Below are 57,671 nucleotides of genomic sequence, written 5' to 3' on the forward strand. Positions count from 1 at the left end.
TATTCAGTCATACTTTTTGGAAATAAAATCTTAGACACTTTATATTGAATTTAAATATCAACATCGATATTGACAATTGAAAAAAGACAAAATTTAAAATCTAAATTTTATAAGGACTATGTTTCCTAACGGAGAAAAAGTATAACAATAATGCGAAATGGTACCCATTTAAAGACAATAAACATTTAAACATTATAGAACTTTTTAATATCTATAATAAGCCTATTATACTCGGTTACCCTCTAAGGAAACAACGTTTTGTAAGAAAAATTGGTAGTAACTTACTATTATCCAATCTTTCTACCCCCCTTTTCAATTAGGAACCAATTAATATCATCTTGAGGAAAATTATTGTCCCTGTGATACATGAAGCCATAATCCACCAATTGTAAGTCGGGGTACTTGTCCAGCATCTCGCCAGCGAAATCCCGCTTGAACAACTTGCCACTGTGTCCACGATAGGACACTTCCACCGGTGCTGGGTTGTAGTATTCGGCGATGCAAATATAACGTTGGCTACTGTTGTACAGCTTGTCATATACCCCCTGCAACTCATCGGGGTTGATATGGATCAGTACCCCTTTTATCAGCACGAAGTCATAACGAGTTTCAGGTACGAAATCCAGTATCGACGAATGATATACGGTGAGATCCTGGAACTGCTTAAGCTGTGCAACCGCCTTCTCATTGATCTCAATTGCTGACATTTTTACCTGCGGCATGATTGAGTCGAAAGCGGCAATATTCAAACCTATATTGGCCCCAAACTCGATAAAGCTTCCGATGTTTTGCGTCCGTTGCAATACCTTGGCAAAGAAAGCGATGTTGGCGGCAACCGCCCTGGCCCCTTGGTTGCGTTTCAGGTATTCATCACCAAATTCCCCTGCCCAAAATCTTTCATGTTCAGTCTTGTAAGTCACCTTTAATTCCCCGCAAATGATATGCTTATTCTATTAACTCAAAACTTAAGGCCGTTCCTTTTGCAAGGTCATGCTTAGCCTTTCTTCCAAGCACGGCTTCATAATGCTTGGGTGCCAAGCCAAAACCCGGGCGAATGCTTCGGATATTGTCGGCGCTCAACAGCTCACCTTTGGCTATGTCTTTCACCACATACAAGGAGCGGCGAAACTTCACATTACCCAGCTCCGTCGTGGTCTTTTGGTAGTTGACCTGGCCGAGCGCCGACCACGCGGTTTTCGCATCACGGCACAGTGCCGCCAGCTCTTGGGGCTCCAATGAAAAGCTGTCATCCGGTCCACCGCCGTTGCGATCCAGAGTGACATGCTTTTCTATCACGCAGGCGCCCAGCGCCACCGCGGCTACCGCCGTCGCGTTATCTATGGTGTGATCCGAAAGGCCGGTTAACACATCAAATCGTCGGGCCATGTCCGGAATGGTCCGCAGGTTATATTCTGCTGCCGGGGCCGGATAGCCGCTGACACAGTGCAGAATAACCAATTCCTTACAACCGTTGTTTTTGGCTGTCGCAATTGCCTCTTGAATTTCGGCCTCATTTGCCATGCCGGTGGACATGATCATGGGCTTGCCGGCCTGCGCAACGCGCTTTATCAAGGGCAGATCCACCAGCTCAAACGAGGCAATTTTATAGGCAGGCGCATTCAGGGACTCGAGCAATTCAACAGCGCTGAAGTCAAACGGTGAACTAAATATGGTGATGCCCAGCTCTTTGGCCTTGTCAAATAAGGGTTTATGCCATTCCCATGGCATGTAGGCACTTTTATACAACTGATAGAGCGACTGACCATCCCAGAGCCCACCGTGCACCATGAAAGCATCGTCTTCGGAATCAAGTGTGATGGTGTCAGGCGTATAGGTCTGTAATTTGACCGCGTCTGCGCCGGCACGCTTTGCCTGGATCAGGATCTCAATTGCGTTTTCTATTTTGCCATTATGATTGGCAGACAATTCGGCAATCACATAGGGTGCATGGGACGCACCGATAAGACGGCCGTCGATACAAATTTCGGATTTCATTCCAACCTCACTTTAAGGGCTCGCGAATGAAGGTGTCGTCAGAGACTTGCCTGTAGTTTGCCGAGGAAAACAATCTCTGTGAAACCACATTCTCTTTCAAAACCTTGGCAATAATTGTCACATCCCCATGCAGGGTGTCTATCAGGGCTAATGCCTTGCCCGCAATTTTCTTTCCATATTGGGAGGGATCAATAAAAATCGAAATGACATATTCAGCCCGGGCAACCCTGTCCAATCGCACCACGCCCAGATCACTGTGGCTTTCACAATTGACTATGAAATAAAAAAAGTGTTCCGGATTGGCCAGTTGTTTTCGCATCCAGGTCTGATGCTCTTGCCAACCGGGGCTTTGGGGATTGTTGGCGTATTGGCGGGTGCTTGGATGGATCTGCCATCCATAAACTTGTTTTATATCGGCAACCGTCGCCTTGCGCAGGGTCAATGACGAGGACGTATCGTTAAGCAAATGATTCAGTTCCAGCATCACTCTTCTGGTCCCCAGTCCATCACACAGAGCGAAATTTCTGTTTCTGAAGTCACGGTAATCTGCAAGCAGAAGTTCATACTTTACAATCAACTCAGCTTCAATCTTGTCAATTTCAAGACTGATGACCGCGTTTGTCGCAACGAGGTTCTGACAGATGTCTTTCTGGTTATCCGCCAGGGGAATAATGATGCTCGGCAAACCCACGCAGGCTCTCTCCAGGGCTGTAGTGCCGGCAGCACCTATGGCCAGATCATGTTGACACATAAGTTCGGCCATGTTGTCGACATGCTCAATGTGGTTCACCCAGCCACCAGCCCGTATGCATGCCTCGCGCACCTGCTGATAATGGCGCGCATGTTTGCCCAGTAACACAGTCAACAATGGACGTTTGTCGGCGCCACTTAGGGCAAAGGCCTCTATCACCCTGAGTGTGACATTCGGCAAGTCCATCGCCCCCATAAACAGCAGTACTCTGGGACGGTTCAGGGTGGCTGGTTTACTTAACATAGCTTCTCTTGCCGCAGGAAAGTGCTCTGCCAGCAAGGCGTAGTCGCTGCCAACAAGTACCCGTTTGGCGACGCCAAGGGATACATAGGCTTGTTTCTCACGCAATAAAGTTTGGTCCAACAGCAGGTCGGCAGCGTGCGATCGCACCAAATCGTCTATGACGAATAACTTACACCCCAGTGCACCTTTAACCCATCTCTCCCATTCGATATTGATACCGTAATGATCGACTATCAGCAGATCTATCTTTCCAGCCTGGGTGACCAGGCTTTCCGCGTCCTGCTGCCATGGGACACCCAACCAGGACGAATAATCCAGGGTTGAACCAAGGGAAGGCGCCTGCCCGGGGGCAATCAAGGCCATAACCCTGAACCCGCGTTTTTGGATAAGTTCAACCAGATCTCCCGGTTGGCGACGGCAGGCGAAGCTGACCTCATGACCTTGCTTCATCAATGCCTGCGCCAACACCAGACAACGCATGATATGGCCGCTGCCAATCAGAACGGATGCGTCGGCTCTAATCAGGATATTCATGGCCGTCCCTTTAACACAGCATATAAGGCTTCAGCACATTCCCAGTCTTCATGGGTGTCTATGTCCTGAACCTGGATTCGCGGCAGCATAACCACCCTGGAATGCGGAGCAAATATGGCGAGTCGCTGTTTAAAGGCTTCGGCCCGGCCCCAGTAAAACTGTCCCGCATCATGATAGGCTTCCTCCAAATCCTGCGATCGCCTCTGCTCAAATTCGGGAAAAAACATGCTCACCTCACCCGAATTGGATAATTTTATCGCTCTTTGGATCGGGAAGGGGAAACTGGTTGCGCTGAAAACGTACTCGACACCGGGTTGTTGTACCCGGGCCAGCCCCATTTGCAGATCACTCAGTTGAATAAAAGGAGCCGTTGCATACAGGCAGCAAACGTAACTCAGGTTCCAACTCTGCTGTTCACACCAGTCAATGGCATGCTGAATGACGTCGAGGGTAGTTGCGTGATCATCGGCGATATGTTGTGGCCTGATAAAAGGCACCTCTGCCCCATATTGCCTTGCGATTTCGGCAATGGCCTCATCGTCGGTAGACACTATAACCTTGTCAAAGCAAGCGGATGCAAGGGCAGCCTCAATAGAATAGGCAATGATGGGCTTACCGTGGAACAACCTGATATTTTTACGGGGAATACGTTTACTGCCCCCCCTTGCAGGAATAATCGCAACTTTCACTGTTTAGCTCCTGATAGTGACTCAGGGTATTTTCATAGTGAAACCATTCAATATCCCCAAGTTACTGTTATCGTTTGAGACTATGGTCCGTTCGAAACAAGTATTCTTCCTGATCCCGGCACTTGAGTCGGCTGAATAGGCCGACGATTAAACAACCAGATATTTATATTTGGCGTACTGTTACCCAGGCCACGGGACAAGAACAAAGCCATCACCATTTGGCTATTGCTATTTGCCACGCCCTGCCGGGGCCTGGCCGCTTGAGATCCTCAAAGCCCCGACATCTTCCAGTCAGGCCAACACATGGACCAATAAGCGCTGGACAATAAACTCAACCTGTTCTTGCGAGACTCCGGGATGCAGAGGCAAGGTCATGATTTCACTGTAAAACCGCTCCGCATTTGGGAAATGACCTTTGGCGAATCCTAGGCCCTGATAATAGGGCTGCAGGTGCACCGGAAAATAATGTACATGCACCTGAATGCCATCGGCTTGCATCTTCTCAAAGACGGCACGGCGCTTTGCGGGATCGGGGAGCCGAACTATTTGCAGATGATAGGCACTCAGGCTGCCGGCCAAGGGATCGACAGTCGTTACTACAGAATCAGCCAACGCACGCTGGTATTGCTCCGCCAGCCTGCTGCGGATTTCAACAAAGGTCTGCAAACGCTCCAACTGACTCAGCCCCAGGGCAGCCTGCAATTCCGTCATCCGGTAGTTAAAACCCAACTCCTGTTGTTCATAGTACCAGGGCCCCTCATCGGACCGCTGCAGTTTCTCGACCGCTTTAGTGATGCCATGACTGCGAAAAAGGGCCATTTTCTCCGCTAACCGGGCATCTTTGGTCGTCGCCACGCCCCCTTCGGCCGTGGTAATTATCTTGACAGGATGAAAACTGAATACCGTGATATCCGAATAGCGACATGCACCTATCTTATCCCCGTCATGACTCCCCCCAACGCAGTGGGAGGCATCCTCAACCAGGCTCACACCATACTGTCTGGCAAGCGCGCCGATTGTTTTCATATCGCAACTATGCCCGGCCAGGTGCACGGGAATAATGACCTTGGGCAATCGTCCCCGGGCCTTTGCCGTTTCCAGTTTGGCCTTGAGTGCCGCGGGGCTCATGTTGCCTGTGCTTGACTCCACATCAACAAAATCCACCACAGCGCCGCAATACAATGCGCAGTTGGCCGATGCAACAAAGGTAATGGGCGAGGTCCACACCAGATCCCCGGCCCCCACCCCTAGGGCCAGACAGGCAATATGCAGCGCCGAGGTGGCGCTGTTCACCGCCACGGCATGGTCCGCATGAGTCAATTCACAAATTGCCTTTTCAAAAGCGGGTACACAGGGCCCTTGAGTCAGGTAATCAGAATTGAGAACCTCAACAACGGCTGCTATGTCCTGTGAGGAAATGTCCTGTCTGCCATATAAAATCATGCCTTGGCGTCCATACTGAGAATTTCACTTGGCGACAGAAAATGGGTGTTGGTACCTGAGTTATATTCATACCCGGCCTTCACCAATGTGCCCTTCTCACCCAACCGGTTTTGACTGTAGTCATTGTTGCCACTGAAAAACTGTATGCTGGGGGTGATCACGAAATGATCATCAAACTCCAGGGTGTGGTGAGAATCATCACTTGGACACATAATTTCGTGCATCTTTTCCCCAGGTCTGATCCCCACAATCTCTTGTTTCAAATCCGGGCCATAGGCGGTTGCCAGATCAACGACTCTGATAGAAGGGATCTTGGGAATGAAGATTTCCCCGCCCTGCATTCTGGCGAAATTTTTTAGCACAAAATTGACCCCGTCCTGCAGGGTGATCCAGAAGCGGGTCATATCCGGATGTGTAATTGGCAAAGATGTCGCGCCTTGGGCAACCAGGCCTTTGAAGAAAGGCACCACAGAACCCCGTGAACCGACAACATTGCCATAGCGCACAGCCGCGAAGCGGGTTCGTCCACCACCCACTATGTTATTGGCAGCAGTGAACAGCTTATCGGACGCCAGTTTGGTTGCCCCGTACAGATTGATAGGATTCGCCGCTTTATCTGTAGACAGCGCTATCACCTTTTCAACATTGTTGGCTATGGCCGCCTTAATCACATTTTCCGCACCATGGATATTGGTTTTGATGCATTCCATGGGGTTATATTCAGCTGCGGGAACCTGTTTGATGGCGGCGGCATGAATGACAAAATCGACATCGCGAAAAGCCTGCATAAGGCGGTCAACATCACGTACATCACCAAGAAAATAACGCATGCAGGGGGCATTGAAGCGTTGCTGCATTTCGAATTGCTTGAGCTCGTCCCGCGAAAATATAATAAGCCGCTTAGGTCGATACTCATCTAGGAGCGTTTTGACATATTTATGACCGAAGGATCCTGTGCCACCTGTTATCAAAATAGTCTTATCATTAAACATATAAACTCCCTTACAACGGCCAATAATCATTGACAAACGAAATGTTACATTAATTCATAACATTATAGTAGCATAATTTGGTCATCGAAAATGTCTACACTACACAGATTAGTGACAGACAGGGGAATGATGAACTTATTTTCTCATAACAATAATTATTATTGTGTAGTCAATGGGCAACAGAATAACCAAACGACTCATAATAATGACAGTTTGGTATCGAAAACCTATAAGGAAAGTGAATCTTTCCTAGTAATAGAAGCCACAAGCTATAACTTAAGAGCATTTCGGACTATACATAGATTTGATATGCTATACATAAGTCGACGTGCTCACAATCGGTAATATCGTACTAGAAATTTTTTCAACTGTTGAAGCTTTAGTAGAGCAAGTGAAAAGGCAATAGTTCAAATTACTGACAAAGCATATTACATATGTTTTGCCTACAAAGGCAATCAAACTATAATGCCTTATCAAAGCAACTTCCGGTTTGGAGATTTTGTTTGTCCAATAGTTATATTTCTCTCGATGAATATCGCCGTAAGTGGATTTTTAACCACAAAGACTTGCCTGTGAGCGATGAAGACAAGACTGGCATTCTGCCGCTGACGGATAAAAGCGCCATGCTGGTTTGGAATCAGTGGATTAGCAATAAAAGTAGCCGCGCTGAGCAGTTTACTAAAGGGGATTGGGCCGCTAAAGCCAACGCATGGGTCAAAACGGATCATTGGCAGAGTGCGTGGGACAGTGAGGATAACAGTCTACCCGAGATGTTGGCCGAGTTTATCCAGTGGCCAGATGATACTCAGATCTATTTTTGCTACGAAAAATATCAAGTGATTGAGACCCGTTGGGATGTCTTTGTTCGCAATTGGAAGTGCTTTCTGTTTTTTGATGATGGCCCAATCCTGATCTCCCCTAAGCAAAAACAAGCGGTGATGTTTGAGCAAAACGGCCAATATAAATTAGGCGTTCGTGGCTAATCCCGCCTGCCAATAAGTCGAATGGGTCGAACCAATCATTCCGACTTTTTGCTTTCTTAGGATGTTCATCAAAAGAAAGCAATCCAACTTGATTTACCTCTTTGGCGATAGCTTGGCACAGATCAGGCTATCGCTCCTCTCTGGTTTCGATTAGTATCGCTTGGCAATCAACAGATTAATCTTCGTTTGAGCCGTCAATCCCATGGATACGCTCAACGACTATAACTAAAAAATATGAGGTGTATGATGAAGTTACTCTCAACCCTGACACTATCTACCGCTTTGCTTTTTCCACTATTCACCCAAGCAAAAGAAGTCTCTGGTGTCCAAGTCGCCGACAGCATCACGCTCGACGCTCAGTCGCTGCAATTGAATGGCGTTGGTGTTCGCAGCAAATTCTTTATGGATTTGTATGTGGGTAGCCTGTATGTCCCCACCCCGAGCCAAACCATGACCGAGGTGATCAATGCCCCGGTTGCGGCGATTCGCCTGAATATTACGTCGGGAATGATTACGTCGGAGAAAATGCGTGATGCGATAACCGAAGGTTTTGAGCATGCGACCGCCGGTAATACGACGGACATTCAGCCACAAATTGACGCCTTTATGGCGCTATTTAAGGATGAAATCAAAGAAGGTGACCAATTTACTTTGGTCGCTGACAAAAGCCGTGGCGTTACCGCCTATAAAAATGGTCAAGAACAAGCCACTATTGAAGGGGAAATGTTCCGCCAGGCCTTACTCAAAATTTGGCTAGGGGAAAAACCTGCCCAGAAGAGCCTCAAAGAGGCCATGCTGGGCCAGTAATTAAAATCGAAACTCGAGATCCAAGGCGGCAGCGCCTTGGTTATCAATGTCGAGCGCCGTTTGATCGGTGACTTCTAATTCGCCATTGAAGTAGTAACCCGCGTAAAGATTCAGCGCAATGGCCGGCGTAGCTTGCCAACCGGCACGCAGATAACTCACCCACTCGTTAGTCTCCACCACGGTATCCTTATCGGCGACTAAAAATCGCTCGGTGCGACGTGAATGACCAAAGCCGACATTCCATGCAGGGCTCATTTGATAGCTCAGCTCCAAACCCGCAGGGCCACTAAATCCCGCTTGGGATGGGTTCGCTAACCGCCAACGATCATTAATCTGCCAACTCACCGCCAGATAAGGCATAGTGCGCACTTCATCGATATCGTTTAAATACGCAACGCCAAAACCGAGCATATTGCCCGACTCGAAGGCATACATGGCCGACGCAACCACACCATAACTCTGCGCATGGCTCGCCGATGCGGTATCGGCATAGGCATATTGAAGTTGTGGCGACAACATAAAGGACCAATGCTTATCCATCCGATAGCTAAGGGATACACCCGCACGGTAACGGTCAATATTTTCCCAGGTTTCACCCGCATCACTAAACAGGCCTGCGGCGTTATTCGCCCCCGTTAAACGGATATTGCGCCAATCGTAGTCGAGCCTGTCGTAACCGACGCGCATGCCAATAGACCATTGTTTGTCCAAGGGAATATTGACGCTGGCGTTGAGCAATAAGCTGTCCCGCTGCAATTCTGTATCGCCATTGGCGACCGACGCACTCTGGGTACTAATCTGCGATACGCTCAGCTTGAACGGTTTATATTGCGCTTGTTGGCGCGCCTCAGCCGCGGATACGGAGTTGCTTAAAAAAGCCATCAGCCCCAATCCCATGCAAACTAAACCGGGTTTTATGCTGACTCGAGAATCAAGTGATGTAGTCACGCCTGCTCCTTGCGTTACTGTGAGTAATTTGTCGCGAATAATACGCTCGATTTAAACCAAAAGTTCACTCTTTTCGAAGAAGATACAAACTGATACTAACTGCTTAACGCCGTTACACTCGGTAGGCTTTCAAAAACATCTCGGCACAACCCCGAATATACTGCTCACGTTCTCCCAATAAACTCTCGGTTTCTAGCCCCAACTCTAACCTGAGTTTCAATTCACCAAACAGCATTAAACATAAACGAACCGCACAATGATGCGGCTGCGGAAAGCGATACACGCCAAGCGCTTCAACCGCCACTAAATACTTTGTCAACATCGCAAGCATATGCTGTGGCCCCGCCTCAAAAAACAATCGCGACACTTCAGGGTGGCTCTCCGATTGCGCCACACAGGCTTTAAATACGGTAATCGCCTCAGGGCTAACAATCATCTCACCAAATTGCAGCGCAAATTCGGTGAGGATCGCTTCGGGTTGACTTGGATCGCTGAGTAAGTCGGCATTTAGATTATGGCCAACGCACTTGGATTCAATCGCCGCCACAAACAAATCATCTTTACTGCCGTAGTGGGAGTATACCGTTTGTTTGGACACGCCCGCCTGTTTCGCCACTTCATCCATGCTGGTATGGGGAAATCCCTGGCGGCAAAACAAGTCAATGGCCGCCACCAGCACTTGCTGTTTCTTTTGTTCACTGCGGCTCATCGGGATATCGGAGGACAGAGTCATATCTTCACTCAAGGTAGTAACATAATTAATTCGTATTAGTTAAGCATAAAATAGACTAGACAGTCCAGTTCTGCGCAACTAGACTAGCAAGTCTAGTTACATAAACTTAACCTTAAGCTTACAACGGAAGGATTCAAATGGATCGAGCTGCCCGACGTTCTTGGCGTGCATTTTACGTTTGCGTGATTGCCGTCACCACCTTAACGGCCTGTCAAAAGGAAGTGACAGAGCATAGCAATGCCACGCAATTGCAAACCGTAACGACGGCGTCATTGCGCTTGTCGGCTAGCTATCAGAGTGAGCAAGTATTCACTGGCACGATCCGCGCGGGCAATACCACGGGCGTCGGCTTCGAATTATCGGGTAAGCTCAGTGAGTTAACTGTCGATAGCGGCGCTAAGGTGACGCAAGGGCAAGTATTGGCCAAGCTCGATACCCGCTTGCTCGATGCCGAGCATCAGGAGATCCAAGCCAGTCTGGCGCAAACCCAAGCCGATGTTGACCTTGCCACCAGCACCCTCAACCGCAATCTTGAGCTTAAAAAATCGGGTTATGTTTCTGAGCAGTTGCTCGACGAGAACCGCACGCAACTGGCGAGTCTCGAAGCCGCCAAAAAACGGTTATTGGCCTCGCAGCAGGCCAACCAACTTAAACGCGATAAATCACAACTACTCGCGCCCTTCGATGGCATCATCAGCCAGCGGCAACACAATCTAGGGGAAGTGGTCGCCGCAGGCAGCCCAGTGTTTACCTTAGTCGGCAGTGTGAATACCGAAGCCTATATCGGTGTCCCAGTCGCGGTCGCCCAGCAATTCGTCAATGGGCAGAATGTGACTGTGAGCGTCCATAATCAGCAATTTACCGCCAAGATTGCTGGGATCAGCGCCGAAGTCAACCCCATTAGTCGCACCCTGCAGCTACGGATCAGCCTGCCTGCGCATGCCAATGTGATCAACGGTGAAATCGCCTATTTACATCAACAACAAACCGTCGAGCAAGCGGGCTATTGGGTGCCAGTATCGGCACTTATCGATGGGATCCGTGGTCGCTGGAATATCTATGTAACCACGGCGCCTTCACAATCAACAACCGATAGCGCTTCAACTCAGATAGAGCGTCGCGATGTCGATATCCTCTACACCACTCAAGATATGGCCTACATCCAAGGCGCCATTAAGGCCGACGAACAGTATGTGACTCAAGGCTTGCATAAGTTAGTGGTGGGCCAAGCCGTTTCTTCCATCGCGTCGACGAGGTAATCATGATTAAAGCCTTCGTCGAAAATGGTCGCTTAGTCAGCCTAGTAATAGCCCTACTCCTGGTCGCGGGATTTGGCGCTATGTCCAGTTTGCCACGCACAGAAGATCCGCATATCACCAACCGATTTGCGTCTGTCATCACCCCTTATCCCGGCGCCTCCGCCGAGCGGGTCGAGGCGCTTGTCACCGAAGTATTAGAGAATCAATTACGTCGCCTTGAGGAAATTAAGCTTATTCAATCCACCTCAAGACCCGGTATTTCGGTGATCCAGTTAGAGCTTAAAGATACTGTCACTGACACAGATCCCGTCTGGTCCAGAGCGCGGGATCTATTAGCCGATGCCAGAAACACCCTCCCCGATGGTATACAAACACCTACCTTAGACGATCAAGTCGGCTACGCCTACACCGCTATTTTAAGCCTAGTGTGGAACGATAGCAGTCAACCTCGAGTGGATATGCTCAACCGCTACGCCAAGGAATTACAAAGCAGGCTCAGACTCTTATCCGGCACCGATTTCGTTAAACTCTACGGCGCGCCCGAGGAGGAAATCTTGGTCCAACTCGATGGCTATAAGATGAGCCAGTTGCAATTAACGCCGGGAACCATAGCGAAAATCTTAAGCAGCGCCGACAGTAAAATTGCCGCGGGCGAGATCAATAACAATCACTTTCGTGCCCTCGTCGAAGTCTCGGGTGAGCTCGATTCCCAAAGCCGTATTCGCCAAGTGCCACTCAAGGTGGATGCGCAGGGGCAAATTATTCGTTTAGGGGATATCGCCCACATCAGCCGCCAACCTAAGACCCCCGCTGACAGCATCGCCCTTGTCGATGGTGAGCAGGGCGTGTTTGTTGCTGCACGCATGCTCAACAATACCCGCGTCGATATCTGGCAGGGGCAAGTCAAACAGCTGGTCGATGAGTTCAATCAGGAGCTGCCGGCCAATATCAAAGTGCAATGGCTATTTGAGCAAAACAGCTACACCAGCGAACGCCTCGGCGGATTAATCGTCAACCTATTGCAAGGGTTTGTGATTATTCTGGCGGTCCTACTGCTGACCTTGGGCTTAAGAAACGCGATTATCGTAGCCCTGTCGCTCCCCCTGACCGCCCTCTTCACCTTGGCCTGTATGAAGTATATCGGCCTACCCATTCATCAAATGTCGGTCACAGGTTTAGTCGTTGCCCTGGGGATCATGGTGGACAATGCCATTGTGATCGTCGATGCCATCGCCCAGCGCCGCCAACAGGGGATGAGTCGCTTAAGCGCGGTAACTGAGACCTTACATCACCTCTGGTTGCCCTTGGCCGGATCAACCATTACCACCATTTTAGCCTTCGCCCCTATCGTACTGATGCCGGGCGCCGCAGGAGAATTTGTCGGTGGCATCGCCATGTCAGTAATGTTTGCCCTGCTGGGGTCTTATGTGATTTCCCATACTTTGATCGCCGGTCTTGCAGGACGCTTTAGCCTCGAAGGTAAACATCCTGTCTGGTATCAACATGGCATCAATGTGCCTTTAGTGAGTGGTTACTTTCAAGCAAGCCTAAGGTTTGCGCTAAATCGACCACTGCTAAGCGCAACGCTTATCGGGATAATTCCCCTGCTAGGTTTTTATGCTTCAGGCAAAATGACTGAGCAGTTTTTCCCGCCGTCGGATCGGGATATGTTCCAAATTGAACTGTATCTCGCCCCCCATGTCAGCCTCGAAAATACCTTAAACCAAGTGCAGTTGATGGATAAGCAGTTGCATCAAATCGAGGGTATCACCCAAGTCGATTGGGTTGTGGGTGGCAATACCCCTTCGTTTTATTACAACTTGACTCAGCGCCAACAGGGAGCCACCAACTATGCTCAGGCCATGGTGAAAGCCAGTGACTTTGAGCGCGCCAATGCGCTTATTCCTGAGTTACAGCAAACCTTAGATAAGGCATTTCCCGAAGCGCAGGTGTTAGTGCGTAAACTCGAGCAAGGCCCGCCCTTTAATGCGCCGGTCGAGTTAATGATTTTTGGCCCTAACCTTGAAACCTTACGCTCACTCGGTGATGAAGTGCGCAATATCTTAGCCGCCACGCCCGATGTACTTCATACCCGCGCAACGTTGAGCGCTGGCGCCCCTAAAGTGTGGTTGCAGGTGAATGAAGATGCGAGTTTGATCAGTGGTTTAACCCTGACGGATATCGCCCGACAAGTGCAAATGGCCACGACGGGTGTTATTGGCGGCAGTGTGCTCGAACAGACAGAATCGCTGCCGATCCGTGTGCGTTTGGGTGACACCAGTCGTGAACAAGCCAGCCGCCTCTCTGAAATTCAGCTAGTGACCCCCTCTGGCACAGCCGTGCCTTTATCTGCGCTGTCCCACAATGAGGTACAAGTGAGTCGAGGGGCGATCCCGCGGCGAAATGGCCAACGCGTCAATACGATTGAAGCCTATATCGTCAGCGGCGTCTTGCCCGCTCAAGTATTAAATGATGTAAAAGATAAAATCGCAGCGATTTCACTGCCTGCGGGTTATCGAATCGAAATCGGCGGCGAAAGCGCTAAACGTAATGAGGCGGTCGGCAATCTGCTCTCTAATCTGATTTTGGTCGTCACCCTGCTGCTTGCAACAGTCGTCTTGTCCTTTAACTCCTTTAGGCTCACAGCAATTATTTTACTGAGCGCATTACAGTCGGCGGGGCTTGGGTTACTTGCGGTGTATGTGTTTGGCTATCCCTTTGGCTTTCCAGTCATCATCGCGCTACTCGGCTTAATGGGTCTTGCGATCAACGCGGCGATTGTGATCTTGGCCGAGCTGGAAGATACCGAGAATGCCCGTGCGGGTGATAAAGAGGTGATTATTACCACGGTCAGCAGCTGCGGCCGTCATATCAGCTCGACCACTATCACCACGGTCGGCGGCTTTATTCCGCTTATTATTGCGGGTGGTGGCTTCTGGCCCCCCTTTGCCATCGCCATTGCCGGCGGCACCTTACTCACGACGCTGCTGTCACTCGTTTGGGTGCCAACCATGTATCTGTTGCTGATGAAAACACGGCGCAAGGCACAAACAGCGGCCTTGCCAGCCCAGACGGCATCCTAAACGAGATATTGATACAACTTATCTTTTAGGTGAAGTCGCTCTAATTTTAACGCCACGAAGTGCTCATCATCGGTGGGCACTTTGGTTAACTCTAGGGCGCGGATTTTATGGTCCAGCTCATGGTAGCGCTCCGCCATAGTAGCAAAGGTGGTATTGGTCGTTTTGAGATGCTGTATATGGTCAACAAAATCGGGAAATTCATAAATTAATGCGTGATTCTCGCCAAGCATAGTGTCACTCCTTGTTTCTGGTATCGACTTAATCGCAGTAAACCTAGGGATACTTCCATTTAGTCCCTCAACGCTCGCCTTACGCCACTCTTCCTACCACTCAAACGTATATTTCTATCGACTAAAGTAAAGACTGGTCTACACTGGTATCTGTGAGCGAACTATTTATAAATAATAGAAAATCTTAGACCCATATCAAGACCACCACGTAAAAGTTCGGTTACATTAGCGTTAACCTTTACCCTATAGGATCGCACAATGAACTATAAAAATTGGCCTATTGCAAAACAGATTGGTGCCCTCGCTTTTGTCCTTACCCTGATCATTTTCTGCATACTGAGTACCCTCTCCTACAAATCCGCGTCCAACGTGCTCGAAGATAAAGGCATCAGTGCCATGAAAGCCGAGATGCACGCCGTTTCCGACATGCTGGAGCTGCAATACGATAGCTTGCTGCAACTGGCAAGACGCAATGCCGACGTCTTTAAGGAAATGTACCCCGGCCAATTTAGTCGCCCAGATAAAAACGTGAATGTGCTCGGCGTCAACACCCCAGCACTACTGCATGAAAAAGAGCAAATTAACTCGTCAAAGAGTAAAGTTGACCGCTTTGCCAACCTCACGGGCGGGACCGCTACCGTGTTTGTGCGCGATGGCGATGACTTTGTGCGGATTGCAACCTCGTTAAAAAAGGCCGATGGTAGCCGGGCCCTCGGCACCTTCCTCGGTAAAACTCATCCCGGTTATCCAACGCTTATCAAAGGTGAGGTTTACGAAGGCTACGCCAAACTCTTTGGCAAAGACTATATGACAGTCTATCGCCCAATTAAGGATGCCCAAGGGCAAGTGATTGGGATCTTATATATCGGCTTTGAAATCACTCAATCCCTCACACAGTTACAAGCTGCGGTAAATAAAATCACCCTAGAAGAATCCGGTAGCTTCCTGCTGATGCGCAAAGCCGACAATGTGTTGGTCGCGAATCCTAAATTTAATGCGGGCGAGCCAGTCACTGAGTCCATGCTCGATGGATTAACCCTTAGCCAAGCCACACAGGATAAATCGGAGTGGCGCTACAGCAACAGTAAAAACCAACCTATGTTCGCCTACACCCAAACGGTGAATGGTTGGAACTGGATGCTGATTGGTCAAGTGAATGCGAACGAACTCAATGAAGAGAGCCTGATGTTACTGACCATCAACGCCATAGTGGCGGTCACAGGCATAGTACTCATCACAGTGCTGTTATCCTTAGTGCTGCTGCGTTCGCTGAAACCTTTACATACACTTCAGCAGCATATGGAAATTCTCGGCAGAGGGGACTTTAGTCATCCGCTTCCCCCATCCGCCTCAGATAGCAACAACGAAGTCGATAAGATCACCACTAGCGTGTCGACCATGTCATCGGAATTGCGACAATTAATCAGTGCACTGCAAGCCTCAGTGCAAAGCATTGAACAACAAGCGTCTAAGGCACAGCGGGTTGCCAAGCAAAATGGCGAAGAAGCTCAGGCTTTGATGCAACAAACGGATCAAATCGCCACCGCGATTGAAGAAATGTCCACCTCCATCCGCGATGTAGCCAACCATGCTCAAGATGGTGCGAATCAGAGTCATCAAGTGGATATCGCCGCCAAAGAAGGCCAACAGCAACAAACCCAAGTGGTGCAGGATCTGTTGAAACTGAGCCAACAACTCAGTAGCAGCCATCAGGCCGTCGAAAAAGTCAGCCAAGAGAGTGAGGCCATCAGTAAAGTCACCGAGGTGATTAACAGCATCGCCGAACAAACCAACCTGCTCGCCCTCAACGCGGCCATTGAAGCGGCCCGAGCAGGGGAACAGGGCCGAGGCTTTGCCGTGGTCGCCGATGAGGTGCGAACCTTAGCGCAGCGGACACAATCCTCCATTCTAGAAATTTCGCAAACCATTGATAAGCTGCAATCTCAAGTGAAAACGACCACCAGCCAAATGGCACAGAGCCACCAGCTGGGTATCGCATCGGCTAATCAAGGGGAAGAAACCGGCAAGCAGCTAGAGGAAATCACCCGTAGAATTGGCGAATTGGCGATTAGCTCACGCAATATTGCCTCGGCGACCGAGCAGCAGAGCAGTGTTGCCCAAGAGATCACCCATAATCTGCACCAGATAAGCGAACTGGCTAATGAAGGTGAGCACAGAGCGGCCGAAACAGTGAACTCGGCGAATGACCTATCCTCTCTCGCCGTCGCGCTTAAACAACAAATCAGCCAATTTAAAGCCTGACTCAAACCATTGGTTTGCTAAGATACCGCCCGCTTGGGCGGTATTTTTTGACTTTTCAACTTAAGTTAAATCAATTCAGTTAAGTCGCCATGGGTAAATCACACAGCTGAATCGACTCAGCAACACCGCAGAATAAACAACCTCGCGTAATGTTTATCAAGTCGGTGCTGCACAGCCTAATGCTCGAAACCACCTGTTGGCTTTGGCAATTGAGCATTAGCTTTCAAATAGGCTTGAGCTAACACTTTAATAAGCTGTGTGCTTATAGATACAGTGCGGCTAAATCATATTGAGCCATGCCTCTTATGGAACCCGTAACGAACTTCTTGCTTGTTGCTTATTACATTCGATATATCAGCAAATTAAACCACCTTAGCGAATCCTTTGAACTGAGTAATCAGGTAATAAAAAACCCCGCAATTGCGGGGTTTTAAAGGGTTCAGCTATAGGAGGTTAGCTATTACTCAGCGTCATCGCTTGAGCGATCCATGTTCTCCGTGTTTTCAAGCCACAGGGCGTTGATCACACCAAAAGAACAGGCTAACAAAACCCCTAATATCCACGTGAAATACCACATAGTAGATGCTCCTTAATTCTAATAGAGTGAGGCTTTGTTATCTTCAATATGTTTGCGGTTTAAGCGGCCAAACATTTTGAAGTAAGTCCATACAGTGTAACTTAACACGATTGGAACGAAGATAATCGCGGCCCAAGTCATCACTGTTAATGTCATTTCACTCGCAGTCGCATCCCACATGGTTAAGCTCACGTTAGGATCTAATGAAGATGGCATAACGAATGGGAACATTGCTGCACCACAAGTTAAGATCACCATAGCCACAGTCAGCGAGCTAAATAAGAACGCAAAACCTGAGCGATTTAAGCGGCTCACGACGATAACCAGCAGTGGTAATGCCACACCTAATACTGGGAACAGCATGGTAATAGGATACTTATCGTAGTTGGCTAACCAAGCGCCAGACTCAACCGCAACGGTTTTCAGCGTTGGGTTTGACAGTGCATGGTGGTCAAGGGTTGAAGTGATAACATAACCATCAATACCATTGGCTAACCACACACCCGCTGCGGCAAATAATACTGCTACTAACAGTGCACATAGTTGAGTCGCATTCGCGGCACGCACACGCAGCTCACCGTCGGTCTTCATTTGTAACCAAGCAGCGCCTTGCATCATAAACATGCTCACGCTCACTAAGCCCGCCAGTAAACCGAATGGGTTCAACAGGCCAAATAAACCACCGTGATAAGTCGCACGCAGGAACTCATCGAAGTTAAATGGCACGCCTTGGAGTAAGTTACCGAAGGCTACACCGATGATCAGCGGTGGAATAAAGCCACCACAGAACAAGGCCCAGTCCCACGATTTACGCCATTTTGGATTTTCAATCTTAGAGCGATAGTCAAATCCAACTGGACGAGTGTACAAGGCAAACAGCACTAACATCATGGCTACATAGAAGCCAGAGAAAGACACTGCATACACCATAGGCCATGCCGCAAATAAGGCACCACCTGCGGTGATTAACCATACTTGGTTACCGTCCCAATGGGGAGCAATAGTATTGACCATAATACGGCGCTCAGTATCGTCTTTACCGATAATCGGTAAAAGTGCACCCACGCCCATGTCAAAACCGTCAGTGACCGCAAATCCGATGAACAGTACGCCGATCAGAGCCCACCAGATAACTCTCAATATTTCATAATCAAACATAATGAAATCCTCTGCTTAGGCTTCTAGTTTCTCGAAGTGATAACGACCAGTCTTTAAACTGCTAGGGCCAAGACGGGCAAACTTAAGCATCAAGAATATCTCGATCACCAGCAGCACAGTGTAGAACAGTGAAATCGAAAGAATACTGAACCACAGGTCCCCAGTCGTTAAACTCGAAGCAGACATAAAGGTCGGCAGTACCTCAGAGATGGTCCAAGGTTGACGGCCATATTCCGCCACAAACCAACCACACTCGATCGCAATCCAAGGTAATGGCAAGCTAAAGAGTGCAGCTTTAAGTACCCATTTCTTCTCTTCGATCTGATGACGTGTGCTTTGCCAGAAGGCCGCCGCGAACACAAACAACATCACAAAGCCTAAGCCAACCATCACGCGGAAGCTCCAGAAAATCGGCGCCACATTCGGGATAGAATCCTTCGCAGCCGCTTTGATTTGCTCTTCTGTCGCATCCACAACATTGTCGGTGTAACGCTTCAGTAGTAAGCCATAACCTAAGTCAACTTTCGCCGCTTCGAACGCTTCACGTAACTCTGGAGACTTATCACCAGCGCGCAGTTTCACCAGCATCTCGTAAGCTTTCATACCGTTGCGGATACGTACTTCGTGTTCAGCCACTAAGTCACGTAGACCAGTCACTTCTTCATCTAAAGAACGTGTTGCCACGATACCCATAGCGTAAGGGATCTTCACCGCGAAATCGGTGTGCATGGTTTCTTGATTTGGGAAACCAACTGCAGTAAAGGCTGCAGGAGCTGGCTCTGTGTGCCACTCAGCTTCAATTGCCGCTAACTTAACGCGCTGCGCTTCACCCACTTTATAGCCTGATTCGTCACCCAGAACGATAACAGACAGGATAGACGCCATACCGAAGCTGGCTGCAATCGCAAATGAACGACGAGCAAAAGGTAAGTCACGTTTCTTCAGAATGTAGTAAGAGCTGATCGCTAATACGAACATTGCGCCAGTCACATAGCCAGAAGCCACAGTGTGAACAAATTTCACCTGTGCAACAGGGTTGAAGATAACATCAGCAAAGCTGGTCATTTCCATACGCATGGTTTCGTAATTGAACACGCTACCCACAGGGTTTTGCATCCAACCGTTTGCCACCAGGATCCACAATGCGGAGAAGTTGGAACCAAAGGCGACCAACCAGGTTGTCGCTAAGTGTTGACGTTTAGAGAAACGATCCCAACCGAAGAAGAACATACCCACGAAGGTCGATTCTAAGAAGAACGCCATTAATCCTTCAATGGCCAGTGGTGCACCAAAGATGTCGCCCACATAGTGCGAATAGTAAGACCAGTTAGTACCAAACTGGAATTCCATCGCTAAACCCGTTGAAACACCCAAGGCAAAGTTGATACCAAACAACTTACCCCAGAACTTAGTCATATCTTTATAAATTTGTTTATCCGTCATCACATAGAGTGATTCCATGATAGCCAGCAAAAATGCTAACCCCAAGGTTAAGGGAACAAACAGGAAGTGATACATGGCTGTCAGCGCAAACTGCAACCGTGATAGCTCAACAACCTCTTCAACAATCATCGGTGACTCCTTACGTGGTGCGTCCAATTGCTACGACTACTTGAGCCATTCGTAGCAAGTGCCTTTGTAGGATAGTGAGTTTTCATTTTGTGTTTATAGCTGGATTCAGTATAAACCGTTAAATTTCATCTTTTTCATTACATCGAAGCAGCAAGGCTTAAAAATCCCCTTTTTCCTCGCATACTGAGACCCTAGTCACACTATCGCTCGGCTTTGAGACTTCCACCTCACCACCCAATCCTACAAATGATCCCATCGATATAAATATCAGATAGTTAAGATATTTAATCGCTTTCATTTGTGAGTATTTTATACCACCCGCCTTTGATTCAAATCAATCAAACTCAGGGCTTTAGATGGGTTTTGCTACGGGGCACACACTTCACTTTTACCCACAGTTGACAGAGTCACAATTATGGGGTAGAGAGCGATTCATACCGAATTAAAAAGTCCATTTTTGACCGTTTGATTGAAAAACTGCACTACAACCGCCAAAAACCGATAAAAACAAATTAAAAACAATATTCACACTAATAAAACATCATCTATTCGATTTAAGGAAATTAAAAATACACAATTAAATTCAACTACATAAATAAGTGAAACCACTTAAAGCAATAAAATCACCACATATATTGATTAGTTTTTCTAATTGTTAAATGTATTTTTTCTCGTTTGAGAAGATAGATTGAACTGGTTAATATATCTCCTGTGTTAAGGAGACGGTTTGATGTGACTGGTGAAGCGCCCCAGGCAAGCCAAACTCCGCGCACATAGGTATAACTTTGGTGTGGAGAAAGAGATATGACAAACTTATTTGAACGTCTGGTTAACAGCTATAAGCGTGTTTTTGTTGAACTTTATACAGCTCGTGAGCTGTAATCGTTCACCGCTTACTCTGAAATAATACTGATTTGATTTGAAGTTTTGTTAGCGCAAAACGAGCCCCCTTCTCGATGAGTTGGGGGCTTTTTGTTTTTATCTCTCGAGAATACAGGCAAGTACAGCGACTAAATTAAGGCAAGTCAGTTTTGTTTCACTTGTGTGAACTACTTATTAAGGGGTAATTAGTCTTTAAAATTGATATTTTTAAACTTCATTTTATTAGATTTAACAAATGTAAGGCTAAGATCTTAAAATACCTTATCTTTTTAAAAGATGCGTTTTATATATAAAAAAGGAGCGAAAAATTTCGCTCCTTTTTTGGCTCACTTAAGTCGTGGTTTTCTCAATAAAAACCTTAACCTAAGTTGACTCGCGCATTGCGGAACATGCGCATCCATGGGCTGTCTTCACCCCAGTTATCTGGATGCCAAGAATTCGCAACCGTTCTAAATACACGCTCAGGGTGTGGCATCATCAGGGTCACACGGCCATCGGTAGTACAGATACCGGTTAAACCGTTTGGCGAGCCGTTCGGGTTTTGCGGGTATTGGGTGGCAATTTCACCTTTACCATTCACAAAACGCAGCGCGATAGTGCCAGAGGCCTCAGCTAACGCGAGCGCCTGCGCGCTGGCAAACTCTGCGTGTCCTTCACCGTGGGATACGGCGATAGGCATACGTGAACCCGCCATACCTTGGAAGAACAGTGATGGACTTTGCTGCACTTCAACTAAGCTGAAACGCGCTTCAAAACGCTCAGAGCGGTTACGCACGAAACGTGGCCAGTGCTCGCTACCTGGGATGATTTCCTTCAGGTTAGACAGCATTTGGCAACCGTTACACACACCGAGGGCAAAGCTTGAATCACGCTCAAAGAAGCGTGAGAACTCATCGCGGGCACGGGCGTTGAACAGGATAGACTTAGCCCAACCTTCACCCGCACCTAATACGTCACCGTAGGAGAAGCCACCACAGGCCACCAGACCTTGGAACTCTTCGAGGCTAATGCGGCCCGACAAAATGTCAGACATATGCACGTCGCGGCTCTCAAAACCTGCGCGGTCGAATGCTGCTGCCATTTCTACATGGGAGTTAACGCCCTGCTCACGCAGAATCGCCATCTTAGGTGCAGCACCTTTGAGGATGTACGGCGCAGCAACGTCTTCACTTGGATTGAAGCTTAAGTTAACCGTTAAACCTAAGTCGGTTTCATCCTGCTTAAGCTTAAATTCTTCTAATGCACAGGCTGGGTTATCACGCAGCGCTTGCATACGGTAAGTGGTTTCAGACCATAAGGTACGCAGTGCAACACGTGTCTCGCTAAACACTTCACGCGCACCATCTTTAATGGTCACACGTTGATCGTTCGCCAGAGTACCAATCACATGGCAAGGCACGCCTGCTTGGGCGAATTGCGCAGTGATAAGCTCGGCATCCGCACAGTTTACTTGCAATACGCCACCGAGTTCCTCATTGAATAGACGTTCAACGTCAGTACCTTGCAGTGCACTTAAGTCGATAGCAAGACCCGTGTTACCGGCAAAGGCCATTTCCACTAACGTCGTGAATAAACCACCGTCACTTCGGTCGTGGTATGCAATAACCGACTTCTTCGCCACCAGTTTTTGCATCGTTTCGAAGAAACCACGTAACAGAGCAGCATCGTCTAAGTCTGGCGCGATATCGCCTAACTCACCGTAAACCTGTGCCAAACAAGAACCGCCTAAACGGTTTTTACCAGCGCCTAAGTCGACTAATAACAGCGAGGTTTCGCCTTTATCACTGCGAAGCTCTGGCGTTACCGTGTTACGGATATCCTGCACCACACCGAAGGCAGAAATCACCAGTGACATAGGTGCCGTCACGGTTTTGTTCGCGCCGTCTTGCTGCCATGCGGTTTTCATCGACATGGAGTCTTTACCGACAGGAATGGTCAGGCTCAGTTCTGGACACAGCTCTTCACCCACGGCCTTAACCGCTTCATAAAGACCCGCATCTTCGCCTGGGTGACCCGCGGCAGACATCCAGTTAGCCGACAGTTTGATACGTTTGAACGAACCAATATCCGCACCCGCGATGTTCATAATCGATTCGGCCACTGCCATGCGGGCAGAGGCGCCAAAATCGAGCAGTGCTAGCGGCGTACGTTCGCCCATAGACATGGCTTCACCGGCATAGGTATCAAAACTTGCCGCCGTTACCGCGCAATCTGCAACGGGGACTTGCCATGGGCCAACCATTTGGTCACGGTTCACTAAGCCCGTTACCGTGCGGTCACCAATGGTGATAAGGAAAGTTTTGTCCGCCACAGTTGGCAGGCTAAGAATGCGTTTAACCGCTTCTTTCACATCGATGTTGCTTTGCTCAAGTGCGGGTGAAACTGCCTTAGCTGATACCACATTACGGCTCATCTTAGGTGCTTTACCTAATAACACCTCGAGTGGTAAATCGATAGGATTGTTATCGAAATGGCTGTCGGCTAGGGTTAAATGCCGCTCTTGCGTCGCCTCGCCCACTACCGCAAACGGTGCGCGCTCACGCTCACAAATCGCCGTAAATAAAGGCAAGTCTTCGGCAGCAACCGAAAGCACATAACGCTCCTGCGATTCGTTACACCAGATCTCCAACGGGCTCATGCCCGGCTCGTCCGATGGCACGTTGCGCAGATTGAAGATACCACCACGGCCGCCATCGTTCACTAACTCAGGGAAAGCGTTAGATAAACCACCCGCGCCCACGTCGTGGATAAATTGGATTGGGTTTTTATCGCCTAATTGCCAGCAGCGGTCGATCACTTCCTGACAGCGACGCTCCATTTCTGGGTTTTCACGCTGTACCGACGCAAAGTCTAAATCTTCGCTCGATTGACCCGACGCCATCGAAGAGGCAGCGCCGCCGCCAAGACCAATGTTCATCGCAGGGCCACCGAGTACGATCAGCTTAGCACCGACGGTGATTTCGCCTTTTTGTACGTGCTCTTCGCGGATGTTACCTAAACCACCGGCTAACATGATGGGCTTGTGATAACCACGGACTTCTACACCGTTGTGGCTAGAGACTTCTTGCTCATAGGTACGGAAGTAACCTAACAGGGCTGGACGACCAAACTCGTTGTTAAACGCCGCGCCGCCAAGTGGGCCTTCGGTCATAATGTCCAGTGCACTGACGATACGCTCAGGCTTACCGTAGTTACCTTCCCAAGGTTGTACAAAACCTGGGATTTTTAAATTCGATACGCTAAAACCAGTTAAACCCGCTTTAGGTTTAGAGCCACGACCAGTTGCACCTTCGTCGCGGATCTCACCACCCGAACCTGTCGCCGCACCTGGGTATGGGCTGATTGCCGTAGGATGGTTGTGAGTTTCCACTTTCATCAGTACGTGCATTGGTTCAGTGTGATAGCTGTAAACACCGTTTGGATCGGGGAAGAAACGTCCCGCAACCGAACCTTCCATCACAGCGGCGTTATCTTTATAGGCAGATAACACGTGGTCAGGTGTGGTTTCGAAGGTGTTTTTAATCATCTTGAACAGAGACTTAGGCTGCACCGCGCCATCAATTGTCCAATCTGCGTTAAAAATCTTGTGACGGCAGTGCTCAGAGTTGGCCTGAGCAAACATCATCAGTTCAATATCGTTTGGATTGCGGTTCAAACGCACAAAGTTTTCGACTAAATAATCGATTTCATCTTCGGCGAGCGCCAGACCCATTTCGACGTTGGCCACTTCAAGGGCACGGCGACCTTCGGCCAACACGTTCACACTCTTGAACGGCGCAGGTTCAGTGCGCTTAAACAGCACATCGGCCTTAGCAAAATCGTCCAGTACCACTTCAACCATACGGTCATGCAATAACCCTTTAAGGGTTTGTTGCTGCTCGACAGTCAAAGTGTCTGACTCCACATAATAGGCAACACCACGCTCTAAGCGCTTCACTTTACCTAAACCACAATTGTGGGCGATATCAGTGGCTTTAGAAGACCATGGGGAAATTGTGCCGGGGCGGGGAGTAACAAACAGGAGTGAACCTTGGGGGGTATGGGCTTCGATAGCAGGTCCATAGGTGAGAATTTTTTCAAGTTGCTCGCGCTCATTGGTCTCAAGCAACTCGCTCAAATCCGCTAAATGAACATACTCAGCATAGATTTGGCGTACCGGAAGCGCAGCGTTTACGCAGGCCTCCATTAGCTTTTGCACTCTAAACGTCGAGAGTGCTGGGGCTCCGCGGATGATCTCCATCACGTCAATTCACCTTATATTTATAATTGCAGGGGTCAGAGATGGCGCTATTATAAGGAAATGTCTGTCACAAATCACCTGTGACCTTACGTAAAACAGTGTTTCCTATTAAGATAAAAAGCGGCCCTTTTCCCCTCCTTCGTATTCCATGCGGTACGATTTTTTTACGTAATTGGCGACAAACGGATATAATCACAGCAATGTCAGCCAGTTTATCCTTGTTACCTCACTGACCTTCTACTGTTCATCATTTTGATTTTATTTAATAAAGTGTGTTTAATGACTCGATTTCTGTTCGCGATTATCTTAGGTTTCTTACTGACGGCTTGTCAGCAAGTGACCGTGGAAGAAACAGAATATGTCCCCCATAAACTCACCGAATTAAGGGTCGGCACCCTATATGGCCCACAAATTTATATGACCTCGGGCCAAGGCAACAGCGGCTTCGATTACGATATGGCGGTGCTCTTTGCCGAGTATCTCGATGTGCCCTTAAAAATGGTGCCTTATACCAACCGCGCCGAACTCTATGATGCACTGAAAAAAAACGAGATTGATATCATTGCCGCGGGGATGACAGAAACCCCAGCGCGGCGCGAACAATTCCGTTTAGGCCCGCCGCTGTATCGCGTCAATCAAGTACTGGTTTACCGTGAAGGCATGCCAACACCTAAAGATATCACTGACTTAAAAGGCAAAATTACCGTAATTGCCGACTCTTCTTTTGTGGAAACCTTGACGCAATTACAGAAACGCCATCCGACGCTCGTGTGGGATCAAGTCACAGATAAAGACAGCGAAGAGCTGCTGGCGATGATCGCCAACAAGGAAATTGACTACACCATCGCCGACTCGAGCAGCGTGCAAATTAACCGCCGCTATTTACCGGATCTGCGCTCAGGGCTCGTGCTAGAAGAAAAGCTCGATGTGGTTTGGTTGCTGCCACCCGCACACAGTGACGGCTTGATGAGTCAGTTATTGGCGTTTTGGCACCAAGAGAAACTCGCTGGTACACTCGATCATCTTAATGAAAAATACTTTGGTCACGTAAAACGTTTCGACTATATCGACACCCGCGCCTTCCTGCGCGCCATCGAAACCGTATTGCCTCGTTATCGTCAGCTTTTCGAAACCCACGCCGGAGACTTAGATTGGCGTAAATTGGCGGCGACCAGTTATCAAGAGTCCCATTGGAATCCTAATGCTCGCTCGCCGACTGGGGTGCGCGGCATGATGATGCTCACGCAGCCGACCGCCAAAGAAATTGGCATTACAAACCGACTCGATGCGGAAGAAAGTATTCGCGGCGGCGCCGCTTATTTACGGGATATGATCAATCGTCTGCCCGAGTCTATCCCCGAGAGTCAACGCATGTGGTTTGCGCTGGCCTCTTACAATATCGGTTATGCCCATGTGGAAGACGCCCGTAAACTCGCCGAATCTATGGAGCTTAATCCAAACGCCTGGCGGGATCTTAAAAAGGTATTACCACTGCTGCAAAAGCGTAAATATTACCAGAAGACCCGCTATGGCTATGCCCGTGGTAGCGAAGCCGTGCATTACGTCGACAGCATTCGCCGCTATTACGACACCTTAGTCTGGGTCGATAATCAATCTAAACAACAAAATAGCGATGATGAAGAGCCGAGCGACCTCGCCTCGGAAGATGGCCCAGCGCCAGTGCCAGGCACCCTCAGCCCAGATAAGCCGAAATAGCCCTAACCGCTTCCCCCTCAATCACTTGACTTGTGCCGCAGCCTTGCTTTTTTGCGGCCATCAAACCACGATTTTAATCTTAGATTAAGCCAATACAGGCTAAAGTGAGCTAGCTTAGGGCTAAAAACGCTGCTTTATAGAGCAGATGCATCGAGGGGGATTGCCGCCTGAGATCTCTGCTGATACTGTCATAGTGACAGGTCAATATAATAATCATTGCGAGTTAACCCATAGCCGTTAACCAAAGCAAAAATAGCCTTAACCTAGACAATAACAAGATTGAAAACGGGGTCTATATGAGAAGAAAAACCATCAATAACAGTGCATCACGCCGTCGTACAACACTCAAAATTCGCCATCGCCGGGTGCTGAATCGCCACAAACTGTTTTTTACGTTTATCCAAGCCCAAGACTAACACTTAAGCGAGTCCCTAAACTCCTTAGGATAGCGTCCCCTGCTGCGCCTTTTGAGCCTGTTTTAAAGCCTTCTTTTCCTCCCTGCGACGTTTAAAAAAGCGGCTCAATTGGTCAGCACAGTCCTGCGCTAACACCCCTGACACCACTTCAACTTGATGATTAAAGGCGGGATGCTGCAAGAGATTAAGCACGGTTCCTGCAGCGCCCGTCTTCTCATCCTTTGCCCCAAATACCACGCGGGCAATTCGGCTATGCACCATAGCTCCGGCGCACATGGCACAAGGCTCGAGGGTAACGTAAAGAGTGGTATCGAGGAGGCGATAGTTTTCAATCGTTTGACCCGCAGCTCGCAAACACTGAATTTCAGCATGGGCGCAGGGGTCGTGCTCACTGATAGACAAGTTATATCCGGCCGCGATTTGCTGACCACCTTTGACTAAAACCGCCCCCACTGGTACTTCACCCGCAACCTCGGCCTTTTCAGCCATACTCATCGCGACACGCATCCAATGTTCATCGACTCGAGTTTGTTCAACATCCACTTGATTGAGGCAAAGTTGCTCGCCAGTTAGCACATCAGCACTAACTTCATCACAACCAAGTTCATTAGGGCTAGGTGTCTTCCCATGCAGGGTATTGGGATCCAGTTTTATCAGCTCCACTTAAGGATTCTCATTAATCAACAATTTGGGCAATTATACCCATAACCAATAAAAAAAGGCGCACTTGGCGCCTTTTGCTTACAAAAACGATGACTTAGATACTATTTACTCAAAGAATGAAATGAGTATAAATACCTTTAAAAAAAACCAGTTACAAAAAATCTGGTGTGGTAAGTCACAGATACAGGAATTACTATGTTTAGAAGACTGAGCACTATAGATATCTCTTTCAATTGAGGTGCTCCAGTATCAGTAATTTAATCATGAAAGATATAGCGTTATTAATAGGGTAATGATCCATTCAAACTAAACGAGAAAAAACATGAGCGAATCTGTTTGCCAGTACTCACAAAGCCTTGAGAACATCCGAAACAGCATCTTATCTATCAAGGCAGCTGGACCTGATGGATTTGAAGGGCTCCTTCGCATTGTCCTAACGAATTTGACTGGCATCCCGTTCCGCCTTGCGGCAAGTGGACTACAAGGTGGTATGGACGGAGATGCAGCTATGCCGCTAGACTCCGTTATCTTCGAAGCCAAGCGATACTCTGGTGATATTCATAGAAATGACGTCTTGCCGAAAATAGCGGATTTAGCTCGCAGCCAAAGTGCCGCAGATCGTTTGTGGATTCTTGGTGCGACAACAGAGATAAGTTCACAGATTGCAAGGGATATCCAGGAAGATGGTGACAAAAATGCAATTTCTACGTTTATTTTGGATTGGACCTCTGTCCCACTGCCGCTTCTAGCTATAGCCGTGGTTGCAGCTGGCGAGCCTGCCATCGATTTCATCGTCAAAAATTACTTAGAGAAAACGTGCCAACCAAAGCTAACTGATAGTGAACTCAAGTCGTCATTCCAAACAATCTCAAACCATCCAGAATTCGAAAATCTCCTTCAAAGACTCAAGTCGAACCTCAATGTTTCGAAGCTGGCCTTACAACGCGCGATTGAGTTGAACCATGAATGGCGAATTGAAACATTTTACGACAAGCGTTTAGCTCAGGAGCGTTTAGGGCAAGGGCTAGCGGTATTAAAAGATAAATCCTTCCCGTTAATGCGCACTGAACTGCGAGACCAGATCGCAGGAGAAATTCAAGCTGGCAAAGAAGTCATTCTGTTGGGTGATGAGGGCCACGGCAAATCATGGCTTTCAGCGCAATTGTGTTCTGAGACTAAGGGCTTGGCGTTATTCGTCAGTGCAGAGCAACTTGAGAGAACGTCAGTAGAAGAACTTGATGACTTCCTTATTGAAATTTTGATTAAGCAAACCAATGAAGTGGCTACTGAAGCACTTAAGAGTCGATGGAGACGTCGCCTTCAGGCTTGGAGGATTACACCACCAAAAGCTCAATTTTTAGTCGTTATTGATGGTTTAAACCAACGTCAAAACCTCCGCTGGGACAAGCTGATTAACGCTATACAATCCCAACTATCCCAAATTGGAGGTAGGCTAATTGTGACTGTCAGGCCTCACTTTTGGCGGAAAATAATAGCAAGAGGAATAGCATTTACCCCCACAGTCATTGAAGTCCCTGAATGGTCATCAGTAGAGCGCGATACGCTGCTTACATACCATGGCATTTCTCTTGATTGGCTCGACCAACAAACACTGACAACACTCCAAAATCCAAGGTTACTCAGCATTGCCATTGCGATACTTCCTCATAAGGAGGCAATGGCTTGGAAAGGGTTGACAACCGATAGGTTGCTAATGGAGCACCTTCGCGCGTCACAGCTTGAAAACTACGAAAACGAAACCTTCGCGGATTTGACCAACCGCCTCAGTCAGCACGCTGCAGAGGTGTTAAAACGAGTGCAGGCATCTATAAACGAACCACCTCAGAATTTTCAGGCAGACTCCAGCGCCGTCATTGAGACACGTTTCTTCCTAACTCTCCCTGGGCCAGGTGATCAATACGAACTACGTGAAGAGGGTTTGACTCTCGCACTCGGCTTCACGCTGGTTGACCAACTTTGGCAAACGCTTCGGGCAAAACAGAATTTAGCCACTCGGATATGCCAGCTTATCGAGCCGATACAGGCTATGGACCGAACCGCTGATGTGCTCTTTGCATCTTTAATGATCTGCGCACTCGACGACGACATTAGATTTGATAATAAAATCTTATCAGGTCTACTAAATGAGTTTGCCAACCTTCAAAACGTGGACGACTGTCGATTTGAAGAATTCGTTGAGATCGTCAAGCTTCAACCAGAAACGCTTTTCGATGTTTTAAAGATTCATTGTCTCGAAAATGGAAGGAGAATCAATCAAGACTGGTTAACCCAGGCCGCACTTGAGGTTGGACGTTCTGAATCTGGGTGGCAAACAGTAGAAGCAGCCATACATCAGTGGCTTCACTGCTACAACAAAGATCCTGTTGAGCAGACTAATCGTTATCACAGGCGAAATGACTCAGAGTACGAAAAACAGCTTGAGAGAAAGAAATCTGAAATTGAAGAGACCTTGTCTTCTTTATCCTCTTTTGAAAAGCAACTACTGACGCAGATGACCGAAGTATCAGGCTCGCCTGACGAGTTATTTACATTTGCACTTCGGCTACTGGCGGGACGCTCCCTCGTTGACTTCGCTGATAGCTTTGTTGCAATGGGCTTAGCTTTTTCATTGAATAAAGATATCTCTTTTGCACAAAAAGCATTTCAGCAACTTACGACATTTAATAGGGTGGAGCGCGCCGCAACCAGACATTCCTTCCTTAGAGCGATTGAGCCACTACGTAATAATACTACTTCGAAAGGAGCTAAGTGGACGGTTGTTCGAATGCTTAATGCAACCGGTGAAGAAACAAATGCAGCAGAAGCAAATGCCATTGCAGAAGAACTACGAAAAGATTGGTATCGCTTTGACCAACCATCACCCTACAAATGGCGTCAAGTTAAAGTGGCAAATCCTGATGCAGCTCGACCAACAGATATGGAGCAAGGAATCCAACAATTCACAGCTCTTGCTCCCGATATGATGTTACAGACAATGATGGGGCAAAGCAGCGAAGACCACAGCTTCATACAATTCCTGCCAGTTGCATGCCGATTTGAACCCACAGTCGCTATTAAAAAAACTCGAAGTCTTCTTACAGGGTTGTTGACAAGAACAGGACTTCCTCTGCGGCAGGTCATTCTGAACTGTGAACATGACATGCCATTGGTCACCCCTGACTTGGCAAAAGGCATGCTCAATAGAATGGTAGAAAGCGATGCCTTTGAGACACTGCCAGAAAATGATCGGGAGATTTGTAAGATGTTTGTGTTTTACTATGCAGCCGCACAAATTTCAGCAGAAGAACAGCTCAAATGCATGACGAGCAAAATCGTAGGGACAAAATATTTACTAAAAACCATCCCAAGCCTTAAACGCCAACCAACAGAAGCAATCGTCACAGCACTTCAAAAATCACTCGAAATTAACGATGAAGAAGCTGTTTATGGAACTCTTGCAGCTGCACTATATGGGCATACCGAGATAAATAGTGAACTCGAAGATCTGATATTAAAGTGTTTTATTTATGATTCCTCTATGATTCGCGCAATTATCTACCAATTAGCAGTGTTCAATGATTTGAAGCGTGTTCGGCAAGTCCATACGGTAGAACAATGGAACGCAACTTCAATAAATCAGAAAACCTATGAGGAGTGGTTCGGCTCTATGCTGTTGGTTGAGGCATGCTTTCGAAAGGAATTATCGATTGAAGATCTTCTAAATCGGATCAGCCATAAGACTTGGTTCGCATCTGCAGATAGATTAGGAAAATCATTTGCTAAACCAATGATAGATTGCTTTGTACAACGACTTAGTTGCGGGATTACTGCCACCAGTAGGATACAACTTCCACTTGCAGACTTTGAACTGTCAAGAACTGAACCAGCTCCATTTGCCTTCATATCTATTGAAGATACAGCTCGAGAAGATGGACGCTTCCCCAAGCAAAAGAGCTTAAAGGAAATTCTAAATAACGATGATTATTTCGACAAAAAACAAAGCAGACTCAATGCAGTAGCAGAGGCTTTTTTCGCAAAACTGAAAGGCTCTGATGCTGAACTCTTAGTTAAAGAAATTACTATAGACAATCTCCAACGCCTAGTTTTTGAAGTGCCCTCTTTGCTCGATGAACTGTACAGCATTATAGAGCAAACAGGCGACACTAAATTCGTTTGGCTCCAGAACTTGGCCTTTGCCGTTGCGAACCTGCTTTCTTCGAAACATCCAGAAAAAGCTGCCCTCCTGCTAAACCGAGCAGTAACGTCACAAGGTTTCGTAACACTTGTTTTGGGAGACGAACTTACCCTTGAGCATCAAGCCATTTGGGGAAGCAAAGTGTCTAAACCAATAGAAAAGTTGTGGTATCAAAGACTGTTAGGTGCCGAAAATGACGCTGTTCTTGCCCGAGAAATACTCGCAGCAGAGCGTTTTGGTGCGGCTGACTTTATTACATCATTGATTCAAAAATTTGCTTCCAGCGAAGATAGTTTAGATCAAGCATACGCCATAACGATTGCAGGATACTCGACTCAGTCTGATAAACTCGTTGGCATAATTGATAAACACATCAATGGTAAAGGTATGTGTGCCAAAGCAGCTAAACATGCATTTACAGAATATGAGAATGCTCTATGGGCACAAAAATGGGTTCAAAATATGTGGGACGCACCAACACAAGACGAATTCTGGCTAAATCTAATCATTGCCAAAACCTGCATGGATGCACGCATTAGTACACAACCTCCGATAGCTTGTAAATGGTCACATTATTCCTCTGTGTTTAACCAAGCAAGGGAAAAAGCCATCAAAGAAAGAGACAAGGAACGTAAGAAGAGACTTGTTGGACAGGAAAAGCCTGATCCAATCTTTGTCACTTCTGTAGAAAAAATATTTTAAGCATTACCTCCATAAACAAGAACCCCGCCTTTTGGCGGGGCCCTTCATCGAATCGATGAGCCGTAATTAACTTATTCCCACTCGATAGTTGCAGGTGGCTTACCTGAAATATCGTAAACCACGCGGGAGATACCGTCGATTTCGTTGATGATACGGTTAGACACACGACCTAAGAAATCGTATGGCAAGTGTGCCCAGTGAGCGGTCATAAAGTCGATGGTTTCAACGGCGCGTAGTGACACCACCCAATCGTATTTACGGCCATCGCCCATCACACCTACAGAACGAACCGGTAAGAACACGGTAAAGGCTTGGCTGACTTTGTTATAAAGATCAGCTTTGTGCAGCTCTTCGATGAAAATGGCATCGGCGCGGCGCAGCAAATCACAGTATTCTTTCTTCACTTCGCCTAGTACACGCACGCCTAAGCCAGGGCCTGGGAACGGGTGGCGGTAAAGCATGTTGTAAGGCAGACCTAGCTCAAGGCCAATCTTACGCACTTCGTCTTTAAAGAGTTCGCGCAGTGGCTCAACCAGACCTAGCTCCATATCGTCTGGCAGACCGCCAACGTTATGGTGCGACTTAATCACATGGGCTTTACCGGTCGCGCTACCCGCAGATTCAATAACGTCTGGGTAGATAGTGCCTTGGGCTAACCATTTAGCATTAACGCATTTCTTGGCTTCTTCGTCGAAAATTTCAACGAACACACGGCCAATGATCTTACGTTTCGCTTCTGGATCGGCTTCGCCTTTCAGCGCGTCAAGGAAGCGGTTTTCCGCATCGACGTGAACAATGTTCAGACCGAAATGGTCACCAAACATTTCCATGACTTGCTTCGCTTCGTTTAAACGCAGTAAGCCGTTATCAACGAATACGCAGGTCAGTTTTTTGCCAATGGCGCGGTGCAGCAGCATGGCCACTACCGATGAATCCACACCACCAGACAGACCTAAAATAACTTCATCGTCGCCTACTTGTTTTTTCAAGCGTTCGATAGCGTCTTCGATGATTGAAGAAGGTTTCCAGTTAGCCGCACAGCCGCAGATATCCAAGGCAAAGTGCGACAGCATACGCATACCTTGGCGGGTATGAGTGACTTCAGGGTGGAACTGCACGCCGTAGAAACGTTTTTCCTCACAAGACATGGCCGCAAATGGGCAAGTGTCAGTTTTAGCAACGGCCACGAAACCTTCAGGGATAGCCGAAACTTTATCGCCATGGCTCATCCACACATCGAGCAGAGATTTGCCGTCGGCACTGACTGCGTCTTCGATATCTTTAAACAGGGCCGATTGCGCTAACATTTCGATTTGAGCGTAGCCGAACTCGCCTTCGCCAACGCCTTGAATCACTTTACCGCCAAGCTGCTCAGACATGGTTTGCATGCCGTAGCAGATCCCTAATACAGGCACGCCAGCATTGAACACATATTCAGGTGCGCGGGGAGAATTGTCGGCAGTCACACTTTCAGGGCCGCCAGCGAGGATAATCCCGTTAGGGGCAAACTCACGGATTTGGGCTTCGGTCACATCCCACGCCCATAACTCACAGTAAACACCAATTTCACGGATACGACGGGCAATTAGCTGGGTGTACTGAGATCCAAAGTCGAGGATCAGTATCTTATGCTCATGAATATCGCTCATGGATAACCTTTATCTCATCTATTGTTTTAACTTAGCTCAAGACTGCGAGGTTCAATCTTGAGGGCATACAAATCTTAATAACGGGGCGGCTATCGCCGCCCCGTTATCACAAACGTTTACGCACCTGAACGGTAGTTTGGCGCTTCTTTAGTGATAGTCACATCGTGAACGTGGGACTCGCCCATGCCAGCAGAAGTCACTTTCACAAATTGCGCTTTTTCGTTCAGTTCTTGGATCGTGGCACAGCCCGTTAGGCCCATGCATGAACGCAGACCACCCATATGTTGATGGATGATTTCCTTGAGCTTGCCTTTGTAAGGTACACGGCCTTCGATGCCTTCTGGCACCAGCTTGTCGGCAGCATTGTCAGATTGGAAATAACGGTCAGAAGAACCTTGAGACATGGCGCCTAAAGAACCCATACCGCGGTATGACTTATAGGCACGGCCTTGGTAGAGTTCAGTTTCGCCCGGCGCTTCGTCAGTACCCGCGAACATTGAACCCGCCATGATGCACGATGCACCTGCGGCTAAGGCTTTGGCTAAGTCACCGGAGAAACGTACACCGCCGTCGGCAATAACTGGGATCCCTAAACCTTTTACGGCTTCGGCAGCGTCAGACACTGCGGTAATTTGTGGCACGCCCACACCCGTCACGATACGTGTGGTACAGATAGAACCAGGGCCAATACCGACTTTAACCGCGTTAACACCGGCTTCAACTAGGGCTAATGCGCCTTCAGCTGTTGCCACGTTACCACCAATGATTTGTAAATCTGGGTATTTAGCGCGGGTTTCACGGATACGTTGCAACACGCCTTCAGAGTGGCCGTGAGAAGAGTCAATCAGCAGCACGTCAACACCGGCTTTCACCAGCGCATCGACACGCTCTTCGTTACCGGCACCTGCACCCACGGCGGCGCCTACACGTAAACGACCTAATTCGTCTTTACAGGCATTAGGCTTACGCTCGGCTTTTTCGAAGTCTTTTACTGTGATTAAGCCTTTCAGCTTGAAGTTATCATCGACAACTAACACTTTTTCGATACGATTTGAGTGCATTAATTTTTGCACTTCATCTAACTTAGTGCCTTCCGCAACCGTGACTAAACGCGCCTTTGGCGTCATCACTTCTTCTACGGTTTTGCTCCAATCAGTCACGAAGCGTACGTCACGGCCAGTGATAATACCCACCAATTCATTGGCTTCGTTTACCACAGGGTAACCCGCAAAACCATTCTTCGCGGTCAGTACTTTAAGATCCGCCAGCGTAGTTGAAGGCGTTACCGTCACAGGTTGTTGAACCACACCCGCTTCGTAAATTTTTACTTTACGAACTTCTTCGGCCTGCTTTTCTATGCTCATGTTTTTATGAATAAAACCTAAGCCACCTTCCTGTGCCATGGCGATCGCAAGACGCGCTTCGGTCACAGTGTCCATAGCGGCAGACACAAGCGGAATATTCAGTTCAATGGTATTGGTCAGGCGAGTTTTAAGGATGGCGGTATTTGGGAGTACAGTCGAATGCGCAGGAACAAGTAACACATCGTCAAAGGTTAGCGCTTCTTTAATTAAACGTAGCATAGGCAACATCTCCCCAGTTGAGTAGGATTTTAGAGGTGAAATATTGCGGCGGGATTATACCTTGCATCTGGGGAGCGGTAAATGGAAAATAGTGAAAAAATCCCATTTGCACGAGAAAACACATGCAAGTCCCTAAAAATAATATTTATACCGTCTCACGCCTTAATGGTGAAGTCAGGCAAATTCTCGAGGGGCAACTGGGAAAAGTCTGGCTAAACGGTGAAATTTCCAACTTTTCCGCCCCCAGTTCGGGCCATTGGTATTTAACCCTTAAGGATCATTATTCACAAATTCGCTGCGCCATGTTTAAGGGACGCAACCAAAGCGTGAGCTTTAAACCAGTGAATGGTCAGCAAGTGCTAGTAAAAGGCGCGATTAGTGTGTACGAGCCTAGAGGCGACTATCAACTATTGATTGAGTCTATGCTCCCCGCCGGGGATGGCTTACTGGCACAACAATTTGAAGCGCTCAAGATGAAGCTCGCGGCGCAGGGGTTATTTGCCGCCGACACTAAACGTCAGTTACCGAAAAATATTCAACGTATTGGGGTCATCACCTCCCCTACGGGCGCGGCTATTCGCGATGTGTTGCATGTGCTTGCCCGCCGTGACCCTTCCATCGAAGTGATTATTTATCCCACTCAGGTACAAGGCGAGAGCGCGGATCTCACTATCTGCCAAGCCATCAATATCGCCAACCAACGGCTCGAGGTCGATGTATTACTGCTCACCCGTGGCGGCGGCTCACTCGAAGATTTATGGTGTTTTAATAGCGAAGCACTCGCCCACACCATTTACAACAGTGCCCTACCCGTTGTCAGCGCCGTAGGCCATGAGGTCGACACCACCATCAGTGACTATGTGGCCGACGTTCGCGCCCCGACGCCCTCTGCAGGCGCAGAACTACTGTCTCAGGATAGCGATAATAAGAGCCAACGCTTAGCCACAGTACTCTCACGCCTCAAACAGAGCGCGAGTCACTATCAGCTCAAGCAGGAAAGACGCTTAAGTTTGCTCGAGCATAGGCTGCAACGCTTAGATCCTAAGCGCACCCTACAGCAATTCGAGCAGCGTTTCGATGAGATGCAATTACGGCTCGAAGCCGCATTGTCTAACAAACTGCACGGTTTAAGTCGCCGTCAGCAGCAACTGGCAAATCGCCTCGAGCAGCAATCTCCAAAGCACAAACTCGCGCTCGAGACCAATAGGTTGAGCTATTTCGCAACACGTTTGCAGGACGCTATGCAAGATACCCTCAACCAAAGTGAGCAGCGAATTAAATATGCCGCCCATCAATTAGAAACGGTCAGTCCATTAGCCACCTTGAGCCGGGGGTACAGCATCACCACAGATGCAAATAACCAAGTCATAGACAATGCCGCTCAGCTGAGTATTGGCGATAGGATAAACACTCGCCTACTCCATGGGCAGGTGCAGTCGACAGTGACGCACATAACAGATGAAAGCTAAGACACAACAGCCTTAAGGCTCAACACTCAACGCTCAAGCCCATAGCAATAAAGCATTTGATCGAAACAAGACTTAAGATTTCCCCCTAAAATGCGCCAACAAAAAAGGAACCCTAGGGTTCCTTTTTTATGTTCAGCTTAAGCCCAAAGCGCAGATTTACTTTGTCTTGCGATCTTTAATATGGCTCAGGGCGCGCTTACGGCGACGCTCTTGGCTCATGGTCAGCTTTTCAACCTTGTTTTCAAACGGGTTATCACCCTCTTGGAAACGTAGCTGAATTGGCGTACCGACCACTTTCAATGAACGACGGAAGTAGTTCATCATGTAGCGCTTGTAAGAATCCGGTAGCTTGCTGACTTGGTTACCGTGAATAACCACGATTGGCGGGTTATAACCACCGGCGTGGGCGTATTTCAGTTTCACACGGCGACCGTTCACCAATGGTGGCTGATGGTCATCCTGCGACATTTGCATGATGCGGGTCAGCATCGAGGTGCTCACGCGGCGAGTCGCACTGTCGTAAGCTTCTTCAATCGACTCAAACAGATGGCCAACACCTGTGCCATGTAGCGCCGAAATAAAGTGAATGCGAGCAAAATCGATGAAGCCTAAGCGGCGGTCGAGTTCACTCTTAACGCGGTCTTTAATGCCCTGGTCGATACCGTCCCACTTGTTGACGGCGATGACTAAGGCGCGGCCCGCGTTTAGGGCAAAACCTAATAGACCTAAATCCTGCTCGGCAATCCCTTCACGGGCATCGATGATCAGCAGTACCACGTTGGCATCTTCTACCGCTTTTAGGGTTTTGATCACCGAGAATTTTTCAATCACTTCATGGACTTTACTGCGGCGACGCACACCAGCAGTATCGATAATCACGTATTCGCGGCCATCGCGTTCCATCGGAATGTAAATACTGTCGCGGGTGGTGCCCGGCTCATCGTAAACCACCACACGCTCTTCACCTAAGATACGGTTAGTCAGTGTCGATTTACCCACGTTCGGCTTACCGATAATCGCAAGCTTGATCGGTAAATCCTGCAGACGCTTCTGCTCGGCTTCGGCTTCTTCTTCGGTGTACTGACGCTCGTCGACTTCTTCCTCTTCGCCTTGGCGTTCAAGGCCCATAGCTTCGGCATAAGGCGTTAAGGCGTACTCAATCATGTTGGTCACGCCGCGACCTTGGGCGGCAGCCATTTGATAGACTTCACCTAAACCTAACGACCAAAACTCGGCGCAGGCAGAATCGGCATCGATACCGTCAATCTTGTTTGCGACCACGAAAGTGGTTTTTTGGCGGCTACGCAAATGCTGAGCGATAGACAAATCTGCGGCGGTTAAGCCCGCGCGCGCATCGGTCATAAATAAGACAACATCGGCTTCTTCGATAGCGGCGAGGGACTGCTCGGCCATCTTAGTTTCGATCCCCTCTTCGGTGCCGTCGATACCGCCGGTATCCACCACGATAAACTCATAGCCGGATAGGAATGCTCGACCATATTTACGGTCACGTGTTAGGCCAGGAAAGTCAGCAACCAGCGCATCACGCGTACGCGTAAGGCGGTTAAATAAGGTGGATTTACCGACGTTCGGCCGACCAACAAGGGCCACTACAGGGATCATGATTTTGCCTCTAAAAAACTTTTCAATAAAAAGCCCCCGGAACACACTTCCAGGGGCTCTACAAGGATAACACTTTTAACTAAGGAAGTGTTACAACAGCTAACTTTCCGCTGCGACCTTGCACGTAGATTTTATCATCCACCACTAATGGCTGGCTGAATAATCCAGAACTGTCCACTTGGATACGACCGGCAATACTGCCTGTGCTGCGGTCAATAAAGTGCAGATAACCTTCAAAATCGCCCACGACCAGATAGTCGCGATACACGGCTGGTGACGTGAGTGTACGGTTCGCCAGCTCAGAGTTACTCCACAATTCTAAGCCGTTACGTCTGTCCACAGAGTAGATACGGCTGTGATCATCCACTAGGAATAAGCTTAAACCTGCAGACGCTAGCTCATTGAAGCTGGAGTACTTACGGGTCCAAATCACACGTCCGCTACGCAGCTCCATCGAAACCAAGTTACCGTTGTAACTCACCGCATACAGGTTGTCACCTAAGATCAGCGGCGTCATATCCACATCGGCCATACGAGTAAACTCATTGCCACCGGTTGGATTATAAATCGCTTGTTCCCATGCGGCTTGACCGTTGTTTTTCACCACAACGGCGACTTTGCCATCGGCAGTACCGATAAAGAAACCACCCGCCTCATAGGCCGCAGAACCCGTGCCACGTAAGGTCAGATTAGGCAACTGCATCTCATAGGCCCACAGCTTAGCGCCCGTATCGACGTTAAAGGCTTCGAGCGCGCCAGAGCTAGTACTCACCACTACCACATCGTCAGCAACGGTTGGCTTAGAGAGTAATTCGCCCCCAGCCACAACATGCCACAGCACTTGACCATCTTCGGCATTCAGCGCGGCCAATAGACCACTCTCACCACCGACAAAGATTTTATTGCGCGCGGCAGTGACACCCGCGGCTAAGCGTGCGCCCTTGTTTTTGGCTAAGGCGTTATCACGAAACTCTTCACTAAAATCTTTTTTCCAAACGCGCTCACCCGTGGCTTCATCAAAGGCCACGACTTCGCCGTAACGGTCGGCTGCAAAAATTTTACCGTAACGAACTGCAGGAGTGAGGCGAGAATAATAATCACCGACACCGTCACCTACAGAGGCGCTCCAACTTACTTCAGGAAACACTGTCGCCTGAATCGCAGTTAACTCACTTACCGGTTCTTCTTCCACATCGCTAGAAGAACAGGCGGATAACATGGCTAGGCTTAACCCAGCGGCTAGCAGGTTCTTGCACCAAGACTTCATCAAGGGGTCCCTTATGCTTGATTTAGGTTATCAAGTTTGATTTTAAGTGCAGGGCTGGTCACAACACCGCCATTGTCCATTGCCGCTTGATAAGCGGTTTTCGCTTTATCAGCTTCGCCTTGGCGTACAAAGAAATCGCCTTTGAGTTCTTCACGTTGCGCTAAGAAAGCTTTATCAGTCACTTGATCTAAAGTAGCGAGTGCTGTGCCGATTTGGCCTTGCTCTGCTTGAATGCGCGCTAAACGCAGTGTTGCCACTGTGTCTAATCCGGCGCCCGGCTTAGCGGCAATCACTTTCTTCAGCGCTTCTTCGGCCTTAGGGAAATCTTTCGCTTCAACCGCAGTTTTCGCAACGATCAAGTCCAGCAGTGCTTGATAGCCCTTTTGGTCGTGATTTTTGGAAAACTCAGCAACGCCAGCCAGCATGGCCGCTTCGTCACTTGATTTGGTGGTTAAGGTTTGGAAAGCCTGTGATGCTTCTTCGGCCTTCACGATTTTCATGTCGGAGTAATAGTTCCAACCGTACAGGCCGCCTAAACCAACGACCGCCCCGATAACAATCGAGGTTCCATAGTCTTTCCAGAACTGCTTGATAGCATCAACTTGTTGTTCTTCTGTGCTATAAATTTCCACGCGCACGTCCCCTTATTTGGTAAGTTCAGCTAAAAATGCGCTTAATGCATTTCGAGCGACCCGTTGTTGTTCGTTGTCATTGCGTAAATATTTAACGGTAACCACACCTTCGGCGAGTTCTTCTTCACCGATGAGTAAGGCTACTTGTGCGCCGCTTTTATCGGCACGCTTAATTTGCTTCTTGAAGTTACCGCCGCCGCAGTGGCTCATAACACGCAGAGTCGGTAAGGTTGAGCGTAACTCCTGAGCCACTTTAATGGCTTCAACCAAGCAGCTATCCCCCATAGCCGCGACATACACATCGACAGCCGCAGGGATATCTCGGGTCAGTTCTAAGGTTTCAAGCAGCAACACAATGCGCTCTAATCCCATCGCAAAACCGACGGCTGGCGTATCTTTACCGCCCAATTGAGCGACTAAACCGTCGTAGCGACCGCCCGCAAGTACAGTGCCTTGAGAGCCTAAGCTATTGGTAACCCATTCAAAAACCGTGCGATTATAGTAATCCAAACCACGGACTAAGCGCGGGTTAACTCGGTATTGGATGCCAACCGCGTCTAGGAGTTCACGCAATTGTGCAAAATGTTGTGAAGATTCTTCACCTAAGTAATCCATCAGCGCAGGCGCATCAGCTAAAATGCTTTGCACTTGGGGATCTTTCGAGTCCAGTACGCGCAGCGGATTGCTGTACATACGGCGCTGGCTATCTTCGTCTAATTTGTCCTTGTGTTGCTCTAAGAAGGCAATCAAGGCTTCACGGTAAGCGGCGCGCTCAGCGGGGTCGCCTAAGGTGTTCAACTCAAGCGTCACATGCTCGCTAATGCCGAGTTTTTCCCATAGGCGGGCCGATAACATCAACACTTCAGCGTCAATATCGGCGCTACCAATGCCGTAGACTTCCACACCAAACTGGTGGAACTGGCGATAACGACCTTTTTGCGGACGTTCGTGGCGGAACATTGGGCCCATGTACCACAAGCGTTGTTCTTGGTTATAGAGCAGACCATGCTCATTACCCGCACGCACGGTTGAGGCGGTGCCTTCTGGACGTAGGGTTAAACTGTCACCGTTACGGTCCTCGAAGGTATACATTTCTTTTTCAACAATATCAGTCACTTCACCGATAGAGCGTTTAAAAAGATCGGTATTTTCCACTATTGGAGTGCGGATCTCACTGTAACCATAAGCAGCCACGCTCGCACGTAGTACCGCTTCCACTTTTTGCCATAGAGGACTTTGAGTTGGCAGAATGTCGTTCATTCCGCGAATCGCTTGGATCTGTTTTGCCACTGTATCGACTCGTCCGATTTTCGCTAAATTAATAAAAAATGTCAGGCATTATAGGCTGTTCAACACTAAACGTAAAATGACCCCGTCGGTTTCGGGGTCTAGCTCAAGGCTTGAGTGTTTTTATAACGCTTAACCTATGGGTTGATTCGGCTGTGTCTATTACTCAGTCGTGTCTTTCACTTGGATGCGATTGGCCATTTGGCTCGCCTTAGCGCGAATTTTCGCTTCGAGGGAATCGACTAGGTTATCATTGTCGAAACGCTCTTTTTGACGCTCGCCTTCATCGTAGTATCCACTCTTACGATGTCCACCGGTTAAGCCAATGTGTGACACTAAGGCTTCGCCTGGGCCATTGACCACACAGCCGATGATAGACACATCCATCGCAGTCGTCACATCTTCGAGGCGGCGCTCTAATTCATTTACCGTGCTGATCACATCGAACTCTTGGCGCGAGCAAGAAGGACAGGCAATAAAGTTAATGCCACGGCTACGAATACGCAGTGACTTTAGGATATCAAAGCCAACTTTGATTTCTTCTACCGGATCGGCCGCTAACGAAATACGCAGGGTATCACCAATGCCTTCGGCAAGCAGCATGCCTAAGCCAACAGCAGACTTCACCGCACCCGCACGGGCACCGCCCGCTTCGGTAATGCCTAAATGCAAAGGCTGGCGAATTTGCTTAGCCAATAAACGATAGGATTCCACCGCTAAGAACACATCGGAGGCTTTTACGCTGACCTTAAACTGGTCGAAGTTCAAACGGTCGAGAATGTCCACATGGCGCATGGCCGATTCGAGTAAGGCTTCTGGCGTGGGCTCTTTGTATTTGTCCATCAGATCTTTTTCTAATGAACCGCCGTTCACCCCAATACGGATAGGAATATTTTTATCGCGGGCGCACTCCACCACACTGCGGATACGCTCTTCGTTACCGATATTACCCGGGTTGATACGCAAACAGTCCACACCATATTCCGCCACTTTTAAGGCGATACGGTAATCGAAGTGGATATCCGCAACCAAGGGCACAGATACCGATTGCTTAATCACTTTAAAGGCTTCTGCGGCGTCCATCGTCGGCACAGAGACACGCACAATATCGGCACCCACTTTCTCTAGGGCACGGATTTGGGCAACGGTAGCCTCAACATCTGTGGTCTTAGTGTTAGTCATCGACTGTACGGCAATCGGCGCACCATCACCAATCGGCACATTGCCCACATAAATGCGGGTAGAAGGACGTCTCTTTATGGGTGTTTCGTTATACATACTCAATACGCTCTTTTCGGTACTCTGCGTAGGCGCCAGACTTAAACCTGTGGGATAGTCAAACGCGCAACACGACCCTTAGGAAATTCAGCAAGGCTGATGGCTTTACCATCGACCGTAAACGTGGACACGACAGTGGGAGCGCCTAGGATCACTTTAAACGGAGGCACACCACTGGCTTGAATATTCGCACCCGCACCACGGACGCCGTCAACAATCGCTTTGCCCTTGGCATCGACTATGTTGATCCAGCAATCGCCCGTGAGCTCAATGGTAATGCTCGACTGCCCTGCGGTCACTGGCATGGCTTGCGCTGTCGAAGCAGTATTAGTTGCGGGTGCATTCGATGCGGTTGGGTTCTGCACTGGGGCGGTATTGGTCGCAACGTTTTGCGTAGCGCTTGGAACACCAACGACATTACTCGCTGCTGAGTTCGGTGCAGTGTTCGAAGCATTGCTAGTCAGAGCGTTGTTAGATTCGCTCGGATTCACAGCCGAATTGGCAGGCGTTTGTTCCGCTTCCATCGCTGCCGTATCGTTCATATTCGGGTCGATAGTGCTCTCGTCGGTATCTTTTACCGGACCATCGGTCGCCATTGAACCATTGACCGCAATCTCGCTTAAGCGTTCACTAGCATCGGTTTCTGTTAGCAGCACATCCCCCGGCAAGGTTTGATTCGCCGCCGCTAACTCTTCCGCCGTCGGTTGAGACACATCAACATGGGTCACTAGCGTGGTTCGTTGCATCCACCATAGAACGAACAGGCCCAGTAACACGATGACAATAAAAAAGCTCAGCCACTTTAATTTAGTGTCACGAGCTTGATAGGTCGTCTTGCGGGAAAAGCTTTGCATGGCAGGCTGCGTCACTAACGGCACCTGCCGCGCTAGGCATGCCTCAATCAGGGCGTTATCCACCCCCAGCATGCGAGCATAGTTTTTGACATATCCGCGAACATAAGTCGAAGAAGAAATATTAGAAAAATCGTCGGCTTCAAGATTTTCAACAATCCCTGGGCGCAGATGTAACTTCACCGCGGTATCCGCAATGCTTAAGCCCATCTGCTCACGAGCCGTTCTGAGTACAGTGCCGAGCGTTACATCAGGCGTCGACTCAGCTTCACTCGCTGCTACTGGTTCTACTGACGCGTTTATTTCGTTATCTTTCATTGATGCAAATTAACTCTGTATTGCTTGGCTTGAGGCGATGCTGGGAATTTGGCGAGCAATAAAATGCCAAATCGCTTCATAGCAGCATCATCATTCAACGCCTGCTCAATTTTTATTCCGAGCGTTAAACTCTCTGGAGTCTGGGCTGCCACTTGGTGATAGCGCGCTAATTGGTTTTGCGCATCGACATAATCACCTTTATCTACCCCAAGCTGAGCCAGCTCCAGTAAAGACACCGAGCGTCTCGGGTCATACTTTAACGCCATCTGAAAATACTGTCGTGCCTTTTCTGTTTGTCCCGCGTCTCGGCTGCAAATGCCTAAGTTTTCATAACTGGACGCGGTACGCGTATATTTGGGCATTTCTATCGCGGCCAAAAACATTTTTTCAGCTTTGTCGTATCGCTTTTGTTGGCACAAAAACACCCCAAAGTTATTCATGGAATCGCCAGAGGCGTCCTTAGTATTGATAGCGTCTTGATACGCCTGTTCGGTACGTACTAAATCGCCAACGGTTTGATAGTAATAGGCCATGGCCACATGCACATCTTCGAGCTCTGGCGCATATTCAACGGCTTTATCAAGATTGTATTTGGCTTGTTCCGAGTTACCTCGATTAAGGTAGGTTAAACCGAGCTGCATACGCTCCCGTGCGGCGGCAACTTTATCGAGTTTTCGCTCCGACACGGGAATATCAGTCCCTGAATAGGTACGCTCAGTTACGCATCCTGTCACTAATAATGACAGGGCAATTGCTAATGATAACCCTGACAATCCATGCTTCATGGGCAAGCCTATAAATCTGTGCAAACAAAGAGTTAATTCATTGTGACCGAAATCTGATTTTCTTGCATGCGTTTTTTTGCTAAACGCTTGGTTCGATCGCGAATATCCCCCGCTAACTGTCCACAGGCCGCGTCAATATCATCACCACGGGTTTTGCGTACAATCACAGTTAAGCCATATTCCATCAATACCTTAGAAAAACGGTCGATGCGCGAGTTTGACGAGCGACCATAGGGCGAGCCTGGGTATGGGTTGAATGGGATCAGGTTAACCTTGCAGGGCGTATCCTTCATTAATTGTGCTAATTCATGGGCTTGTTCAGTGCTGTCATTGATGTGATCGAGCATCACATACTCCACCGTCACGCGGCCACGGTTAGCATTAGATTTAGCGATATAACGGCGAATTCCCGCAAGGAACTCTTGCAATGGATACTTTTTATTCACGGGAACCAGAATATCGCGCAGTTCATCGTTTGGCGCATGGATACTCACAGCCAGCGCCACATCGAGGGCATCACCGAGTTTATCTAACGCTGGCACTACGCCCGAAGTTGACAGGGTCACACGGCGTTTTGACAGGCTGAAGCCGAAGTCGTCCAGCATGATATCCATCGCAGGGATCACGTTGGCAAGATTAAGCAGAGGTTCACCCATGCCCATCATCACCACGTTGGTGATTGGGCGCTCGCCAGTTTCTTTGGCGAACCCTAAGAAGTGGGAAACACGCCAAATTTGACCGACGATTTCAGAGACAGTTAAGTTGCGGTTAAAGCCTTGCTGTGCGGTCGAGCAGAAAGTACATTCGAGGGCGCAGCCCACTTGAGACGACACACACAGGGTGGCGCGGTCATCTTCAGGAATATATACGGTTTCGACTTCTTGGCCTTCGCCGACATGGATGGCGAACTTAATTGTGCCATCGGTGGATTTTTGATAGCTAGAAATCTCAGGCGCCACAATCTCACAGCGCGCCGCCAGCTTTTGGCGTAACACTTTGTTGATGTTAGTCATATCTTCGAAGTCACTGACACCGAAATGATAGATCCACTTCATCAGCTGATCGGCACGGAAAGGCTTCTCACCCAGATCCGCAAATAATGCGCGCATCGCCTTACGATCAAGGTCTAATAAATTGATCTTTTTTTCACTCATAGGACTAACCTCAACACCAAAACCTGCAACAGGGCGGCGAATTATACAGACGCAGAAAAATTTTAGCCAGCAACTCCACACTCCTATGCTAGAATCGGCGAGGGTCAATGTTGGCCTAAATTATGGAGTTGTAATACCACCTATATGTTAACCCTCATCATTATAGTGCTTGTCGCTGTCGGAGTTTCTTTTCTGTGCAGTGTATTCGAAGCAGTGTTGCTCTCGGTTACCCCTAGTTATATCGCCTCGCTCGAACAAACTGACAGTGCCGCGGCCGCCCGGTTGCGTAAACTAAAAGAAAACATCGAAGCGCCTCTCGTGTCTATTTTGACCCTAAACACCATTGCCCACACTGTGGGTGCCGCCGTTGCCGGTGCGCAAGCGGCCAAGGTCTTTGGTGATGACATGCTCGGCGTGTTCTCCGGAGTGTTAACTTTTATCATCCTATTCTTCTCAGAGATTATTCCGAAATCTGTGGGAGCCAATCACTGGCGCCGTTTAGCCCCGAGTGTATCGATTGCCATCACTTGGATGAAGCGTGTCACTAAGCCGCTGATTTGGATGTCGCAACAGGTGACTCGCCTGCTAGGTAAAGGGGAAGAAGGTCAGTACATTCGCCAAGAAATGAGCGCCATGGCCAAGATTGGTCAAGAATCCGGTGAGTTAGACGAGCAAGAGTCTAAAATTTTGACCCAAATGCTCAAGGTGCGTGACGTGCCCGTGACAGCGATTATGACGCCGCGTACCGTGATGTTCTCCCTGCCCGTTTCACTGACGCAAAATGAGTTTGTGCAGGAATATCGCGACAAGCCTTTTACCCGTATTCCGGTATACGATCAGGACCACGACGATATTATCGGTTATATCACCCGTACCGATGTGTTGCTGGCGGAACGTTACACCCCTGATGCACCGATTGGTGAGCTTAAGCGTAGCCTATTTGTGGTGCCCGAGACGGCTAAAATTCTGCCGTTATTCGAGCGGATGATTAAACGCAATACCCAAATTGCGATGGTGGTTGACGAATACGGCAGTAGCCAAGGTATTGTGACCCAAGAAGACATTATCGAGTCGCTACTTGGCCTTGAGATTGTCGATGTGAATGACCCTGCGACCGACATGCAGCAATTGGCCCGTAAACTCTGGACCAAGCGCATGAAGCAAAAAGGCATTCGACTCTCCGATGATGGCGACTTCGAAGCCGCCGCCGAAGATGACGAGGCGCGTTCGGGTTAATGACATTATTTAGTCATTGTTAAAGTAAAGGGAGCTTGGCTCCCTTTCTTGTTTTTGGGGAGAAGGTTATAATCTCCCGCCGTAAAAGAGGTAGGTTATGACACAGGGATACACACTCTCACTCGCGCACATCAACGATACCCATTCGAATTTTGAGCCCAGCCGCGTACAATTTTCTTTCAATCTCGGGCTTAAAGCCTTAGATATCACCAGTCACAGCGGTGGCTATGCGCGCCTGGGGTATCAGATCAGTCAGGCACGTGACCGAGCTGCACAAAGCCAGATGCCGTTTTTATTTTTGCATGGGGGCGACAGTTTCCAAGGCACGTTGTATTTCAGCCATTTTAAGGGCAAGGCCAACGCCCATCTGCTAAATTTACTCGCACCCGATGCCATGGTGATTGGTAATCACGATATTGATGAAGGCAATGCGCGGCTCGCCGAATTTGCCAAGCAAATCGATTTTCCTCTGCTGGCAGGGAATATGGACTTGAGCCAAGAGGATATCCGCAAGCCAGGTAACCTGCGTACTGTGGCGAATATTCTGGCCTATGATGAAAAAAACCAGCTTGCCAGCTACCTCGAAAAGCCCTTCTACGACAAAAAGCTCGCCGTCATCGGCATTACTCTGGATCAGATGAAAGACATCGCCAGACCCGATCCCGATACCCACTTTGTCGATGCGATTGCCACCACGGCGCGCACCGTCGAGCATCTACATGCCAAAGGCATCAAGCACATTATCGTACTGAGTCACTTAGGTTTAGATCAGGATAGAAGGCTTGCCGAACAAGTCGATGGCATCAGCCTTATCGTCGGTGGCCATACCCATACATTGCAGGGCGATTTTAGTGCCTTGGGGTTAAGCAATATACCCTATGGTGAAACCATCCATGGCACTCCTATCGTTCATGCGGGGAAATACGCCGAAACCTTAGGCTTGGCCGAGATTGAATTTGATGCAACTGGCCGCGCGATAAGCCTCAAGGGTGGCAACTACTTTATGCTCGATAAGCAGTTTATGTTGAGTTCGAGTGAGCAAGTGGATGACACCGACTATCAAGCCGTGCAGCAACGCTTTAATGAGCATCCCTATGTATTGTGGGATGATGCCGATGAAGACATTCATGGCGTGATCCACGATATCTATCGCCCCGCGATTGCCGAGATGGAAAACAAAGTCTTAGCCCTTGTGCCTAAGAATCTAGTGCATACCAGACTGCCGTCTAAGGCATTACCCCATGGCAGTGAAATCGCCCCTTGGGTGAGCCGCAGTATGTTCCAAGAGGCCAAACTTGAAGATCCTCGCATCCACTTTGCCCTGCATAACGCGGGTGGCGTAAGGCAATCGGTCGCCCAAGGCAGGCTCACCCTCGCCGATGTGTTGGGCCAATTGCTGCCCTTCGAATTGCCATTAGTCAAATACGAAATCCAAGGCCAGTATTTATACCAAGCGCTGGAGTCGGCGATTAACGCCGCGACAAACAATAGTGTGCGCGGCACGGGGGCGGGCAGCTTCCCTTATACCTATGGATTGCGTTATTACTACGACGGCAGACGCCCAATGGGGGAGCGTTTGTTCAAGCTTGAAATGATGCAGCAGGATGGCTTATCACTCTGGTATCCAGTGCAACCCGATGCACTCTATGTGGGAGTTTCGACCTCCTATACCGCCGCAGGGAAAGAAGGTTATCACCCACTGTTACAGGCGCGCTGGCAGGAATCGATTGAGACGCTCACTCTACCTCAGGCCTTTATTCGCTTCCTCAATCGGGCGCCCAACCCCAATTTAGCGGATTTGCTCTCGCCCCATGTGCATTACACCAGCCATTTGAAGCGTTCAGTGTAAGCGCCCTGTGTCAGGGATTTGCCTCAAAACTTTATCCTCTTAATTGATCACAGTACTTAGCAATGGGTTAAGTACTGTGATTCACTCCATCCACTAGCAGCACGTTCACTTTACATCTCACTAAAACAACCAGTCGCAATGGGGTAAACGTTCGGCAAACCACGCCTGCGCTTTGCCTTGATTTCCCTTGCGCCACGCGAGAAACACTGGCTGCGCCGGTCTTGGGATCTCAACCTGACACGCGACTAATGCGCCTGAAGCGAGTTCTTCGCGGATCAAATGCTTGGGAAGATAACCCACACCCAGCCCAAGTTGCTGGGCTTTAATCTTGGTCTGCATGTTCGGCACACGAATAACTTGGCGACTATCAAATAATCCACTGGAGCGCTGCGCGAGCGCCGTCGAGCTATCGGCCACCACCACGGAAGGAAATTGCAACAAGGCTTCGGTCGGGATGGGATGGTCAAACTGCGCTAAGGGATGGTGAGGCGCTAGGGCAAACACGAATTCAAGCATGCCGATTTCGACTAAGTGATATTGTCCCTTAGGCAACTCTCCCGTAACCCCAATGGCAATATCGGCGCGGCCCGAATACAGAGCATCCCAACCGCCACCCAATGATTCCTCGGTGATATTAATAGTCACCTGTTTACCTAACTCGGTAAATTCAGCAATCAGTTTTAACAGTGGTAAATCGGGCACCACAGTATCAATAGCTAAGGTTAACGCCGACTCCCAGCCCGTTTCGAGTTGCCGAACCGCCTCTTCAAGCCTTGCGGTGGCGGCTAAAATCTCCCGCCCTTGGCGTAATACCATCTGGCCAACTAAGGTCAGTTCGGCGCGCTGGCCCTTACGTTCAAATAATTTTACCCCTAAGTCGCTCTCTAATTTCTGCACTGTGTAGGTCAGCGCCGATGGCACCCGGAATAAGGATTCGGCTGCTGCCGAAAAACTGCCTTTTTTATCAATAGCATCGAGCACTATCAAGCCATCGAGACTCATCACAGGTAACATAGCAACCTCTTGTTCAAATTTTTTGAAATACAATTTGAAAATGTTCAGATTTTCTTTCTACAAGGTCAAGACTAAACTTTAAACCAATGGAGAGATTAACGTTAAGCCTCAACCGATTAACCCATTAACGACATAGTTAAAAAATTTGAATTAAGGAACATCCCATGAAAGCACTTATCACAAAATTACTGACCTCTGCCCCAAGCTTCGCCCCATTGGCCCTGCGTATTCCTATCGGGATCATCCTCATGGCCCACGGTTCACAAAAACTCTTCGGCTGGTTTGGCGGCTACGGCCTAGAAGGCACTGGACAATGGATGGCCTCCATCGGCTTAACCCCTGGCTACTTAATGGCACTGATGGCAGGCTCAAGCGAATTCTTTGGTGGTTTGCTGCTCATTATCGGTTTACTGACTCGCCCAACGGCACTGGTATTGTCCTTTACTATGGTGGTCGCGATTTTCTCGGTCCACATTGGTAATGGTCTATTCCTCAGCAATAACGGTTATGAGTTTGGTTTAGCCCTGTTAGCCGCCACTGTGTCTCTGGCCGTGTCAGGTGCAGGTAAACTGAGCGCCGACAACCTGTTAGTCGCACGCTTAAAATAAGGAGGAAATGATGATCCATATACGTAAAGCGCAGGACCGTGGGCAGGCTGATTTAGGCTGGTTAAAGAGCCAACATACCTTCTCGTTTGCAAGCTACTACGATCCGCAGCATATGGGCGTGTCTTCCCTACGAGTCATTAACGATGACAGAGTCGCGCCGGGCGCTGGGTTTGAAACCCATGGTCATAAAGACATGGAAATCATCAGTTATGTGATTTCAGGCACCATAGCCCATAAGGACAGTTTTGGTAATGTTAAGACCTTACCAGCGGGAGAGTTTCAGCTAATGTCCGCCGGTAAAGGGATTTACCACAGCGAGTTCAATGCATCAAACACTGAGTCACTGCACTTTTTGCAGATCTGGATCCAACCAGACACCTTAGGGATTGATGCGGGTTATCAGCAAAAGGCCTTCGAGCAAACCTCGGCGCTGACCGCCGTGGTCACCCCAACGGGTGAAAATGGCACCTTGAAAGTACAGCAGGATGCGACCCTGTATCGCCTAATGCTGGCACCGCAAGAGCAAGTGCATATGCCGCAGCTTAAGCCACAGCGTCAGCTCTATGTGCAATTGGTGGAAGGTACACTTAAGGTCAATGACCAAGTGCTCACCCCAGGGGATGGCGCACATATCACCGCCGAAGAAGTGGTTCGATTTAGCGTCGCCGACAGCTATGTCACCGCACTGGTGTTTGACTTAGCCTGATGAATATTGTGACCAATAAAAAAACCGCCGAGGAAACGAGGCGGTTTTTTTATTGGTCTGCGTATGCCTAAAGGGATCCCCTTCGAGCGCAAACCTATGTTAAGGACATAATCAAACTAAAGTTCACTAACACCTGCGCCCTGTCGTTTTGTTTATCTTCGGCAGTGAGATAGCGACGTAGTTCATTACGGCGAATGCAATTAAAACCCTGTTTCTCAAAGAAAGGACGCGCCTGATAGGAGGCTTCAACGGTAAGCCGTTTAAGATTACGGCTTTTTGCCTCTTCGAGTAGGGCTAAATAGAGATGCGTCGCCACTCCGGCACGGCTGTATTCTGGGTGGACAAACAGGCAATCGACTTCGCCGACCATACAATTGAGCTCTTTATCGGAGCATAGCCTTAAGTTGGTAAAGCCAACCAACTTACTGCCTTCCTGCGCCACCCAAGTGGTGGTATCTTCTAACTTAGCCAGCCAGTAGGCATCACTTCGTGCCTCACCTTGGTTTTGCGCCCAAGCTAATCGTTCGGTAAGCGAGTAATATTCCTGCGCGCCCTCCATCACACTGGCGTTAAATACCGCCGCCACCTGTGCCACATCCGCAGGAGAAAATAAGCGTATCTGCATTGGAGTCCACTCCTATGGGTTAATCATGACCAATGGGCACACAGGCAATGTATTCCCATTCAGTTACAGTTTTTTAGTCATATAAAAACTCGGCAACACTTGGCCCAGTTTTTGTTGGTAGCTGCGTTGCTGTTGGACAAATCCGAGCTTAATAAACAGCCCGCGGGAAAGATAAGACGCATCGGCACTCAATTGACAATAGCCCTGCTCTTTTGCCCACTGTTCGAGCTGTCGATAAGCTCGCTCCCCCAGCCCTTGCCGTTGCCAATCGGGATGAATATAGAGGCTATCTATATATCCTTGATGGTGAAAATCCGTTTCGACATTGATAAAACCTGCACAAATCTTAGATAAGCTCACGGCATCTGTCACCAAAATAATCCAAGCTTGGGAACGACTTAAGCGTAAATGCCAATGTTGACTCGAACGGGGCGCCTGCGACCAAGCGTTAAGCTGCGCGGCGTTATATCGCTCATGTTGTATTTGATGCACGCTGTGATGAAAGAGTTCACTCACCGCGCGGGCATAACGGCGCCGATAAGGCACAACTTCAATTTGCTTATTGGCTTGTAAAGGAACGGACACGATTTATCGACCAAGCTTGGACTTATCAGCCTATTTTGCCGCGCTTTACCAACGAGTGATAGCCTAGATATGTATGGAATAGTAAATGCTGAAAACAAAACCGCCTCGACAAGGCGAGGCGGTTTAATGATTCTGGGTCATCTACTATGCAGACCGAGATTATTTCTTCTCGATTTGGCCAACAAACAGCAGCTTGTCGAAGGTGCGGTTTAAGGTTTTGCTGGTGAATTGATTCATCCACATTTGCTCAACCACGGCCACTTTGTCGCCTTTCTTGACTTCAGCTTCTGGGCCGGCTGCCCAAAACGTGTTGTCAGCTTCTTTAATTTGAACATAGGTGTAGCCGCCACCATTCATGGTATCCACAACTGTACCTTCATGAACGACGCCCTGTGCCCAAGCACTTGACATACCTAACGCTAATGTTGCTACAGCCGCTAATTTTACCAATTTTGCCATCATGCCTTTTGTTCCTTGTGTTTTACTAATATGCGGCATTAAAACATGCCATAGGTAATAAATCGCCAATCTCTATCACGAAATACAACACTTATCGCAAAAGTAGGATTTTTATCGCACACAGGGGAACTCATTTCAACAGCGGTTTTAACATGCCCTCGAGGCCATTGAGTTTTACCTCATAAATCAGCGCTAACTGCTCCCCTAATTTTCCCTTTGGAAATCCCTGCTGATGGAACCAGACTAAATAGGGTTCGGGCAATTCGAGTAAGCGGCGGCCAGCATATTTGCCAAAGGGCATGACCTGATTTATGGCATCGATAAGCTGTTGTTGATCCATGAAGGTATTAGCTTGAACTTAAACAGTGGACTAGATGCAGGATGCTACCCTATTGCCCAATGAATGCCTATGGCTAATGTCGCCTGAAGTACGACGATGGCTAAATAGAATAAGTGCAAGTCATAGACTCACCCTATTGGCAATGCATTAGGCGTAGAGTTTACGCAGATTCGGCCCAAGATTGGCACAATGTGAATGCTCAAAACCATATTCAATACAAAGCCGTTCTTCTTCTCCATGGGCGTTAATGCTCACACAAGTCCCTTGACTAGCATGTTCATCCACAAAGGCCATGACTCGCTCTAACATTATTTTGGCCAGCCCCACATGGCGATATTCAGGTAAGACAATAAAATCCTCAATCGCCAGATGGTTAGCCTTATCACCATATACGCAGGCGGCTGCCACTAAGGCGGAGGTATTTTTTGTTGCTCACCCGTTAGGCGAATAGAGACCCAATATAAAGGCTGTAACGGATGCCCATCCGCCATCTCAACGCCGATAGAAGGATGCCCCGCCGCATCGCGTAAATTGAGCAACTCATGAAATAAAGGCGCAGATTCAACCAACTCAAATTCAATAGGCATTAGCATTTTAATATCCACTTTGGCATCCCTTCACGAATGGTAGAAAAATCAAGGTGATTAGACGGCATAATAGGAAAATCCTAACCGAATTAGGTGGCAATTTGATGACATAAAGCACAGCAGCAAGACAACTTTCGACTGAAAAACAGCAACCAAGAGTCTGCGTCTCAATAATATTTAAGAATAAAAATTGAAAAATATCTTGAAAAATGAAATATGGGCCATCAGCCAGATAGCTCAATACTGCTAAACTGACCTAGCTCACCTCAATATTTTTCAAGCCTAAAAAGCATAAAAACATTAAAAATCATCACATTAACTAACAATCAGCCTTATTCATTCTTTCGTCTGATAAGAGTCAAATTAACGGCACACGGCACTGTAACGTCAAATAATAATCGTGCGACAGTTTATAAAAAAGTGTCAAAAATCAGCTAATTGACCGCAATTAACATAGGGTTTACATTCATTTATGACAACAAGGTGCGGTAAAGCTCAACACATATAACAGCCGCCCAAGTGATACCCTAAGCATTGAGGAATTCGTCATGATAGTGTTAGTCGGCGGCGAAAAAGGCGGCAGCGGTAAGAGTTGCCTCGCACAAAATATCGCAGTATTTCTTACCACTGAATGTGGTGCCTCTGTCATCATGGTGGATTGCGATCCACAGCGAACCACATCCGATTGGATCCAAGCCAGAAACAACAACCCCAAACTTGCCAGCATCAACTGCGTACAGCTCTATGGAAAAATCCGAAATGATCTCTTGAGCTTAGAGCAGCATTATGACTTTGTGATTGTTGACTGTGGCGGCCAAGACAACCTAGCGTTAAGGGCGACCATGTCGGTGGCATCCCATATCTTAATGCCACTGCGACCAAAACGCCGCGACTTAAAAACCGTGAGTCATATGGATGATATCGTCGCGACTTGTAAGATGATTAACCCCAAATTGCACGCCTCCTTCGTTATCACCCAATGCCCTAACCTGCCGAATCAAGCGAACCGTATTTTAGAGGCCAAAGAGGTCTGCAAAACCTACGATATCAATGTATTAGATGCGATTACCTATAGCCGTAATATCTATGATGACAGCGAAGAGTCAGGGTTATCTGTTATCGAGATAGAACCTAAGGGTAAAGCCGCCACCGAAATCCGTGCTATCGCCTGTGAAATGTTCCAAGTGGACTGCGCCGCCTCATTAATGGCCTTACTCAGACCAAGTACACCAATGGCCGCGCATCGCGCCGCGATGAATCAACCTCAGCCGAATCATCTGAGAGGACAATATGGGACTCAGCGACCTCAAGAAAAACGCTATGCCATCTAGGGGAGGCGCACAGCCCCTCTCCCTCGATGAGTTTATTGATGCCGCGACCCTCTATGCCATGGGAGAAAACCGTCTCCCAAGTACGGGCGGCTCATTGGCAGCGATGGAATTAGTGAAAGAATTACCGCTTCAAGCGGCGCCGCTTGACGTCACGTCACTTGAAGTCGCACCACTTGAAGTCATATTAGATACTTCCAACGTGGTGACTTTACATCGTCCTAAAACGGCATCGATGCAACTGGATGCAAGCCATGAGGAGGAACGGCCGCATTACCGTAAAGCCACGTTTTCGTTGAGTGAAGCGGCAATCAGCCATTTAGCCAAGCTCTCTGAAGAAAGTGACATTTCCAAATCTAAATTGATCCGTTTTTTAATTGAACAACACTATGCTTTGCCAACCGCCTTGCGGCAGATGCGCGAGCAACAGATAAAAAAATCTTAGTACCGCGCAATCTCCCACCCTTTTCCGGTGATCCACATTGATTAGGTCACCGGTTTTTTTTGCCTCAAAAAAACCTTACAAAAATTAAGTTATAATTTGTATCAAGCCTATCCTTAATGTACAGCTAAGTTTATTAATGCTATTTATTAGCATGTTAACCCTTGTATCTGAGGAGTCATTCTTGTTTAGACCTTTATCGCTCCTATTTATTGGACTTGGATTAACGCTAACAAAACCCGCTTTAGCGGAATTTTCCTTGGCTCAAATTCCCCCGCTATCGAATAAAACCCCCATCACCTTAGTCGCCGAAAAAGGCTTTTGGACCGACTATCTGACCCGCGAAATGCTGCCTAAATTCACCGAAAAAACCGGTGTCAAAGTCAATGTGGTTAGCACCGAGCTTGAGAGCATGTTTGAGCTTCAGACCCAAGCGTTGCTGCAAGGTGAAGGTAAGTACGATTTGCTCACTATGGAGGCGGGTTGGGCAAAAGAGTGGGCAGCCAATGGCTATACAGTGCCACTACCAGAATTAGCCAAACTCTACGACCCCGATGGCGAAAAAGCGATGGAAAGGTATCTCGAACCTTATTATCCATCACTTCTTAACATTTTGTCTTATCACGGAGAGTTGCACGCCATTCCCTACAATAACTATGTGATGGGCAGCCACTACCGTGCCGATCTGTTTGAAAATAAGACTGAGCAAACCCACTTTGAGCAACGTTTCGGTTATCCACTCAAACCTGCGACCAATTTTGATGAACTGCAGGATCAAGCGGTATTTTTTACTCGAAAGACTGGTGAACTCCTCGCCGATAAACCGCTAAGTCACAACTTTTATGGTCTTGCCTTAATGTCTGGCAATAAGCCCCATATTAACGATGAGTTTTCTAGCATTATCTGGAGCTTAGGTGGTGCTT

The 57,671-nt window shown here is 48.3% G+C and carries 44 protein-coding genes and 1 pseudogene (1 of these 45 running past the window's edge); 15 read left to right on the forward strand and 30 right to left on the reverse strand.

All coding sequences use genetic code 11. The features are described from left to right. Window positions 1-287 precede the first annotated feature (287 nt). The 6 genes from M0415_RS07440 to pseB all read right to left on the reverse strand — a co-directional run bounded on the left by M0415_RS07440 (window position 288) and on the right by pseB (window position 6,647). Window positions 288-920 carry a pseudaminic acid biosynthesis-associated methylase gene (locus M0415_RS07440; RefSeq protein WP_088212022.1) on the reverse strand — a complete coding sequence of 211 codons (633 nt, stop codon included), beginning with the start codon at window positions 918-920 and terminating at the stop codon, window positions 288-290. Window positions 921-945: 25 nt separating this feature from the next. Then, the gene (gene pseI / locus M0415_RS07445) at window positions 946-1,995 is read right to left on the reverse strand and encodes a pseudaminic acid synthase (protein WP_088212023.1); all 1,050 of its coding nucleotides are present in this window, start codon (window positions 1,993-1,995) and stop codon (window positions 946-948) included. A gap of 7 nt (window positions 1,996-2,002) precedes the next feature. Further along, complete coding sequence (gene pseG, locus M0415_RS07450; RefSeq protein WP_249554489.1) at window positions 2,003-3,523, reverse strand: UDP-2,4-diacetamido-2,4,6-trideoxy-beta-L-altropyranose hydrolase; 1,521 nt, start codon at window positions 3,521-3,523, stop codon at window positions 2,003-2,005. Continuing rightward, window positions 3,520-4,212: a pseudaminic acid cytidylyltransferase gene (gene pseF, locus M0415_RS07455; protein ID WP_220055041.1), complete on the reverse strand. Its 693-nt coding sequence runs from the start codon at window positions 4,210-4,212 to the stop codon at window positions 3,520-3,522. Before pseF ends, pseG begins: the two co-directional genes overlap by 4 nt. Window positions 4,213-4,503: 291 nt before the next feature. Further along, window positions 4,504-5,655 carry a UDP-4-amino-4,6-dideoxy-N-acetyl-beta-L-altrosamine transaminase gene (gene pseC, locus M0415_RS07460; protein WP_249554487.1) on the reverse strand — a complete coding sequence of 384 codons (1,152 nt, stop codon included), beginning with the start codon at window positions 5,653-5,655 and terminating at the stop codon, window positions 4,504-4,506. Continuing rightward, window positions 5,652-6,647, reverse strand: a complete 996-nt coding sequence (gene pseB / locus M0415_RS07465; protein ID WP_088212027.1) for a UDP-N-acetylglucosamine 4,6-dehydratase (inverting) — start codon at window positions 6,645-6,647, stop codon at window positions 5,652-5,654. The genes pseC and pseB overlap by 4 nt, the downstream gene beginning before the upstream one ends. Before the next feature lie 503 nt (window positions 6,648-7,150). Between pseB and M0415_RS07470 the strand changes: the two genes are divergently transcribed. Further along, window positions 7,151-7,630 carry a DUF2947 domain-containing protein gene (locus M0415_RS07470; RefSeq protein WP_088212028.1) on the forward strand — a complete coding sequence of 160 codons (480 nt, stop codon included), beginning with the start codon at window positions 7,151-7,153 and terminating at the stop codon, window positions 7,628-7,630. A gap of 246 nt (window positions 7,631-7,876) precedes the next feature. After that, window positions 7,877-8,437: a chalcone isomerase family protein gene (locus M0415_RS07475; RefSeq protein WP_249556588.1), complete on the forward strand. Its 561-nt coding sequence runs from the start codon at window positions 7,877-7,879 to the stop codon at window positions 8,435-8,437. Here the strand turns inward: M0415_RS07475 and M0415_RS07480 are convergent, their stop codons facing one another. Together M0415_RS07480 and M0415_RS07485 are read right to left on the reverse strand one after the other, a co-directional pair. Next, complete coding sequence (locus tag M0415_RS07480; protein ID WP_249556587.1) at window positions 8,438-9,319, reverse strand: DUF6268 family outer membrane beta-barrel protein; 882 nt, start codon at window positions 9,317-9,319, stop codon at window positions 8,438-8,440. Between the two features lie 178 nt (window positions 9,320-9,497). After that, window positions 9,498-10,118 (reverse strand): TetR/AcrR family transcriptional regulator, encoded by a 621-nt coding sequence (locus M0415_RS07485; protein WP_088212031.1) that lies wholly within the window; start codon window positions 10,116-10,118, stop codon window positions 9,498-9,500. Between the two features lie 137 nt (window positions 10,119-10,255). Between M0415_RS07485 and M0415_RS07490 the strand changes: the two genes are divergently transcribed. Together M0415_RS07490 and M0415_RS07495 are read left to right on the forward strand one after the other, a co-directional pair. Then, window positions 10,256-11,377 (forward strand): efflux RND transporter periplasmic adaptor subunit, encoded by a 1,122-nt coding sequence (locus M0415_RS07490; RefSeq protein ID WP_088212032.1) that lies wholly within the window; start codon window positions 10,256-10,258, stop codon window positions 11,375-11,377. Window positions 11,378-11,379: 2 nt separating this feature from the next. Continuing rightward, the gene (locus M0415_RS07495; protein ID WP_088212033.1) at window positions 11,380-14,460 is read left to right on the forward strand and encodes an efflux RND transporter permease subunit; all 3,081 of its coding nucleotides are present in this window, start codon (window positions 11,380-11,382) and stop codon (window positions 14,458-14,460) included. On the opposite strand, the gene M0415_RS07500 is transcribed toward M0415_RS07495, so the two are convergent. Beyond that, window positions 14,457-14,690, reverse strand: a complete 234-nt coding sequence (locus M0415_RS07500; protein ID WP_088212034.1) for an HP1242/YdcH family protein — start codon at window positions 14,688-14,690, stop codon at window positions 14,457-14,459. The two genes, M0415_RS07495 and M0415_RS07500, sit on opposite strands and share 4 nt — an antisense overlap. A 258-nt stretch (window positions 14,691-14,948) precedes the next feature. Between M0415_RS07500 and M0415_RS07505 the strand changes: the two genes are divergently transcribed. Next, window positions 14,949-16,952 (forward strand): methyl-accepting chemotaxis protein, encoded by a 2,004-nt coding sequence (locus tag M0415_RS07505; RefSeq protein ID WP_088212035.1) that lies wholly within the window; start codon window positions 14,949-14,951, stop codon window positions 16,950-16,952. 460 nt (window positions 16,953-17,412) lie between these two features. Here M0415_RS07505 and cydX read toward each other — a convergent pair whose 3' ends face one another. The 4 genes from cydX to purL form a co-directional block, all read right to left on the reverse strand. Beyond that, complete coding sequence (cydX, locus tag M0415_RS07510; protein ID WP_011622029.1) at window positions 17,413-17,529, reverse strand: cytochrome bd-I oxidase subunit CydX; 117 nt, start codon at window positions 17,527-17,529, stop codon at window positions 17,413-17,415. Between the two features lie 18 nt (window positions 17,530-17,547). Further along, window positions 17,548-18,687, reverse strand: a complete 1,140-nt coding sequence (cydB, locus tag M0415_RS07515) for a cytochrome d ubiquinol oxidase subunit II (protein ID WP_037420654.1) — start codon at window positions 18,685-18,687, stop codon at window positions 17,548-17,550. 15 nt (window positions 18,688-18,702) lie between these two features. Continuing rightward, complete coding sequence (locus M0415_RS07520) at window positions 18,703-20,259, reverse strand: cytochrome ubiquinol oxidase subunit I (RefSeq protein WP_088212036.1); 1,557 nt, start codon at window positions 20,257-20,259, stop codon at window positions 18,703-18,705. A gap of 1,240 nt (window positions 20,260-21,499) precedes the next feature. Further along, window positions 21,500-25,381, reverse strand: a complete 3,882-nt coding sequence (gene purL, locus M0415_RS07525) for a phosphoribosylformylglycinamidine synthase (protein ID WP_088212037.1) — start codon at window positions 25,379-25,381, stop codon at window positions 21,500-21,502. Between the two features lie 279 nt (window positions 25,382-25,660). On the opposite strand from purL, the gene mltF reads away from it, so the two are divergent. Further along, the gene (gene mltF, locus M0415_RS07530; RefSeq protein WP_088212038.1) at window positions 25,661-27,097 is read left to right on the forward strand and encodes a membrane-bound lytic murein transglycosylase MltF; all 1,437 of its coding nucleotides are present in this window, start codon (window positions 25,661-25,663) and stop codon (window positions 27,095-27,097) included. Window positions 27,098-27,537: 440 nt separating this feature from the next. Here mltF and tadA read toward each other — a convergent pair whose 3' ends face one another. Continuing rightward, a complete protein-coding gene (tadA, locus tag M0415_RS07535; protein ID WP_342190627.1) occupies window positions 27,538-28,056 on the reverse strand; it encodes a tRNA adenosine(34) deaminase TadA in 519 nt (172 codons plus the stop codon). Window positions 28,057-28,498: 442 nt separating this feature from the next. On the opposite strand from tadA, the gene M0415_RS07540 reads away from it, so the two are divergent. Beyond that, on the forward strand, window positions 28,499-33,073 hold the full coding sequence (locus M0415_RS07540) for an NACHT domain-containing protein (RefSeq protein ID WP_088212040.1): 4,575 nt from the start codon (window positions 28,499-28,501) through the stop codon (window positions 33,071-33,073). 71 nt (window positions 33,074-33,144) lie between these two features. Here the strand turns inward: M0415_RS07540 and guaA are convergent, their stop codons facing one another. Continuing rightward, window positions 33,145-34,722, reverse strand: coding sequence for a glutamine-hydrolyzing GMP synthase (gene guaA, locus M0415_RS07545; RefSeq protein ID WP_011622023.1), 1,578 nt, complete (start codon window positions 34,720-34,722; stop codon window positions 33,145-33,147). A gap of 116 nt (window positions 34,723-34,838) precedes the next feature. After that, window positions 34,839-36,305: an IMP dehydrogenase gene (guaB, locus tag M0415_RS07550; protein WP_011622022.1), complete on the reverse strand. Its 1,467-nt coding sequence runs from the start codon at window positions 36,303-36,305 to the stop codon at window positions 34,839-34,841. A gap of 122 nt (window positions 36,306-36,427) precedes the next feature. Here guaB and xseA point away from each other — a divergent pair, with 122 nt between their 5' ends. Continuing rightward, window positions 36,428-37,774 carry an exodeoxyribonuclease VII large subunit gene (xseA, locus tag M0415_RS07555; RefSeq protein WP_088212041.1) on the forward strand — a complete coding sequence of 449 codons (1,347 nt, stop codon included), beginning with the start codon at window positions 36,428-36,430 and terminating at the stop codon, window positions 37,772-37,774. Between the two features lie 156 nt (window positions 37,775-37,930). On the opposite strand, the gene der is transcribed toward xseA, so the two are convergent. From der to rlmN, 8 genes are all read right to left on the reverse strand, one after another. Beyond that, on the reverse strand, window positions 37,931-39,397 hold the full coding sequence (der, locus tag M0415_RS07560; RefSeq protein ID WP_088212042.1) for a ribosome biogenesis GTPase Der: 1,467 nt from the start codon (window positions 39,395-39,397) through the stop codon (window positions 37,931-37,933). Between the two features lie 79 nt (window positions 39,398-39,476). Then, the gene (gene bamB / locus M0415_RS07565; protein ID WP_088212043.1) at window positions 39,477-40,664 is read right to left on the reverse strand and encodes an outer membrane protein assembly factor BamB; all 1,188 of its coding nucleotides are present in this window, start codon (window positions 40,662-40,664) and stop codon (window positions 39,477-39,479) included. A gap of 11 nt (window positions 40,665-40,675) precedes the next feature. Next, a complete protein-coding gene (locus M0415_RS07570) occupies window positions 40,676-41,296 on the reverse strand; it encodes a tetratricopeptide repeat protein (RefSeq protein WP_011622018.1) in 621 nt (206 codons plus the stop codon). 12 nt (window positions 41,297-41,308) lie between these two features. After that, window positions 41,309-42,586, reverse strand: coding sequence for a histidine--tRNA ligase (gene hisS / locus M0415_RS07575; RefSeq protein WP_088212044.1), 1,278 nt, complete (start codon window positions 42,584-42,586; stop codon window positions 41,309-41,311). A 159-nt stretch (window positions 42,587-42,745) separates the two neighbouring features. After that, window positions 42,746-43,861 carry a flavodoxin-dependent (E)-4-hydroxy-3-methylbut-2-enyl-diphosphate synthase gene (gene ispG / locus M0415_RS07580; protein ID WP_011622016.1) on the reverse strand — a complete coding sequence of 372 codons (1,116 nt, stop codon included), beginning with the start codon at window positions 43,859-43,861 and terminating at the stop codon, window positions 42,746-42,748. A 41-nt stretch (window positions 43,862-43,902) separates the two neighbouring features. Beyond that, entirely contained in the window at window positions 43,903-45,030 is a 1,128-nt protein-coding gene (locus tag M0415_RS07585; RefSeq protein WP_088212045.1) for a RodZ domain-containing protein, read from the reverse strand. Continuing rightward, complete coding sequence (pilW, locus tag M0415_RS07590) at window positions 45,027-45,815, reverse strand: type IV pilus biogenesis/stability protein PilW (protein ID WP_088212046.1); 789 nt, start codon at window positions 45,813-45,815, stop codon at window positions 45,027-45,029. Before pilW ends, M0415_RS07585 begins: the two co-directional genes overlap by 4 nt. A gap of 32 nt (window positions 45,816-45,847) precedes the next feature. Further along, a complete protein-coding gene (gene rlmN / locus M0415_RS07595; protein ID WP_249554483.1) occupies window positions 45,848-46,969 on the reverse strand; it encodes a dual-specificity RNA methyltransferase RlmN in 1,122 nt (373 codons plus the stop codon). A 144-nt stretch (window positions 46,970-47,113) separates the two neighbouring features. Here rlmN and M0415_RS07600 point away from each other — a divergent pair, with 144 nt between their 5' ends. Further along, entirely contained in the window at window positions 47,114-48,205 is a 1,092-nt protein-coding gene (locus M0415_RS07600; RefSeq protein WP_088212047.1) for a CNNM domain-containing protein, read from the forward strand. 97 nt (window positions 48,206-48,302) lie between these two features. Continuing rightward, window positions 48,303-50,054, forward strand: a complete 1,752-nt coding sequence (locus M0415_RS07605) for a bifunctional metallophosphatase/5'-nucleotidase (protein WP_088212048.1) — start codon at window positions 48,303-48,305, stop codon at window positions 50,052-50,054. A 120-nt stretch (window positions 50,055-50,174) separates the two neighbouring features. Here the strand turns inward: M0415_RS07605 and M0415_RS07610 are convergent, their stop codons facing one another. Continuing rightward, a complete protein-coding gene (locus M0415_RS07610; protein WP_088212049.1) occupies window positions 50,175-51,068 on the reverse strand; it encodes a LysR family transcriptional regulator in 894 nt (297 codons plus the stop codon). A 164-nt stretch (window positions 51,069-51,232) separates the two neighbouring features. Between M0415_RS07610 and M0415_RS07615 the strand changes: the two genes are divergently transcribed. Further along, window positions 51,233-51,676 carry a DoxX family protein gene (locus M0415_RS07615; RefSeq protein WP_088212050.1) on the forward strand — a complete coding sequence of 148 codons (444 nt, stop codon included), beginning with the start codon at window positions 51,233-51,235 and terminating at the stop codon, window positions 51,674-51,676. Window positions 51,677-51,686: 10 nt separating this feature from the next. Beyond that, on the forward strand, window positions 51,687-52,382 hold the full coding sequence (locus M0415_RS07620; protein WP_088212051.1) for a pirin family protein: 696 nt from the start codon (window positions 51,687-51,689) through the stop codon (window positions 52,380-52,382). Between the two features lie 94 nt (window positions 52,383-52,476). Here the strand turns inward: M0415_RS07620 and M0415_RS07625 are convergent, their stop codons facing one another. The 5 genes and pseudogenes from M0415_RS07625 to M0415_RS07645 all read right to left on the reverse strand — a co-directional run bounded on the left by M0415_RS07625 (window position 52,477) and on the right by M0415_RS07645 (window position 54,996). After that, the gene (locus M0415_RS07625) at window positions 52,477-53,007 is read right to left on the reverse strand and encodes a GNAT family N-acetyltransferase (RefSeq protein ID WP_088212052.1); all 531 of its coding nucleotides are present in this window, start codon (window positions 53,005-53,007) and stop codon (window positions 52,477-52,479) included. Window positions 53,008-53,070: 63 nt separating this feature from the next. Beyond that, complete coding sequence (locus tag M0415_RS07630; protein WP_088212053.1) at window positions 53,071-53,592, reverse strand: GNAT family N-acetyltransferase; 522 nt, start codon at window positions 53,590-53,592, stop codon at window positions 53,071-53,073. A 159-nt stretch (window positions 53,593-53,751) separates the two neighbouring features. Then, window positions 53,752-54,054, reverse strand: coding sequence for a hypothetical protein (locus M0415_RS07635; protein WP_011622005.1), 303 nt, complete (start codon window positions 54,052-54,054; stop codon window positions 53,752-53,754). Window positions 54,055-54,181: 127 nt separating this feature from the next. Then, on the reverse strand, window positions 54,182-54,391 hold the full coding sequence (locus tag M0415_RS07640) for a DUF3820 family protein (RefSeq protein ID WP_088212054.1): 210 nt from the start codon (window positions 54,389-54,391) through the stop codon (window positions 54,182-54,184). 147 nt (window positions 54,392-54,538) lie between these two features. Next, window positions 54,539-54,996: pseudogene (locus M0415_RS07645) on the reverse strand (GNAT family N-acetyltransferase). A gap of 530 nt (window positions 54,997-55,526) precedes the next feature. On the opposite strand from M0415_RS07645, the gene M0415_RS07650 reads away from it, so the two are divergent. The 3 genes from M0415_RS07650 to M0415_RS07660 all read left to right on the forward strand — a co-directional run. After that, window positions 55,527-56,309 (forward strand): AAA family ATPase, encoded by a 783-nt coding sequence (locus tag M0415_RS07650; RefSeq protein ID WP_088212055.1) that lies wholly within the window; start codon window positions 55,527-55,529, stop codon window positions 56,307-56,309. After that, entirely contained in the window at window positions 56,269-56,751 is a 483-nt protein-coding gene (locus tag M0415_RS07655; protein WP_176399947.1) for a CopG family transcriptional regulator, read from the forward strand. Before M0415_RS07650 ends, M0415_RS07655 begins: the two co-directional genes overlap by 41 nt. A 136-nt stretch (window positions 56,752-56,887) precedes the next feature. Further along, window positions 56,888-57,671, forward strand: partial view of an ABC transporter substrate-binding protein gene (locus M0415_RS07660; RefSeq protein ID WP_249554480.1) — the 5' portion only. The gene runs 710 nt beyond the window's last position; 784 of the gene's 1,494 nt are visible here — the first part of the coding sequence; it begins with the start codon at window positions 56,888-56,890; its stop codon lies off the right edge, out of view.

The organism is Shewanella sp. 10B, assembly GCF_023475885.1.
GTDB classification, from domain to species: Bacteria; Pseudomonadota; Gammaproteobacteria; order Enterobacterales; family Shewanellaceae; genus Shewanella; species Shewanella mangrovisoli.

Bases quoted from the DNA above. Each gene is read 5' to 3' on its own strand.
- M0415_RS07500 (WP_088212034.1), bottom strand. From the start codon at position 14,690: ATGCTTGGCGAGAATCACGCATTAATTTATGAATTTCCCGATTTTGTT.
- M0415_RS07600 (WP_088212047.1), top strand. From the start codon at position 47,114: ATGTTAACCCTCATCATTATAGTGCTTGTCGCTGTCGGAGTTTCTTTT.
- mltF (WP_088212038.1), top strand. From the start codon at position 25,661: ATGACTCGATTTCTGTTCGCGATTATCTTAGGTTTCTTACTGACGGCT.
- M0415_RS07615 (WP_088212050.1), top strand. From the start codon at position 51,233: ATGAAAGCACTTATCACAAAATTACTGACCTCTGCCCCAAGCTTCGCC.
- M0415_RS07640 (WP_088212054.1), bottom strand. From the start codon at position 54,391: ATGGATCAACAACAGCTTATCGATGCCATAAATCAGGTCATGCCCTTT.
- guaA (WP_011622023.1), bottom strand. From the start codon at position 34,722: ATGAGCGATATTCATGAGCATAAGATACTGATCCTCGACTTTGGATCT.
- M0415_RS07520 (WP_088212036.1), bottom strand. From the start codon at position 20,259: ATGATTGTTGAAGAGGTTGTTGAGCTATCACGGTTGCAGTTTGCGCTG.
- cydB (WP_037420654.1), bottom strand. From the start codon at position 18,687: ATGTTTGATTATGAAATATTGAGAGTTATCTGGTGGGCTCTGATCGGC.
- pseG (WP_249554489.1), bottom strand. From the start codon at position 3,523: ATGAATATCCTGATTAGAGCCGACGCATCCGTTCTGATTGGCAGCGGC.
- M0415_RS07610 (WP_088212049.1), bottom strand. From the start codon at position 51,068: ATGTTACCTGTGATGAGTCTCGATGGCTTGATAGTGCTCGATGCTATT.
- der (WP_088212042.1), bottom strand. From the start codon at position 39,397: ATGATCCCTGTAGTGGCCCTTGTTGGTCGGCCGAACGTCGGTAAATCC.
- pseC (WP_249554487.1), bottom strand. From the start codon at position 5,655: ATGATTTTATATGGCAGACAGGACATTTCCTCACAGGACATAGCAGCC.
- M0415_RS07625 (WP_088212052.1), bottom strand. From the start codon at position 53,007: ATGCAGATACGCTTATTTTCTCCTGCGGATGTGGCACAGGTGGCGGCG.
- M0415_RS07605 (WP_088212048.1), top strand. From the start codon at position 48,303: ATGACACAGGGATACACACTCTCACTCGCGCACATCAACGATACCCAT.
- M0415_RS07480 (WP_249556587.1), bottom strand. From the start codon at position 9,319: ATGGCTTTTTTAAGCAACTCCGTATCCGCGGCTGAGGCGCGCCAACAA.
- M0415_RS07475 (WP_249556588.1), top strand. From the start codon at position 7,877: ATGAAGTTACTCTCAACCCTGACACTATCTACCGCTTTGCTTTTTCCA.
- bamB (WP_088212043.1), bottom strand. From the start codon at position 40,664: ATGAAGTCTTGGTGCAAGAACCTGCTAGCCGCTGGGTTAAGCCTAGCC.
- M0415_RS07485 (WP_088212031.1), bottom strand. From the start codon at position 10,118: ATGACTCTGTCCTCCGATATCCCGATGAGCCGCAGTGAACAAAAGAAA.
- M0415_RS07490 (WP_088212032.1), top strand. From the start codon at position 10,256: ATGGATCGAGCTGCCCGACGTTCTTGGCGTGCATTTTACGTTTGCGTG.
- purL (WP_088212037.1), bottom strand. From the start codon at position 25,381: ATGGAGATCATCCGCGGAGCCCCAGCACTCTCGACGTTTAGAGTGCAA.
- xseA (WP_088212041.1), top strand. From the start codon at position 36,428: ATGCAAGTCCCTAAAAATAATATTTATACCGTCTCACGCCTTAATGGT.
- M0415_RS07585 (WP_088212045.1), bottom strand. From the start codon at position 45,030: ATGAAAGATAACGAAATAAACGCGTCAGTAGAACCAGTAGCAGCGAGT.
- guaB (WP_011622022.1), bottom strand. From the start codon at position 36,305: ATGCTACGTTTAATTAAAGAAGCGCTAACCTTTGACGATGTGTTACTT.
- rlmN (WP_249554483.1), bottom strand. From the start codon at position 46,969: ATGAGTGAAAAAAAGATCAATTTATTAGACCTTGATCGTAAGGCGATG.
- M0415_RS07635 (WP_011622005.1), bottom strand. From the start codon at position 54,054: ATGATGGCAAAATTGGTAAAATTAGCGGCTGTAGCAACATTAGCGTTA.
- M0415_RS07620 (WP_088212051.1), top strand. From the start codon at position 51,687: ATGATCCATATACGTAAAGCGCAGGACCGTGGGCAGGCTGATTTAGGC.
- M0415_RS07650 (WP_088212055.1), top strand. From the start codon at position 55,527: ATGATAGTGTTAGTCGGCGGCGAAAAAGGCGGCAGCGGTAAGAGTTGC.
- pseI (WP_088212023.1), bottom strand. From the start codon at position 1,995: ATGAAATCCGAAATTTGTATCGACGGCCGTCTTATCGGTGCGTCCCAT.
- M0415_RS07505 (WP_088212035.1), top strand. From the start codon at position 14,949: ATGAACTATAAAAATTGGCCTATTGCAAAACAGATTGGTGCCCTCGCT.
- pilW (WP_088212046.1), bottom strand. From the start codon at position 45,815: ATGAAGCATGGATTGTCAGGGTTATCATTAGCAATTGCCCTGTCATTA.
- M0415_RS07540 (WP_088212040.1), top strand. From the start codon at position 28,499: ATGAGCGAATCTGTTTGCCAGTACTCACAAAGCCTTGAGAACATCCGA.
- pseB (WP_088212027.1), bottom strand. From the start codon at position 6,647: ATGTTTAATGATAAGACTATTTTGATAACAGGTGGCACAGGATCCTTC.
- ispG (WP_011622016.1), bottom strand. From the start codon at position 43,861: ATGTATAACGAAACACCCATAAAGAGACGTCCTTCTACCCGCATTTAT.
- M0415_RS07655 (WP_176399947.1), top strand. From the start codon at position 56,269: ATGGGACTCAGCGACCTCAAGAAAAACGCTATGCCATCTAGGGGAGGC.
- cydX (WP_011622029.1), bottom strand. From the start codon at position 17,529: ATGTGGTATTTCACGTGGATATTAGGGGTTTTGTTAGCCTGTTCTTTT.
- M0415_RS07495 (WP_088212033.1), top strand. From the start codon at position 11,380: ATGATTAAAGCCTTCGTCGAAAATGGTCGCTTAGTCAGCCTAGTAATA.